The organism is Streptomyces sp. NPDC005803, from assembly GCF_040630435.1.
Taxonomy (GTDB): domain Bacteria; phylum Actinomycetota; class Actinomycetes; order Streptomycetales; family Streptomycetaceae; genus Streptomyces.
Window position 1 is genome coordinate 57672 of the sequence record NZ_JBEXXO010000025.1, and the last position, 56435, is coordinate 114106.

Below are 56435 nucleotides of genomic sequence, written 5' to 3' on the forward strand. Positions count from 1 at the left end.
TAGGTGCGCGGGAGCTGTCCCGGTCCGGCGACGAGCTTCGGCAGCCACTTCGCGTAGAACCCGGCCGCGTTCGCGCCCGCCCTGGCCTTGGCGGAGAGCGGCTTGTCGGGGTCGATGATGTCCCCGGCGACCTTGAGGTGGGCGTCGACGGCCTCCCGGGCGATCAGCAGGTGCATGATCTCCGTCGAGCCCTCGAAGATCCGGTTGATCCGCATGTCCCGGAGCATCTGCTCGGCGGGGACGGCCCGTTCGCCGCGGGCGGCGAGGGAATCAGCGGTCTCGAAGCCCCGGCCGCCGCGGATCTGGACCAGCTCGTCGGCCATCAGACAGCCCATCTCGGAGCCGTACAGCTTGGCGAGCGCGGCCTCGATCCGGATGTCGTTGCGGTCCTCGTCCGCCATCTGCGAGGAGAGGTCGACCACGGCTTCGAGGGCGAAGGTGGTCGCCGCGATGAAGGAGATCTTGGCGCCCACGGCCTCGTGCCGGGCCACGGGCCTGCCCCACTGCTCGCGGACCGCCGACCACTCGCGGGCGATCTTCAGACACCACTTCCCGGAGCCGACGCACATGGCGGGCAGGGAGAGGCGTCCCGTGTTCAGGGTGGTCAGCGCGATCTTGAGTCCGGCGCCTTCCGGGCCGATGCGGTTCGCCGCGGGGACGCGCACCTGGTGGAAGCGGGTGACCCCGTTCTCCAGACCGCGCAGACCCATGAAGGCGTTGCGGTGCTCCACGGTGATGCCGGGGGCGTCGGCCTCGACCACGAAGGCGGTGATGCCGCCCTTGTGGCCTTCCGACTTCGGCACGCGCGCCATGACGACCAGGAGGTCCGCGACGACCCCGTTGGTGGTCCACAGCTTCACCCCGTCGAGCACGTAGTCGTCCCCGTCGGGGACGGCCGAGGTCGCGAGCCGCGCCGGGTCGGAGCCGACGTCCGGTTCGGTGAGGAGGAACGCGGAGATGTCGGTACGGGCCAGCCGGGGCAGGAAGGCGTCCTTCTGCTCCTGGCTGCCGAAGATCTTCAGCGGCTGCGGCACGCCGATGGACTGGTGCGCCGAGAGGAGGGCGCCGATCGCCGGGCTGGCGGAGCCGGCCAGGGCGAGGGCCCGGTTGTAGTAGACCTGCGTCAGGCCGAGACCGCCGTACTTCACATCGATCTTCATGCCGAGCGCGCCGAGTTCCTTGAGGCCGTTGACCACCTCGTCGGGGATCCTCGCCTCGCGCTCGATCAGGGCGCCGTCGACGCTGGTCTCGCAGAAGGCGCGCAGCCGCGAGAGGAACTCCTCGCCGCGCCGGACGTCCTCGGCGGCGGGCTGCGGATGCGGGTGGATCAGGTCGAGCCGGAAGCGGCCCAGGAAGAGTTCCTTGGCGAAACTGGGTTTGCGCCAGTCCTGCTCGCGTGCGTCCTCGGCCACCTGTCGCGCTTCGCGTTCGGTCACCTTGGGCGTCTGCTGGGGTGCGGACGGTCGTTGTGCGGATGGTGCGGACATGAGGAGCTCACCTCGCCGCTTCGTCGGGTGGGTGGTCCCGACAGGCCCGCGTCGGGCGGGACCGTCCGCCCTCGCGTGCCTGTCGGTTCTACTCGTCCGTATGTACCCGATTCCTGCACCCGCCACCAGCGTGCGGGCGCCGATCGGGTCGGCCGCCACTCCACTGCCCGCCGCGGCGTGCGGGATGCCGGAACGGCTGGAGCCCCCCGCACAGTGGGGCCCCAGCCGTCGTTCGTCCGCCCCGGGTCCTACAGGGCGAGGCCGGTGAGGACCAGGACGCGCTCGTAGGTGTAGTCGTCCATCGCGTAACGGACGCCCTCGCGGCCGACGCCGGACTGCTTGGCGCCGCCGTACGGCATCTGGTCGGCGCGGTACGAGGGCACGTCGCCGATGATCACGCCGCCGACCTCCAGCGCGCGGTGGGCGCGGAAGGCGGTCTGCAGGTCGTGGGTGAACACCCCCGCCTGGAGGCCGTACTGGGAGGAGTTCACGGAGGCGAACGCCTCGGCCTCGCCGTCCACCTTCTGCACCGAGAGGACCGGTCCGAAGACCTCCTCGTGGGAGAGGGTGACGCCGTCGGGGAGGTCGGTGAGGACGGTCGGCGCGTAGGTCGCCCCGTCGCGCTTGCCGCCCGCGAGCAGCTGGGCGCCTGCCCGCACGGCCTCGTCGACCCACGACTCGACGCGCTTGGCGGCCTTCTCGTCGACGAGCGGGCCGACATCGGTGGCGGCGTCGGACGGGTCGCCGGTGACCTGGGCCTCGACGGCCGCGACGATCTTCGGCAGGAGCCGGTCGTAGACCGCCGCGTCCGCGATGACGCGCTGCACCGAGATGCAGGACTGGCCGCCCTGGTAGTTGGAGAAGGTCGCGATCCGGGTCGCGGCCCAGTCCAGGTCCGCCTCGGAGGCGTAGTCGCCGAGGACGACCGCGGCGCCGTTGCCGCCGAGCTCCAGCGTGCAGTGCTTGCGCGGCACCGAGTCCATGATCGAGTAGCCGACCGGGGCGGACCCGGTGAACGAGATCACGGGCAGCCGCTCGTCCTGGACGAGCGCGGGCATCTTGTCGTTGGGCACCGTGAGCACGGACCAGGAGCCGGCAGGCAGGTCGGTCTCGGCCAGCAGCTCACCGAGGATCAGCGACGAGATCGGGGTGGCCGGGGCGGGCTTCAGGATGATCGGGGCCCCGACGGCGATGGCCGGGGCGACCTTGTGGGCGCTCAGGTTCAGCGGGAAGTTGAAGGGGGCGATGCCGAGGACCGTGCCGCGCGGGAAGCGGCGGGTCAGGCCGAGTCGGCCGGTGCCGCCGGCGTCGGTGTCCAGGCGCTGGGCGTCACCACTGTTGAAGCGGCGGGCCTCCTCGGAGGCGAAGCGGAACACGGAGACGGCCCGGCCGACCTCGCCGCGCGCCCACTTGATCGGCTTGCCGTTCTCGGCGGAGATCACCTGGGCGATCTCCTCGGTGCGCTCCGTCAGACGCCGGGCCACGTGGTCCAGGGCGGCGGCGCGGACGTGGGCCGGGGTCGCGGCGAACTCGTCCCGCACGGCGTGCGCGGCGGCGACGGCCTCCTCCACCTGGGCCTCGGTGGGCACGCTGACGGTGCCGACGAGGCGCCCGTCCCAGGAGTTGGTGACGTCGAAGCTTTCCTCGCCGGTGGCCTCTCGGCCGGCCAGCCAGAAGGCGTGGGTGGAGGTCATGGAGGTTCCGGCCCTTCGATGGCGTGGGGTGTTCCGCCCCCACGGTAGGGCCGCACCGTCCGCCTGGCGTTTGTCCGGCGTGGAGCGAAGGCGGGCCGGGGTGCGCCGGTTTGTCGCAGGCGGGAGCCGGTTCTACGACGCCGTCGGGGGGTTCGCGACCTTGAGGGCCAGCCACAGCTCCATCCGGACGTCCGGATCGTCCAGCGAGCGGCCGAGGATCTCCTCCACGCGTCGCATCCGGTAGCGCAGGGTGTGCCGGTGCACCCCCAGGTCCGCCGCGGCCGCGTCCCACTGGCCGTGATGGGCGAGCCAGGCGCGCAGGGAGGCCACGAGGTCGCCGCGGCCCTTGGCGTCGTGCTCGTACAGGGCGCGGAGCATGCCGTCGGCGAAGGCCCTGACCGCGTCGTCCGCGAGCAGCGGCAGTACGGACCCGGCCGCCAGTTCCTCGTGCTCGACCAGGGCCCTGCCCCGGCGGCGGGCCACCGACAGGGCCTGCTCGGCCTGCTTGTACGCGGCCGAGACGGCGATCGGTCCCGCGGGGGCGGAGAGGCCGACGACCACCTCGGCGTCCTCCGCGGACGGTTCGCGCGGGGGCGCTTCCTCCTGCGCTTCGGCGTAGGCGGTGCAGGCGGCGACCGCGGCGCCGCCGTCGGCGGCCAGCACGACCAGGCGTGCGCCCTCGGGCACCGCCAGCAGCGTCTCCCCGGACCGGGCGGCGGCCGTCTCCATGGCCTCGGTCAGCTGGGCCGTGGTCGACGGTTCGGCGGCCTCGGCGATGAGCAGCCGGAAGGGCGCGTCGAGCAGCCCGCCGTACAGGTCCCCGGCGACCGCCCGCGCGTGGTCGGGCTGGCCGGCCAGGAGCATGCGCAGCACCGCGGCGCCGAGCCGCTGTTCGGCGCCCTGGAGCGAGCGGGAGCGGGCCGTGGTGAGGGTGAGCAGGGCGACCGCCGAGTGCACGGCGTAGCGCTCCGCGGTGCCGAGCGCCGCCCCGGTGCCCACGGCCAGGGCGCCGCGGACCCGCCGGCCGGTGCCCAGGGACTGGAGCTCGACGCGGTCGTCGGTGCCGCCGACGACGACGCTGGCCGGCGCCGGGCGCTCGCGCAGGCGTTCCACGTCGGGGGTGAGCCGGGCGGCGCGGCGGGCCGCCCAGTCGGGGGCGGCGGCCACGACGGCCCCGGAGGCGTCGTACAGCGCGGCCCAGCCGTCGACGTGCGCGGCGAGACGGGTGAGCAGTTCGTCGGGGCCGTCCCCGGCCAGGGCCGCTCGGGTGAGTTCGCGCTGCGCCTCGAAGCCGGCGGTGACGGCCCGGTACTGGTCGGCGGCGATCTCGGACGAGACGGCTTTGGCGATGGCGAGGAAGGGGGTGCGGCGCGGCACTTCGAGCAGCGGCAGCCCGGCTTCCTCGGCGGCGTCGACCAGGGGCTGGGGCACGTCGTCGTAGGTGACCCCGACGGCGAAGCCCAGCCCGGCGACCCCGGCGTCGGCCAGCCGCCGCACGTACCGCCGCATCGCCTCCGGGTCCTCCGCGTCGAGGTTGGTCGCGGTGACCAGGAGCAGCTCACCGCCCTCCATGTAGGGGACGGGGTCGGCCAGCTCACTGGCGTGCGCCCAGCGCACGGGCGTGCCGAGCCGGTCCGCCCCCGCACGCACCGTGAGCTTGAGCGCCGAGTGCTGGACGAGCGAGGCGAGAGTGGGGGGCATGGGATCGGGCGACCTTCGGGACGGAGGCGATTTCGCCGTCCCGTACGAACGGCTCCCCGCGATTGTGCCAGGGTGGCAGAGTTCCGTCACCGTCGGCGTCCGCCCGCCCGGCTACTCCCGCGTAACCTCCGTCAGCCGCCGAGCCGGACCAGGAGCGGGGGTGCGTGGGCGCCGTCGACGGTGGTGAGGGAGAGCACCGCGTGGCCGACGGGCAGCTCGTAGGCCAGTCCGGAGGCGGACCAGCGCTCCCGCTCGACCTGGCGCACGGTCACCGCGTCCGTGGTGACGGCCTTGCCGGTGGCCAGCTTGCGCAGCGCGTGCAGGGCGCGGGTGAGCGGCTGGTCGGCGAAGACGCCGTGCTGGGCGACCTCGCGGACCTCCACCCACTCCTTGCCCCAGGCCTCGGCGAAGCGTTTGCCGTCCCAGGTGGTGACGCCGGGGAAGGCCATGGTGCAGCCGACCGCGCCGAGCAGCGCCGTGTGCAGCTCCTCGGGCACGTCGTCCAGGGTGCGCAGGGCGAGGACCGCCCCGGCGTTGACCGAGCGCAGCCGGCGGATGCCCCGGACGGTCTCGGCGGTGACGGTGTGGGTCGCGTCGTCCAGGACCAGGCAGACGAAGAGCGAGCGGTCGGCGCGGGCCGCGGTGATCGCGTTGAACTGGGCGAGGACGAGACGGGCCAGCACCCGGGACGCCTCGGCGTGGGCACGTTCGGGCAGGTCGATGCGCACCCGCAGCGGATGCTGCTCCAGGGAGCGCAGCGAGAACGGCCGGGCGTCCGGGCCGGTGGCGAAGAATCCGGCGAAGGCGGGCCGGTCCAGGACGGCGATCCGGTCGGCGAGGACGGCGGCCGGGTCACCGGCGCCCCCCGCCTGACGCTGCCGGGCGTCCAGCTCGCGCAGCATCGCGTGGTGACCGGCCGACTCCAGCGCCTGGCGCAGGCCGCCCAGTGCGGCCGCGGAGCCTTCGAGGAGTTCGCGGAGCTCGGGTACGGCGGGGAAGGCGCCGTGGACGGCGCGGTACGGGCCGAGCAGCTGGCCGAGCGCGGTCGCCGCCCGTCGGGTGTCCAGGGCGGGGAGGTCTCCGGCGAGGCCTTCCGCGAGGGCCGCCGCCGCCTCGTCGGGGTCGGTCGTACCGCCGTACAGGTCGAAGTCGTGCACCGAGGCGGGGTCACCGATCCTGATGACGACGTCGTAGGCCGCGTCCGGGCCGAGCCGGTCGCCGGCCCCGCCGACGGCGAGCACCGCCGCCTGGCCGGTGAGCGCCCGCAGGGCGAGGGATTCGACGACGGGCCGGACCACCCGCTCCGTCTTCCCCGAGCCGGGCGGTCCGACGGCCAGCAGAGAGGTGCCCAGCGACGCGGGTTCCAGCGCCATCCCCGAGCCGCGGCGCGCGTAGGGGTTGCGCGGGTCGTCGGCGCAGTCCCCGATCCGGACCTGGCCGGTGAGCGCGTCGTGCACGGCGGTGCGCCGGGGCAGGTCCCGGCGGCCGGAGGGGTGGAGGTAGGCGTCGGCGCCCTGGCGCAGCACGGCCTCGGTGAAGGCGGCGCGCAGGTCGGCGCGGTTGCGGGTGGCGCCCCAGGCATGGCGCAGCCGTACGCAGTCGATGTCGTTCAGCCGGTCGGCGTGCACGGCCGCGGTGAGTGCCTCCGCGGCGTCGGACTCTCCGGCGTCCCGCAGCTCCGGCCAGTGGGCCAGGGCCGGTCCGGCCTGCGCCGGTCCGGCCTGTGCCGGGGCGGTCCGGGGCCGCTGCGGCCCGGGGTCGCCGCGCCCGAAAAGGAGGCGCAGTTCGGCCGGCCACTGGCCGATCCTGGCGAAGGGCCACACGATCACGGTGCCGATCAGGGCGTAGAGCACGATCGAGACGAGCAGCGCCGCGTAGCGGTTGCCGCCCCCTTGCATCCAGCTGGTCGGGACCGCGGGCAGGATGACGTCGGCGAGCGGGACCCGCCGCGTCCAGACGAGCCAGACGGCGAGTGCCGCGCCGGACGCCGAGAGGGCCAGCCTGGCCCGGCCCAGCCGGGGGCCGGCGAAGTAGCGGAAGACATGGGCCCAGCCGCCGACGCGGGCGGCCCAGAAGCCCAGCCCGAGGACCAGGACCTGGTAGTAGAGGGTGGTGGAGTTGACCACCAGCGTCGGCGCGTCCTCCTTGAGGCCGCCGAAGGACCACCACTCGGGGCCCGTGATGATCTCGATCGGCTTGGACACGTAGGGGACGGCCCGCTCGGTGAGCAGCAGCCACAGCAGGAGCCACAGGGCCATCGTGGCCGCCGGGCCCATCAGCGAGGGGCGCGGCGGCCGCTCGGCGGGCCTCGGGACGTACGCGTACCGCCACACCCCCGGCTCGGTCCTGGGGCGGGGCGCGTCGAGCCACGCGGCCGTGGCCGAGCGGGGGCCCGCGGGCCGGTGCTGCCCGGGGGAGGCCGCGGGCCGCTCCGGGACGGAGGGCGGCCGGGCGGGTGGCGGGACCGCCGGGGGGAACGGGGGCGGGGCGGCGGGCGGCGGACCGGGCGGCATCGCGGGGGGCGGGCCGGCCGGGCGCGGCACGGCGCTCCCGGGCCGGCCGTCGGGCGGCTGCGCGCCCCGCGCGCCCGTGGCGCCGTGCGTGCCTTCGTAGTCCATGAACCGTTGCCCCCTGACCAGCCAGGTCCGACCGCTGCCCGCTCAATCTAGTGCGCGCGCGCGGTGAGTTCAGCAAGGCGCCCGGATGGCGAAGGGCCGAGGGTCTCCACGCGGCGCGCCGCCTTCTGTCCTCGGCGGACAAGGACACGCGCTCCACCACTCCCGATCGGAGCATGCCGGACCCCCGCCCCCACCCATAGCCTGCAGAAAGAGAAGCGTCCGAAACACCCCCAGGAGCCCCGCATGACCGCAATTCCGCAGGAGCGCCGCGTCGTCACGGCCATTCCCGGCCCGAAGTCCGTGGAGCTGCAGGCCCGCCGGCTCGCGGCGGTCGCCGCGGGTGTGGGGTCCACCCTGCCGGTGTTCACCGCCCGCGCCGGCGGCGGGATCATCGAGGACGTGGACGGGAACCGTCTGATCGACTTCGGTTCCGGCATCGCCGTCACGTCCGTCGGCGCCTCCGCCGAGGCCGTCGTGCGCCGCGCGACCGCCCAGCTCGCCGACTTCACGCACACCTGTTTCATGGTCACGCCGTACGAGGGGTACGTCGAGGTCTGCGAGCAGCTCGCCGAGCTCACGCCGGGCGACCACGCGAAGAAGTCCGCGCTGTTCAACTCGGGCGCCGAGGCGGTCGAGAACGCGGTGAAGATCGCCCGTGCCTACACCAAGCGCACCGCGGTCGTCGTCTTCGACCACGGCTACCACGGCCGGACCAACCTCACGATGGCGCTGACGGCGAAGAACATGCCGTACAAGCAGGGCTTCGGCCCGTTCGCGCCCGAGGTCTACCGGGTGCCGGTGGCGTACGGCTACCGCTGGCCGACCGGCGCGGAGAACGCCGGCGCCGAGGCGTCCGCCCAGGCCATCGACCAGATCACCAAGCAGATCGGCGCGGAGAACGTCGCCGCGATCATCATCGAGCCGGTCCTCGGCGAGGGCGGCTTCATCGAGCCGGCGAAGGGCTTCCTCCCGGCGATCGCGCGGTTCGCCGAGGACAACGGCATCGTCTTCGTCGCCGACGAGATCCAGTCCGGCTTCTGCCGCACCGGCCAGTGGTTCGCCTGTGAGGACGAGGGCATCGTCCCGGACCTGATCACGACCGCCAAGGGCATCGCGGGCGGCCTCCCGCTCTCCGCCGTCACCGGCCGCGCCGAGATCATGGACGCCGCGCACGCCGGCGGCCTCGGCGGTACGTACGGCGGAAACCCCGTCGCGTGCGCGGGCGCTCTCGGCGCCATCGAGACGATGCGCGAGCTGGACCTGAACGGGAAAGCGCGGCGCATCGAGGAGGTCATGAAGGGGCGGCTGGCCGAGATGCGGGCGAAGCTGTCCAACGGCGGCCTCATCGGTGACATCCGCGGCCGCGGCGCGATGATCGCGATCGAGCTGGTGAAGGCGGGCACGAAGGACCCGAACCCCGAGGCCGCCGCGCAGCTCGCGAAGGCCTGCCACGCCGAGGGCGTCCTGGTCCTCACCTGCGGCACGTACGGAAACGTCCTGCGCTTCCTGCCGCCGCTGGTGATCGGCGAGGACCTGCTGAACGAGGGCCTCGACGTCCTCGAGCAGGCGTTCGCGGGAGTCTGATCCGTTCGGTCCCCGGAGGCGGCGCGAGGCGTTTTCTCCGGGGATGCCCGCCGCCCGCGTGAGGGCCTGTGAAGAACGTGTGCGGGGGCGATGGCGGGATACCATTCCCGCTGTCGGTCCCCCCACCGTCTGACGTACGGTTTCCGCAGATGAGAGAAACACCCCGCTCGCAGGTGACTGCGGGCGACACCGGGTCGGAGCTTCCCCAGCGCCGTCCTGGTTGTGCCTTCGCGCACACCCCTGGGGCCTCTGGCCCCGGAACTCCTCACCGATCGGATGGCCGCCCGCCCCACACCCCCCGGGGCGCGCGGCACACCGGTCCCCCCGTCCGGCCCGGAACAACCCCCCCTGTCCCGGGCCGGACGGCCCTTTTCCTCTCCGTGGTCTCGGGCCTGTCGGCCCTGTTCGCGCTCACCACGTGGCAGATCGTGGCCGACGGCCCGCTGCGGCGACTGGACGAGCGGGCCGGCCGCGCCCTGGCCGGACACGGTCCGCGGTGGCTCACCGAATTCCTCGCCGATCTCGGCAACCCGCAGATCGCGCTCCCGGTCCTCGGCTGCGCGGTCCTCTGGTCGTTGACGCGTGGAGAGCGCCGCGTTCCCACCGCCGCCGCCCTGACCATGGCCGCGGTGCCGCTGCTCGTCGTGCCGCTGAAGGACTGGATCGCCCGTCCGGGGCCGCTGACCGATGCCACCGGCTACTACCCGTCGGGTCATGCCGCGACCTCCGCGGTCGCGTACGGCGCCACGGCCCTCCTGCTCGCCCCGTACGTGCGGCGCGCGTGGATGATGCCCGTCGCCGCCGTCCTGCTGACGGTGGCGACGGGCATCGGTCTGGTGCTCCGCGGTTACCACTGGCCGCTCGACGTGGCCGCCGGCTGGTGTCTGTGCGGAGTGCTGCTGGTGGCCCTGGGGGTGCTCAGCCGCCGAAGTAGGCGTCGAAGTTCCTCGAGAACTCCCAGTTGTTGAAGCGGTCCCAGTTGACGGACCAGGTCATCAGCCCGCGCAGTCCCGGCCACGTGCCGTGCGTGGCGTAGGAGCCGCAGTCGGTCTTCTTCGTCAGGCAGTTCAGCGCCTTGGTGACCTCGGCGGGCGAGGTGTGGCCGTTGCCCGCCTGGGTGGAGGCCGGCAGACCGATCGCGATCTGGTCGGGACGCAGGCCGGGGAAGATCTTCGTCTGATCGCCCGCGACGGGGAACCCGGTCAGCATCATGTCGGTCATCGCGATGTGGAAGTCGGCGCCGCCCATGGAGTGGTACTGGTTGTCCAGACCCATGATGGAGCCCGAGTTGTAGTCCTGGACGTGCAGCAGGGTGAGGTCGTCGCGCAGCGCGTGGATCACCGGCAGGTAGGCCCCGGCCCGCGGGTCCTGGCCGCCCCACGGCCCGGAGCCGTAGTACTGGTAGCCGAGCTGCACGAAGAAGGTCTCCGGGGCCATGGTGAGGACGAACTTCGCCCCGTACTTGGCCTTGAGGGTCTTCACCGCGGAGATCAGGTTGACGACGACGGGCGTGGTGGGGTTCCGGAAGTCGGTGTCGCCGGTGTTCAGCGAGAGGGAGTGGCCCTCGAAGTCGATGTCCAGGCCGTCCAGGCCGTACTCGTCGATGATCTTGCTGACCGAGGAGACGAAGGTGTCACGCGCGGCGGTGGTGGCGAGCTGTACCTGGCCGTTGGCGCCGCCGATCGAGATCAGCACCTTCTTGCCGGCGGCCTGCTTGGCCTTGATGGCCGCCTTGAACTCGGCCGCCGATTCGACATTGGGGCATTCGGCGACCGGGCAGAGCGAGAAGCGGATGTCGCCGGAGGTGACGGAGGTCGGCTCGCCGAAGGCCAGGTCGATGACGTCCCAGGAGTCGGGGACGTCCGCCATCCGGGTGTAGCCGGAGCCGTTCGCGAAGCTGGAGTGCAGGTAGCCGACGAGCGCGTGGGCCGGCAGGTCCGTGCTGCCGCCTCCGCCGCCTCCCGCCGTGGTGGTGGCGGAGACCGCCGCTGACTTCGCGGACTCACCCGCTTCGTTGGTGGCCGAGACCTGGAAGCTGTACGCGGTCGAGGCGGTCAGGCCCGTCACGGTCGCCGAGGTGCCGGTGGTGGAGAGGACCTTCGTACCGCCCCGGTAGACGTTGTAGCCGGTGGCGCCCGTGGCGGCCGTCCAGGACAGCGGCACCGAGGACGAGGTGGGCGTGCCGGCCTTGAGGCCCGCGGGGGTCGCCGGGAGCACGACCGGGTCGCCGCCGGGGCCGACGAGGGTGAGGTCGTCGGCGTAGTAGGCGGGGGTGCCGTACCAGCCGTGCGTGTACACGGTGACCGAGGTGGTGGACGGCCCGGTGGTGAACGTGGTGGTGAGCCGCTGCCAGCCCGGGGCGGACTGCGTCCAGGTGGAGACGTCCGTCGTACCGGTGCCCTCCGCGCCCAGGTAGACATAGCTGCCCTGCACCCACGCGCTCAGCGTGTAGGTGGATCCCGGCCTGACCGTCACGGCCTGGGAGCACTTGGCGTTGTCCTGGCCGGCCGGGGTGGCCTTCAGGGCCGAACTGCCCGCGTGTACGGGCGTGCTGACGACCGCTCCGCTGCCGCCCGTACAGTTCCAGCCGCTCAGGCCGGACTCGAAGGTGCCGTTGCGCGCCAGATCGGCGTCGGCGGCTGCGGCGCCGGGAGCCGTGGCGGCCAGCCCGCCGACAGCCAGCAGGGCCGTCGAGAAGGCGGCCAGAATTCCGGTCATGCGGGCGGGGGGTCCCGTGCGTTCCACAACGGCCTCCGTGCAGGGGGGAATGAGGTGTGGCGCACAACATGGTCCAGACCAATCAGGTTGTCAAGACCTCTGGCACCGCCGCCCCTTCCCCTCCGGCGTCCCGCCCCCTATCCCCTGCCTCGCGCCGCGGCCTCGTGCATCGCCAGTTCCAGCAGGGTGGCGTCGGTGAGCGTTCCGGACCCGTCCGGCGGGATCAGCCAGCGCACCCCGCCGCCGGCGGCGGCCCGCCCCGGGTGGGGGACGACGATCCAGGTGCCCCGGCCCGCACCCCGTACCCCCGTGCCCGCCCAGCGGGCGACCGTGCCCGGCGGCACGAAGAAGCCCGTGCGGGCGTCGCCGAAGTCGGAGAGGACCGGTCCCGGCCGGTCGATGAGGCGGGTCAGCACGTCGAGCGTCGGCCGGCCCAGCTCCCCCGGAAGAATCAGCACGTCCCAGCGCCTGCCGGCGGGAAGGAGTGCGGTCCCTCGCGGATCGCACTCCCATTCCCACCGGCAGGCGTCCGGATCCTGCGCCACCGACGCAAGCCACTCGACTGCCGCCTCGACCCCCGTGCCCGCCATGTCCGGCCTCCACTCCGTGTGGCACCGGCGGGAGTCGCCGGTGCGTCCACCCGGTAGAGAGGGGCCGGGCCGTTCCCTTACGCGGGTTCGGCTTCCGATCGGCAGTGAGCTGGGTCACGAGGGAGCGGGCCGCGGCTCAGCTGTCGAAGCCGAGGCCCAAGCGGTCCATCGTCCGCAGCCACAGATTGCGGTGGCCGCCGTTGCTGTCCGCCCTGGCCAGCGACCGCTTCGTCAGCTCGATCCCGGCCCACGCGAGAGGTTCCGGCGGGAACGGCATCGGCTTGGTCCGCACCATCTCCAGCGCGGTCCGTACGGTCCGCTCGCCCGCCAGCAGGTCGAGCATGACATCGGCGCCGAAACGAGTGGCTCCGACCCCGAGTCCGGTGAATCCGGCGGCGTAGGCGACCCGGCCCTGATGGGCCGTTCCGAAGAACGCGGAGAAGCGGGAACAGGTGTCGATCGCACCGCCCCAGGCATGACTGAAACGCACGCCCGACAATTGCGGGAAACACTCGAAGAACTGTCCGGCGAGTTTCAGGAACGTCTCGGGCCGCTGGTCCAGTTCCGCGCTGAGCCGGCCGCCGTACGGATAGATCGCGTCATATCCACCCCACAGGATCCGGTTGTCCGCGGAAAGCCGGAAGTAGTGGAACTGATGGGCGCTGTCCCCCAGTCCCTGCCGGTTCTTCCAGCCGATGGCGGCGAGCTGGTCCTCGGTGAGCGGCTCGGTCATCAGCGCGTAGTCGTAGACCGGGACGGTGTACGGGCGGACCCGCTTCACGAGCGAGGGGAAGATGTTCGTGCCCAGGGCGACGCGGCGGGCGAGGACCTTCCCGTACGGCGTGCGGACCGCCATTCCGGTTCCGGTTCGGGCCAGTTCCAGTCCGCGGGTGTGCTCGTAGATCCGCACCCCGAGATCGAGACAGGCCTGCTTCAGGCCCCAGACCAGCTTGGCCGGATGCAGCATCGCGACACCCCTCCGGTCCCACAGGCCACCCAGGAAAGTCGGCGAGTCGACTTCTGCGCGCAGGGCGTCCCGGTCGAGGAACTCGACCCCGCCGAAGCCGTGCCGCTCGGTTTCCTGGTGCCATTCCCGCAGCTCATCGAGCTGGTGGGGCTGGGTGGCGACATCGATCTCGCCGGTGCGCTCGAAGTCGCAGTCGATGGAGTAGCGGGCCACGGCCTCCTCGATGGCGTCCAGGTTGCGCGCGCCCAGCTCCTCCAGCTTCTTGATCTCGTCCGGCCAGCGCTCCACTCCGTTGGGCAGGCCGTGGGTGAGGGAGGCGGCACAGAACCCGCCGTTGCGGCCCGAGGCGGCCCAGCCCGTCTCGCGCCCCTCGATCAGGACGACATCGCGTTCCGGTTCACGCTCCTTGGCGAGCAGCGCGGTCCACAGTCCGCTGTAGCCGCCGCCGATGACGAGGAGATCGCAGTGCTCGTCACCGGTGAGCGCGGGAAGCGCCTCGGGCCGGCCGGGGTCGTCCAGCCAGAACGACACCGGCTTCGCGTCGGAGAGTGATCGTGCGGCCGTACGCATGGCAGCTGGGGCCATGGTTTCCAACTCCTTCGGAATTTCAGGGTCGTGCGTTCTTCCGCCGGTTGGTGATCAGCTGACCGGCGAGAACCACCAGGACCGCGATGACGAACATCGCCGTCCCGATGACGTTGATCTGTACGGGCGTGCCGCGCTGCGCCGAACCCCAGACGAACATGGGGAAGGTCACCGTGGAGCCCGCGTTGAAATTGGTGATGATGAAATCGTCGAAGGAGAGCGCGAAGGCGAGCAGCGCGCCCGCGGCGATTCCGGGCGCGGCGATCGGCAGGGTCACCCGCAGGAAGGTCTGCACCGGCCCGGCGTACAGATCGCGGGCCGCCTCCTCCAGTCTCGGATCCATCGACATGACGCGCGCCTTGACCGCCGTCACGACGAAGCTGAGGCAGAACATGATGTGCGCGATGAGGATCGTCCAGAAGCCCAGTCGCGCCCCCATGTTGAGGAACAGCGTGAGCAGCGAGGCGGCCATGACGACCTCGGGCATCGCCATCGGCAGGAAGATCAGCGAGTTGATCGCGCCGCGTGCCCGGAAGCGGTAGCGGACCAGGGCGAACGCGATCATCGTGCCGAGCACGGTCGCGCCGACCGTGGCCCAGACGGCGATCTGGAGCGAGAGCGAGAGCGAGCCGCACAGGTCGGCGACCCCGCAGGGGTCCTTCCAGGCGTCCACCGAGAAGCGCTGCCAGGAGTAGTTGAACCGCCCGTTGGGCTTGTTGAAGGAGAACACCATCACGACGATGTTCGGAAGGATCATGTAGGCGAGGGTCAGCAGACCCGCGATGACGATCAGATGGCGTCGCAGCCAGCGCAGTACGGGCATCAGACCAGGTCCTCCGTCCCGGAGCGGCGGATGTAGACGGTGACCACGATCAGGACGACCGCCATGAGGATGAACGAGAGCGCGGCCGCCGTCGGATAGTCGAGGACGCGCAGGAACTGGGTCTGGATGACGCTGCCGACCATCTTCGTGTCGGTGGAGCCCAGCAGTTCCGCGTTGACGTAGTCACCGCTGGCCGGGATGAAGGTCAGCAGGGTTCCGGAGACCACGCCGGGCATGGAGAGCGGGAACGTCACCTTGCGGAAGGTGGTGGCGGGGGTGGCGTACAGGTCCCCCGCGGCCTCGTGCAGCCGGCCGTCGATGCGCTCCAGCGAGGTGTACAGCGGCAGGATCATGAACGGCAGGAAGTTGTACGTGAGACCGCACACCACCGCCATCGGGGTGGCCAGCACCCGGTTGTTCTCGGTCCAGCCGAGCCAGCTGGTGACGTCCAGGACGTGCAGCGTGTTCAGTACGTCGACGACCGCGCCGCCGTCCGCGAGGATCGTCTTCCAGGCGAGCGTACGGATGAGGAAGCTGGTGAAGAACGGGGCGATGACCAGCACCAGCACCAGGTTGCGCCAGCGGCCGGCCTTGAACGCGATGAGGTAGGCGAGCGGGTAGCCGAGCAGCAGGCACAGGATCGTCGCGGTGCCCGCGTACAGCAGGGACCGGATGAACTGCGGGTAGTAGTCGGCCAGCGCGTCCCAGTACGTCCGGAAGTGCCAGGTGACCTCGAACCCCTTCTCCAGGGAGCCCGTCTGTACCGAGGTGGAGGCCTGGTAGACCAGCGGCAGGGCGAAGAAGACGACGAGCCACAGGATGCCGGGGAGCAGCAGCCAGTACGGGACGAGGCGCTTGCGGGTGGAGGGCTTGCGCACTTCCGGCTCGGTGGCGGGGGCCGGTGGTGCCTCCTTGGTCAGGCTCACGCCACGTCCTCCACCGTCTCCACACCGGCGTCGATGTCCTGGGCGGCGTCCAGGCCGAAGGTGTGCGCCGGATTCCAGTGCAGGACGACCTCGGCCCCGGGGGTGAGGCCTGTGCGGGATTCGACGTTCTGCTCGTACACGTGCAGCGCCTTGCCCGCCGGGCTCTCGACGACGTACTGCGTACTGACGCCGATGAAGCTGGAGTCGACGATCCTTCCGGTGACCCGGTTACGGCCCTCCGGTATCGCGTCGGCCTCGTCGGCGCGCGCGAGCGAGATCTTCTCCGGGCGGATGCCGAGCAGCAGCTTGCCGCCGTTCTCGGTCGGCCCCGCGCACCGGTCGGAGGGCAGCCGCAGCTTGCCGCCGCCGGCCGCCACGACGGTGTCCGTGCCCGTGGCGACGACCTCGCCCTCGATCAGGTTGGAGGTGCCCAGGAAGTTGGCGACGAACGTGGTCCGCGGGTTCTCGTACAGATCGGCGGGGGCGCCGAGCTGTTCTACCCGGCCGGCGTTCATCACCGCCACGGTGTCGGCCATGGTCATGGCCTCCTCCTGGTCGTGGGTGACGTGGATGAACGTGATGCCGACCTCGGTCTGGATGCGCTTGAGTTCGAGCTGCATCTGGCGGCGCAGCTTGAGGTCGAGGGCGCCGAGCGGTTCGTCGAGCAGCAGCACCTGCGGGTGGTTGATCAGGGCGCGGGCGACGGCGACGCGCTGCTGCTGGCCGCCGGAGAGCTGGTGGGGCTTGCGCTTGGCGAAGTCGCCGAGCTGGACGAGCTCCAGCATGTCCTCGACCTGCTTCTTCACCGATTTGATGCCGCGCCGGCGCAGGCCGAAGGCGACGTTCTCGGCGATGTCCAGGTGGGGGAAGAGCGCATAGCTCTGGAAGACCGTGTTGACGGGCCGCTTGTACGGGGGCAGGCCGGTGATGTCGCGGCCGCCGAGGGTGACGGTGCCGGTGGTCGCCTCCTCCAGGCCCGCGATCATCCGCAGGGTGGTGGTCTTGCCGCAGCCGGACGCGCCGAGCAGCGCGAAGAAGGAGCCCTGCGGGACGGTCAGATCGAGCGGCCGGACGGCGGCGAAGGAGCCGTACGTCTTGCTGATCCCGGTGAGGCGGACGTCGCCGCCTGTCTGCTGCTGTGTCATGGATCGCAGTCCCAGTGGTGTCAGAGGGAGATCAGGGGAGATCAGGGGTGATCGCGGGAGGAGGGGCGGGACGTCAGGCGCCGATGAGCTTGGCGAACTTCTCCTCGTACGCCGTCTCTTCCTCGGAGGTGAGGGAGCGGAAGGCGTGCGACTTCGCGGCCATCGCCTTGTCCGGGAGGATCAGCGTGTTGGCGGCCATCGCCTCGTCGATGCGGGCGAGTTCCTCGCGGACCCCGTCGACCGGGCAGACGTAGTTGATGTACGCGGCGAGCTGGGCGGCGACCGGGGGCTCGTAGTAGTAGTCCATGAGCTTCTCGGCGTTGGTCTTGTGCCGTGCCCCCGCCGGGATCAGCATGTTGTCGCTGGAGGTGATGTATCCGGCGGCCGGGATGGCGAACTTGATGTCCGGGTTGCCGGCCTGGAGCTGGATGATGTCGCCGGCCCAGGCGACACAGGCGGCGATGTCGCCCTTGTCGAGGTCGGCCGTGTAGTCGTTGCCGGTGAAGCGGCGTATCTGGTTCTTGTCGACGCCCTTCTGGATCCGGCCTATCGCGGCGTCGTAGTCGGCGTCCGTGAACTTCCCCGGGTCCTTGCCCATGTCGAGCAGGGTCATCCCGACGGAGTCGCGCATCTCGGAGAGGAAGCCGACCCGGCCCTTGAGCGTGGGGTCGTCGAGCAGCTGCGTCACGGAGTCGACCTTGCGGCCGCCGGTCGCCTTGGAGTTGTACGCGATGACGGTCGGGATGCCCGTCCAGGGGTAGGAGTGGGCGCGGCCGGGGTCCCAGTCGGGGGTGCGGAACTGGGGCGAGAGGTTGGCGAAGGCGTGCGGCAGGTTCGCCGGGTTCAGCTTCTGGGCCCAGCCGAGCCGGATGATGCGGGCGGCCAGCCAGTCGGTGACGATGATCAGGTCGCGGCCGGTGTCCTGGCCGGCCGCCAGCTGCGGCTGGATCTTCCCGAAGAACTCGACGTTGTCGTTGATGTCCTCGGTGTACTTCACCGTGATCCCGGTGCGTTTCGTGAACGCGTCCAGGGTGGGGCGGTGCTTCTCGTCCTCACTGACGTCCATGTACTCGGTCCAGTTGGAGAAGTTGATCCGCTTCTCCTTGGCCGAATGGTCGTCCGAGGCCGCCGCGCCGCCCTCCCGTTTGGCGGGCGGGATGCCGCACGCGCTCAGCGTCCCCAGACCGCCGAGCGCCAGCGCGCCCAGGCCAGAGGCGCGCAGCATCGACCGGCGGGTGAGGGCCCCCCTGCCGTTGGTCAGACTCCGTCGCATCGCGGCCAGCTGGGCCGCCGAGAGGCGCTCGGGCTCGTAACTCTCCATACGCGTTGCCCTTCCGGGTGGGTGTGCGGCCGGACCGGCCGGGTCATCGGTCCCCGAAGACCGTGCGGTGCCAGTCCTTCCGGGCGACCGCGGTGTTGTCGTACATGACGTGCTTGACCTGCGTGTACTCCTCGAAGGAGTACGACGACATGTCCTTGCCGAAGCCGCTGGCCTTGTATCCGCCGTGCGGCATCTCGCTGATGATCGGGATGTGGTCGTTGATCCACACGCAGCCCGCCTTGATCTCGCGGGTGGCGCGTCCCGCGCGGTACAGGTCGCGGCTCCAGGCGGAGGCGGCGAGTCCGTAGGGGGTGTCGTTGGCCAGCGCGATGCCCTCGTCGTCGGTGTCGAAGGGCAGCACGACCAGGACCGGGCCGAAGATCTCGGACTGGACGATCTCGCTGTCCTGCGCGGCCCCGGTGATCAGGGTCGGCCGGTAGTAGGCCCCGTCCGCCAGTTCGCCGCCGGGCGCCTCGCCGCCGGTGACGACGGTGGCGTAGGCGCGGGCGCGGTCGACGAAGCCGGCGACCCGGTCGCGCTGGGCGTGGCTGATCAGCGGGCCGAGGTCGGTCCGGGGGTCGAACGGGTCGCCGAGCCGGACGGTCTCCATCAGCGCGGCGACGCCCTGGACGAAGGCGTCGTGGAGCGGGCGCTGGACGTAGGCGCGGGTGGCGGCCGTGCAGTCCTGGCCGGTGTTGATGAGGGATCCCGCGACGGCTCCGTTGACCGCGGCCTCCAGGTCGGCGTCGTCGAAGACCACGAAGGGGGCCTTGCCGCCGAGTTCGAGGTGGAGGCGCTTGACGGTGGAGGTGGCGATCTCCGCCACGCGCTTGCCGACGGCCGTGGAGCCGGTGAACGAGGTCATCACGACGTCCGGGTGGCCGACGAGGTGTTCGCCCGCGTCCTTGCCCGCGCCGGTGACGACGTTGATCACGCCGTCCGGGATGCCTGCCTCGGTGGCCGCCTGCGCGAACATCAGCGAGGTCAGGGGGGTGATCTCGGCGGGCTTGAGCACGATGGTGTTGCCGGCGGCGATGGCCGGGAGGACCTTCCAGGCGGCCATCTGGAGCGGGTAGTTCCAGGGGGCGATGGAACCGATGACACCGATCGCCTCACGTCGTACGTACGAGGTGTGGTCGCCGTCGTACTCACCGGCGGACTTCCCCTCCAGATGGCGGGCGGCGCCGGCGAAGAAGGAGGTGTTGTCGACCGTGCCGGGGACGTCGAACTCGGTGGAGAGCTTGAGCGGCTTGCCGCACTGGAGGGACTCCGCGTACGCGAAGTCGTCCGCCTGCTCGGCGAGGACGGCGGCGAAGCGGTGCATGGCCTCGGACCGCTCGGCCGGAGTGGCTCCGGACCAGCCGGGGAACGCCTCGCGCGCCGCGGCGACCGCCGCGTCCACGTCGGCGGTCCCGGCCAGCTCGTAGGTGTGGACGGTGTCGCCGGTGGCCGGATTCACGACCGCGTGCCTGCGCCCTGATGTGCCGGACCGCAGTCTTCCGCCGATGTACTGCGCGCCGTCCGCGAAACGGTCCTGTACCTGGAAGCTGTTGCCCATCACGCTCTCCTCCGCCGCTGCCCCGCAGACCGGGGGCGGCGTAGCTTCTGCTCGATTTGAGTGCCGATCCTGACAGAGGGGACTGAGCCCAACAAGTGATTCCGTTGTTGCCTTTTGGTTACGCGACGGAATCTGTCGACCATGTGTCGCGTCGTCCGGGAATTACCCGTACGGAGTGTCAGTGGCGGATGCCACACTCACCTGTCATGGAACACATCGGGGATGTCCGGGATGTCGGTGCGCTCGTGTCGCGGGCCGGCGGGGGCGACAGGGTGAAGTACCTGCTGTTCTGGGGACACCGCCCGCGCCCGGACGGCCGGATCGGTGCGAGCTGCCTCAGTCAGTGGTGGCCGTCGCCGTTCACGGTCGACGGGGTGACGTACGCGTCGGCCGAGCACTGGATGATGAGCGGCAAGGCGAGGCTGTTCGGTGACGCGGAGGCCGCGGAGCGGGCGGTGACGGCCAAGAGCCCCGCCGAGGCGAAGAAGGTGGGCCGGCTGGTCCGCGGTTTCGACGCCGCCCTCTGGGAGCGCGAGCGGTACGACCTGGTGGTGGCCGGCAGCGTCCACAAGTTCGGCCAGAACCCGGAGCTGGGCGGCTTCCTGCTGGGCACGGGGGACCGGGTGCTGGTGGAGGCGAGCCCGATGGACCGGATCTGGGGCATCGGGCTCGCGGCGGACGATCCGCGTGCGGAGGATCCGGCGACGTGGCGGGGCCTGAATCTGCTGGGGTTCGCGCTGATGGAGGCCCGGGCCGCGCTGCGGGACGAGGGGACGGCATAGGAAACGGCCCGTGGGGCCGCGGGGTGTGCCCCACGGCCCCACGGGCCGCTGACCGTCCGGCCGCTATCGGGCGGCGCCCGGTACCGGAGTCGTCATCGCGCGTCGTCGACGACCAGGGACGTTCCGTAGGTGTCGTCATACGTGCCGTCGTCGAACTCGTCCGCGTGCGAGACGAAGAGCCAGATGAGGCCTCCGATGATGATGACGCCGATGGCTATCCCTATCGACCCCAGGATGACCCCGGCCAGCGCCTGCCCGCCGTTGTCCGCCTCACCGCGTCCGGCCCGCTTGCGGCCGATGATGCCGAAGATCAGCGCGAGCGTCCCCAGGACGACACTGGGGATGCCGTAGACGCAGAAGAGGCAGATGGCCAGGATCCCCAGCACCATCGCCGCCGTGCCCATGCCGTTCGACGGCCCGGTCGCTCCCCATACGGGCTGACCGCCGTAGCCCGGGTAGCCGCCGTACTGCGGGGCCTGCGGGGCCGGGTAGCCGTACTGCGACTGCGGCGGGGCCGGGTAGCCGTACTGACCCACGGGCTGCGGGGCCGCCGGCCCGGGGCCGTTCGGTCCGAGCGGCGGTGGCGGCACCGGCCCGGGGCCCTGCCAGGGATCGGCGACGGCCGGCTGCCCCTGGTCGGGGGGACCGTAACCGACGGTGGGCGCCGGGCCCGTCCCCGCACTCGGCGCCGATATGACCGTCTGCTGGTCGTGCACCGCCGACGGGCGGGGATCCACGGGCGCGCCGTCCGGCTGCGGGCGGGGATCCACGGGGTTCTTGTCCAACGGCACCTTGTTGTCCGGTGGAGCCCACGGATCGCGCGGCGCGGACCCGTCCGCGGGGCGTTCTGAGCTGTCTGGCATGGGCCTCCCCCATCGTGATGCCCGTCATGCTACGGGCCGCCCCCGTCTTACGATGACTCCCGTCCCCTGCCCGGTCCCCGACGTACCGGGCCCCGCGCCACTCCCGTCCCCGGAGGAACCGATGACCGACCTGCACCCCTTCATCGCGGGGCTGCCCAAGGCCGAGCTCCATGTCCACCATGTCGGTTCGGCCTCGCCCCGCATCGTCGCCGAACTGGCCGCTCACCACCCCGACTCCAAGGTCCCCACCGACCCCGAGGCGCTGGCCGACTACTTCTCCTTCACCGACTTCGGCCACTTCATCGACGTGTACCTCTCGGTCGTCGACCTGATCCGTAACCCGGAGGACGTCCGTCTGCTGACGTTCGAGGTCGCCCGCGACATGGCGCGCCAGAACATCCGTTACGCGGAACTGACCGTCACCCCGTTCTCCTCCACCCGCCGCGGCATCCCCGAGCAGGCCTTCATGGAAGCCATAGAGGACGCCCGCAAGGCCGCCGAGTCCGAACTCGGGGTCGTCCTGCGCTGGTGCTTCGACATTCCCGGCGAGGCCGGTCTCATGGCCGCCGAGGAGACCACCCGGCTCGCCGTGGACCTGCGGCCGGAGGGGCTCGTCTCCTTCGGCCTCGGCGGCCCCGAGATCGGCGTGGGCCGGCCGCAGTTCAAGCCCTACTTCGACCGGGCGATCGCCGAGGGCCTGCACTCCGTGCCGCACGCCGGGGAGACCACGGGACCGCAGACCGTCTGGGACGCGCTGACCTCGCTGCGCGCCGAGCGCATCGGCCACGGCACCAGTTCGGTGCGCGACCCGAAGCTGCTGGCCCATCTCGCCGAGCACCGCATCGCGCTGGAGGTGTGCCCCACCTCCAACATCGCGACCCGGGCGGTCGCCGACATCGAGCAGCACCCGGTCAGGGAGATGGTGGAGGCCGGTGTCCTGGTCACCATCAACAGCGACGACCCGCCCATGTTCGGCACCGACCTCAACAACGAGTACGGGGTGGCCGCCCGCCTCCTGGACCTCGACGAGCGAGGTCTCGCCGCGCTCGCGAAGAACGCCGTCGAGGCGTCCTTCCTCGACGCGGCCGGCAAGCGCACGCTGTCCGCGGAGATCGACACGTACACGGCGAACTGGCTGGAGCGCATCGGCCGGTGACCCCTCGGTGGTGACAATGGCCCCATGACCACCGCCGCCACCCCTGTCACCGCCGTCGCCCACCGCGGCGATCCGTACCGTGTCCGTGAGAACACCCTGCCCTCGATCCGCTCCGCCCTCGAACGGGGGGCGGACGCGGTCGAGGTCGATGTCCGGGTCACCCGAGACGGAGTTCCGGTCCTGCTGCACGACGCCACTTTGGAGCGGCTGTGGGGTCATGACCTGCGGCTGGACCGGCTCACCCATCAGGAGCTGACCGGGCTGACCGGGGGCGCGGTGCCGACCCTGCGCGAGGCGCTGCTCGCCGCCGGGGCGCACCGCGTCATGCTCGATCTGCCGGGCTCCACCGACGCGTCCGTACGGACGACCGTGGGTGTGGTCCGCGAGTGCGGGGCCGGTGAGCGTGTCTACTACTGCGCGGGGCCCGAGGCGATGCTGAGGGTGCGGGCGGCCGACCCGTCCGCCGAGATCGCGATGACCTGGACGACGCTCGCGCCGCCCCGGGCGCCGCTGCTGGAGGCGGTGCGGCCGCGCTGGCTGAACTACCGGTTCGGCCTGGTGAGCCGGGAGCTGACGGACCGCAACCACCGGGACGGGCTGCTGGTGTCGGCGTGGACGGCGGACACCGGCCGCACGATGCGCCGGCTGATCCGGCAGGGCGTGGACTCCATCACCACCAACCGGATCGACGTCCTGCACAAGGTCATCCGCAACTCCGGGGACACTGAAGGGGCTTGACCGGTCCGGCATCATGGACGGGAGCGCCTCGCCCCGATCCCGGGCCGCCACCAAGGAGCCAGACGTGACCGCCCCCCGCAGCAACGCCCCTTTGGTCCGGGTCACTTCCGGCGTGTCCCGCGACGCCCGCGTCCACCACCACCGGCCCGGCGGCAAGGGCCACGTCCCGGTGGGCCGGGCGGCGGGCGAGCGGGTGGGGGCGGCCCCACATGCCGCACCCGACGCCCCCGGCGCGTCCACCGGCCACGACCCGGCCGTCTTGGCGCGAAAGCCCTGACGGCGCCGCCCCGATGCGCCTACGAGACATCACGGCCCGCGCGCGGCGGGCCGGCCCCCGCACCGTCGACCTGCTCATCGCGCTGCTGGTCCAGGCGGCGGTGACCATGCCGTTCGTCGTCCCGCGCGCCCCGGAACTGCCGGACGCGACATGGACGGCGTACGGACTGACCACCCTGATGGTGCTGCCCCTGGTCGCCCGACGCCGGGCGCCGGTCACGGTCCTCATCATCGTGCTCGCGGTCGGCGCTGTGTACCGGTTCGCCGTCGAGGGGCCGGGGCAGCCACTCCCGTACACCGGCCTCGTGGCGTTCTACACGGTGGCCGAACTCTCCTCGCCGCCGAAGCGGACCGTGATCGCGATGCTCACCGCGCTGGCGGTGCTGGTCTCGGTCGGGCTCGACAGCGACGCCCTGCGGGAGCTCCTCTTCTCCCTCTTCGTGTTCGGCGCGGCCTACGCCTTCGGCCGGTTCGCCGTGACGCGCAAGGCCTATCTGCGGGCGGTGGAGGACCGGGCGCGTCATCTGGAGCTGACGCACCGCATCGAGGCGGAGCAGGCCGCGGCCCGCGAACGGGCCCGGATCGCCCGGGAGATGCACGACATCCTGTCCCATGCGGTGAGCCTGATGATCGTGCAGGCGGAGGCCGGACCGGTGGCGGTGCGCACGGCGCCGGAGCGTGCGGAGGCGGCCTTCGACGCGATCTCGGAGACGGGCCGCGACGCGATGGTGCAGCTGCGCCACATGCTCGGTGTACTGCGCGAGGACGCGGGCTCACCGGACGCGCCGCGCGAGCCGCAGCCCGCGCTGGACGGGCTGCCCGGCCTGGTGGAACGGGTCCGCGCGGGCGGTCCCGCGGTCTCGTACGAGGTCACGGGCACCCCCCGGCCGCCCGGCCTGGCGGTCGAGGCCACGGTCTACCGGATCGTGCAGGAGGCCCTGACGAACGTGGTCAGGCATGCGGACGCGACCTCGGTACGGGTGCGGCTGGAGCACGGGCCCGACGCGCTGACCCTCACGGTCACCGATGACGGACGCGGCCCCGGGGGCGGTTCCGGGCTCGGGCTCACCGGCATCCGGGAGCGCGCCGCCGCGCACGGCGGCACGGCCCGCACCGGTCCCGGCCCGGACGGCCGGGGCTTCCGGGTCGGAGTGACGATTCCGCACCCGCTGCCGGCCCCGGAACGAGGACGACGAGGAGGAGTGGGACAGTGACGATCCGCGTGGTGGTGGCCGATGACCAGGAGCTGGTGCGCAGCGGCTTCGCGATGATCCTGGACGCGCAGCCGGACATCGAGGTGGTGGCCGAGGCCGGCGACGGCGCCGCGGCGGTCGAGGCGGTGCGGCGGCTGGCTCCCGAGGTGGCGCTGCTCGACATCCGGATGCCCGGCACGGACGGCATCGAGGCCTGCCGCGCCATCACGTCCGGCAGTGACTGCCGGACGGTCATGCTGACCACGTTCGACTCGGACGAGTACGTCTACGAGGCGCTGCACGCGGGTGCGAGCGGTTTCCTCCTCAAGGACGTGCGCCGGGACGACCTGGTGCACGCGGTACGGGTGGTGGCGGCCGGGGACTCGCTGCTGGCGCCTTCGGTGGCCCGCCGGCTGGTCGCCGCGTACACCTCCCGGCCGCCGGCCGCGGCGGTGGACCCGTCGGCGCGCCTGGACGTGCTGACCACGCGGGAACACGAGACGTTGCTCCATCTGGCGCGCGGGCTGTCGAACGCGGAGATCGCGGCCGCGCTGGTCGTGAGCGAGCACACGGTGAAGACGCACGTCGGCAACGTGCTGTCCAAGCTGGGCCTGCGCGACCGGATCCAGGCGGTGATCTGCGCGTACGAATGCGGTGTCGTCTCTCCCTCCGCCGAGGGAGGGCCCGGGGCCTCCTCCCCCGCACAGGGGAGGAGGTCTCCCTCCGGGAAACCCCCGCACGGGTGATCCGCCGGGGCGCTCGGATCAACAGGATGGATTCCGAAAGCAGTTGAGGACTCCACCGGAATCCACGCCCAGGAGGCACCGGACATGAACGCCCGTACGTCCCGCACAGCCATCGCAGCCGCCCTGCTCCTCGGCCTCGCCGCGGGCCCCGTCGCACCGGCCATGGCGGCGGCCGCCTCCCCGGCGGCGGGCCGGGCCGCCCAGCGGTCGCCGAGCGTCGGAGCACCGGAGGCCGAGGCGCTGCGGGCCGCGATCAGCGGGCTCCCGTCGGACGACGCCACGGCCGCACTGGTGCGCGTCTCGGGCACCGGGGGTGTCTGGCGGGGCAGCGCCGGCGTCCACGACCTGGCGTCAGGGCGGCCGGCGGACCCGGCCGGGCGCTTCCGGGTCGGTTCGGTGACCAAGGTGTTCACGGCGGCCGTGGTGCTCCAGCTGGCCGGCGAGGGCAGGATCGCTCTGGACCGTCCGGCCCGGCACTACCTGCCGGACCTGATCCCGGCGGCGTACGGGAAGGTCACGGTGCGCCAGCTGCTGAACCACACGAGCGGCATCCCGTCCGTGGACCCGGGCAACGGCGACACGCTGGAGGACTGGTACGCGCACCGCTTCGACCTGATCGACCCGGCGGACGTCGTGCGCACGGCCACGGCACACCGGCCTGACTTCGCGCCCGGCACCCAGCAGCACTACGCCAACATCGGCTACACCGTGGCGGGCCTGCTCATCGAGCGGGTCACCGGTGACTCGTACGCCTCGCAGGTCTCGCGCCGCGTCCTGGAGCCGCTGCGGCTGAAGGACACCTACTTCCCGGGCGACGATCCGTCGATACGCGGCCGGCACAACCACGGCTACCAGGTCTTCGGCACGGATGACGAGCTCCGCGACGTGACGGTCTGGGGGGCGAGCGACGCCTGGGCGGCGGGGGACCTGATCTCGACCACCGCCGATCTGGAGCGGTTCACCCGGGCGCTGTTCGGCGGGCGGCTGGTGCGTGGCCCGCTGCTGGAGGAAATGTTCACGCTCCCCGACGCCTCGGTGCGGGAGTACGGCACGGGCAAGCCCGCCGCCTTCAGCGCGGGTCTCTCCGTGATGACGCTGGGCGGACGCGAGGTCTGGGGCAAGACGGGTGGCCGCTGGGGCTACAACACGGCCGTCGCCGGCACCCGTGACCTCTCCCGGACCCTCGTCTACAGCGTCAACTCCACGGACGCGAAAGGCAGTGACATGAATGCCACGGCGCTGAACATAGTGGTGGCCGCCTTCGGCGCCCCGTCCGCCAAGTGAGTCAGACCGCCGGAGCGGTCTCCTGGGCGGGCACCCGCTCCGGTGTCCGCTCCATGGCCTCCAGCCGCTTGATCTCGCGGTGCACGATCAGCAGCGGGATCACGCCGAAGACGCCGAACGACATGTCGATGACCGACCACCAGAAGGGGATGTCGCGGATCGGTCCGCAGATCAGTGCGAGGGGAATGATCCCGGCGCACGCGATCATGCCGAACTCGACGACCCAGATGTTGCGGACCGGATCGCGGTAGGGACCGTAGAAGGCGACCGCGATGACGAGGTGGGCGAAGGCCAGCCAGTCGGTCCCGTAGAGGACGAAGGGATGGGAGGCGTCGGCCTCGTCCAGACCGGTCCGGACGCGGGTGATCCACTCCATCAGGGCCGGGAAGTGCTCGGGGACGGGCGAGGCCGGGGAGCTCAGCAGGTCCTCGGCCCAGCGCAGTTCGTGGACGAGCGGGAAGGCGGTCAGCCCGCTCAGCACCAGACAGACGATGAAGACGGCCAACCACACGCGTATACGCCTCCGCAGGGCGCGTCGCTCGCTCATGTCCGCAGCGTACGCCCGCGTTCACCGGCCCTTCACGGTGCCCGGGAGGCGACTTCACAAGCCGACGACGGCATTCCACTTCTTGGCGAACTCGGTGCGCTCCTCGGAGGTGATGTCACGGGCGATGGCCAGCCGTTCGCGCATCTCGTCGTCGGGGAAGATCAGCGGGTCCTCGGCGAGGGCGGCGCTCTCCTCGTCCTTGGCGGAGGCCAGTACGTCGCGGGCGGCGGGGACCGGGCAGACGTAGTTGACCCAGGTGGCGAGCTCGGCGGCGACCTCGGGTTCGTAGTAGTAGTCGACGAGCTTCTCCGCATTGCGCTTGTGGCGGGCGAGGTTGGGAATCATCAGCGATTCCGCCCACAGCTCGGCGCCTTCCTCGGGCACCACGAACTCGATGTCGGGGTTGTCCGCCTGGAGCTGGATGACGTCGCCGGAGTACGCCTGGCAGGCGAGCACGTCCCCGGTGGAGAGGTCCTTGATGTAGTCGTTGCCGGTGAAGCGACGGATGTGCCTGCTGTTCACCAGCTTCTCCACCTGGTCGCAGACGTCGTAGAAGTCGTCGCGCCGCCAGCGGGTGATGTCGACGCCGTTGCCCTGCATCAGCAGGGCGAAGGACTCGTCGAGCCCGGACAGCAGCGTGACCCTGCCGCGCAGGTCGTGCGCCCACAGGTCGCTCGTGTGCCTGATCTCCCGGCCGAGCTTCTCGCGGTTGTACGCGATGCCGGTGATGCCCGACTGCCAGGGCACGCTGTGCATCCGGCCGTCGTCGAAGGCGGGCGAGCGCAGTTGCGGGTCGAGATACTTCGTCACGTTGGGCTGCTGGGCCCGGTCCATCTCCTGGACCCAGCCGAGCCGGACGAACCGCGCGGCCATCCAGTCGCTGATGACGACCAGGTCGCGGCCGGTCTGCTGGTGGTTCATCAGGGCCGGGCTGATCTTGCCGAAGAACTCGTCGTTGTCGTTGATCTCCTCGGTGTACGTGACGGAGATCCCGGTCCGTTCGCCGAACGCGTCGAGGGTGGGCCGCTTCGACTCGTCCTCGTCGTCGGTGTCGATGTAGAGCGGCCAGTTGGCGAAGTGCAGGGTGTGATCGCGCGCGGAGTCGTCGCGTCCGGCGCGGTCGCCCGGCTCCACGTAGGCGGCGGGCACTCCGCAGCCGGCCAGCGCGGCGCCGGCCGCACCCGCCCCGAAGGCGCGGAGCAGGGACCGGCGGGACATGGGGTGGTTCGGGGTCGCTCGCACCTGCGCAGGATGCCGGTCGGCCGGCGCGGCGGGCAATGGACCAACCGTCCAGCGGTGCCCGCCCTCCCCGCACACCCTGTCGAGGAGGGCGGGGAGGGCGGGCGAGGGCGGCCGGGCGAGGACGGGCGGCCGGGGGCGGGGACGGGATGCGGAAACGGCCCCGGGGCTGAGGAGCGCCCGGGGCCGTGTCCGTACCGCGTACCGCGTACCGCGACGGTCAGCCGTCGAGCGAGGTCATGACGTGCTTGATGCGGGTGTAGTCCTCGAAGCCGTAGGCGGAGAGGTCCTTGCCGTAGCCGGACTTCTTGAAGCCGCCGTGCGGCATCTCGGCGACGAGCGGGATGTGGGTGTTGATCCACACGCAGCCGAAGTCGAGGTTCTTGGACATCCGCATGGCGCGGGCGTGGTCCTTGGTCCAGACGGAGGAGGCCAGCGCGTACTCGACGCCGTTCGCCCACTCCAGGGCCTGGGCCTCGTGCGCGAAGGACTGGACGGTGATGACCGGGCCGAAGACCTCGTTCTGGATGATCTCGTCGTCCTGCTTGAGCCCGGAGACGACGGTCGGGGCGTAGAAGTAGCCCTTCTCGCCCACCCGGTGGCCGCCGGCCTCGACCTTGGCGTGGGCGGGGAGGCGCTCGATGAAGCCGCTGACCTGGGCGAGCTGGTTGGCGTTGTTGAGCGGGCCGTAGAGCACGTCCTCGTCGTCCGGGTGCCCGGTCTTCGTGTCGGCGGCGGCCTTGGCCAGCGCGGTGACGAACTCGTCGTGGATCGACTCGTGGACGAGCACCCGGGTCGCGGCCGTGCAGTCCTGGCCGGCGTTGAAGTAGCCGGCGACCGAGATGTCCTCCACGGCCTTGGCGATGTCGGTGTCCTCGAAGACGACGACGGGCGCCTTGCCGCCGAGCTCCAGGTGGACCCGCTTGACGTCCTTGGCTGCGGACTCGGCGACCTGCATGCCGGCCCGGACCGAACCGGTGATGGAGGCCATGGCCGGGGTCCGGTGCTCGACCATCGCGCGGCCGGTGTCACGGTCGCCGCAGATGACGTTGAAGACGCCCTTCGGCAGGATCTGCCCGATGATCTCGGCGATCAGCACGGTGGACGCCGGGGTGGTGTCGGACGGCTTGATGACGACGGTGTTGCCCGCGGCGAGCGCCGGGGCGAACTTCCACACGGCCATCATCATCGGGTAGTTCCACGGCGCGACCTGCGCGCAGACGCCGACCGGCTCCCGGCGGACGATGGAGGTCAGACCCTCCATGTACTCGCCGGCCGAGCGGCCCTCCAGCAGCCGGGCGGCACCCGCGAAGAAGCGGATCTGGTCCACCATCGGCGGGATCTCTTCGGTACGGGTCAGCCCGACCGGCTTGCCGGTGTTCTCGGACTCGGCCGCGATAAGGTCCTCGGCACGCGCCTCGAAGGCGTCCGCGATCTTCAGCAGGGCGCGCTGGCGCTCGGCGGGCGTGACGTCGCGCCAGGCGGGGAAAGCGGCGGCAGCGGCCTCCATGGCGGCATCGACGTCGGCCTCGCCGGACAGCGGGGAGGTCGCGTAGACCTCCTCCGTCACCGGGTTGACCACATCGATGGTCCGCCCGTCGGCGGCGTCCCGGAACTCTCCGTTGATGTAGTTGCGCAGACGGCGCACCTCGGTGGTCACAACCACCCCTCCTGTCGACACGTCCAATGGGTGAGACGTCCAGCCTAGCCGCATGGGTAACGTTCTCGACATACCCAACCGCCGCGAACTTCGGATTCAGTGAGATTGGAGCCGCTCAACAACGAATTTCATCGATTGAGGGTTGCGAGACAGACGAGTCCCGGTGCAGAGTGGCTCCGTGGCCAGTCGCAGCGCAGACTCCAGGACCGGGAACGGATCGTCCCCAGCGGTCGATGCCGTGTCCCTCGCAATCATCGAGCAGCTCCAGGAGGACGGACGTCGTCCGTACGCCGCGATCGGCAAGGCCGTGGGCCTCTCCGAGGCGGCTGTGCGCCAGCGCGTGCAGAAGCTGCTCGACCAGGGCGTGATGCAGATCGTCGCCGTCACGGACCCCCTCACCGTGGGGTTCCGGCGGCAGGCGATGGTCGGGATCAACGTCGACGGCGACCTCGACCCCGTCGCGGAGGCCCTGTCGGCCATGACCGAATGCGAGTACGTGGTGATGACCGCGGGCTCCTTCGACCTGATGGTGGAGATCGTCTGCGAGGACGACGACCACCTGCTGGAGACGATCAACAAACGCATCCGGGCCCTGCCCGGTGTGCGCTCCACCGAGAGCTTCGTCTACCTCAAGCTCAAGAAGCAGACCTATATGTGGGGAACCCGATAGCCGTGAGCAAGGACCTCAGCCGGACCGCGTACGACCACCTGTGGATGCACTTCACCCGCATGTCGGACTACGAGAACGCGCCCGTTCCCACCATCGTGCGTGGCGAGGGCACCTACATCTACGACGACCAGGGCAAGCGGTACCTCGACGGGCTGTCCGGCCTGTTCGTGGTCAACGCCGGCCACGGCCGTCACGAGCTCGCCGAGGCCGCGTACAAGCAGGCTCAGGAACTGGCCTTCTTCCCGGTGTGGTCCTACGCCCACCCGAAGGCCGTCGAGCTGGCCGAGCGCCTCGCCGACTACGCCCCGGGCGACCTGAACAAGGTCTTCTTCACCACCGGTGGCGGCGAGGCCGTCGAGACCGCCTGGAAGCTGGCCAAGCAATACTTCAAGCTCAAGGGCAAGCCGACCAAGTACAAGGTCATCTCGCGTGCGGTCGCCTACCACGGCACCCCGCAGGGCGCCCTGTCCATCACCGGCCTGCCGGCTCTCAAGGCCCCCTTCGAGCCGCTGGTCCCCGGCGCGCACAAGGTGCCGAACACCAACATCTACCGCGCCCCGATCCACGGTGACGACCCGGAGGCCTTCGGCCGCTGGGCCGCCGACCAGATCGAGCAGGAGATCCTCTTCGAGGGCCCCGAGACCGTCGCCGCCGTCTTCCTGGAGCCGGTGCAGAACGCCGGCGGCTGTTTCCCGCCGCCGCCCGGCTACTTCCAGCGCGTGCGCGAGATCTGCGACCAGTACGACGTGCTGCTCGTCTCGGACGAGGTCATCTGCGCCTTCGGCCGCCTCGGCACGATGTTCGCCTGCGACAAGTTCGGCTACGTGCCGGACATGATCACCTGCGCCAAGGGCATGACCTCGGGCTACTCGCCGATCGGTGCCTGCATCGTCTCGGACAAGCTCGCCGAGCCGTTCTACGAGGGCGACAACACCTTCCTGCACGGCTACACCTTCGGCGGCCACCCGGTGTCCGCGGCGGTCGGGCTCGCCAACCTCGACATCTTCGAGCGCGAGGGCCTCAACCAGCACGTCCTCGACAACGAGAACGCCTTCCTCACCACCCTCCAGAAGCTGCACGACCTGCCGATCGTCGGCGACGTCCGCGGCAACGGCTTCTTCTACGGCATCGAGCTGGTGAAGGACAAGGCCACGAAGGAGACCTTCACCGACGAGGAGACCGAGCGCGTCCTGTACGGCTTCCTCTCCAAGGCGCTGTACGACAACGGCCTGTACTGCCGGGCCGACGACCGTGGCGACCCGGTCGTCCAGCTCGCGCCGCCGCTGGTCTCCGACCAGTCCACGTTCGACGAGATCGAGGGCATCCTGCGGTCCGTCCTGACGGAGGCCTGGACGAAGCTCTGACCGAGAGCCGGACGGCCCAACGGCCGACACCGGCTTGACCACCGCTTGACCGTCCCACGACGGCCTCCCGGTGGCCCTCCCCCACGGTCCACACGGCCCGGATGCGCCCATTCGAGTGGGAAGAAGCGCACCCGGGCCGCGTGCTGTGCGCACACCGCGATCCGAATCCTTACGGTGCCGAGTGACCGATCGGCCCCGCCTTCGTTCCCCCGTACGGGGGAACGGGATATCTGATCTGAACCGAGGTGTACGCCATGGTGGCCCCGCCGGACAACGACGTGATCTGGGCGCGTTCCCTGCAGCACTCCCACAACGGCTCACCCGCGCTCGGCGGAGTCTCCCTGGGCATCCGCGACGGCGAGATCCTCGCGGTGACCGGCCCGCGCGGCAGCGGCAAGACCACCCTGCTGCACTGCCTCTCCGGCCAGCTCGTGCCCCAGCAGGGCGAGGTGTGGTTCAACAGCGTCCCCGTCCACACCATGGGCCCGCGGCTGCGGGAGCGGCTGCGCCGCGACAAGTTCGGCTGGATCGCCCCCGAACCCCAGCTCGTCCCGGAACTGAACACCTGGGAGAACACCGCCCTGCCCCTGCTGCTGCGCGGCACCTCGCCCCGGGAGGCCAAGAAGGCCGCCATGGAGTGGCTGGAGCGCCTCGACATCGGCATGTGCGCGCGGAAGCGGCCGCACACCCTCCAGCAGAGCCAGCGGCAGCGGATCGCGGTCGCCCGCGCACTGGCCGCCGCGCCCGCGGTGATCTTCGCCGACGAGCCGACCGCGACGCTGCACCGCACCGACCGCGCTCATGTGCTGCGCACCCTCACGAGCGCGGCCCGCTCGCACGGCATCACGGTGGTGCTCGCCACACACGACGCGGAGATCGCCGCGCTCGCCGACCGCGTGGTGCCGCTGCTGGACGGACGCCGGGTCGCCACGGTCGCCCTGCCCGCAGTCACCGATGCGGAGGGCCGCGCGGCGTGCTCGCTCTCCGTCTAGCCCGCGGTTCCCATCCGCTGGTCCTGCTGCGGCGGCTGCTGGTCGCGGCCGCCTCCGCCGGGGTCGGCTTCCTCCTGCTGTGCACACTCGGCTACGCCTCGGGGCACCCCGCGCATTCCGCCGGTTCCCTGCTGCGGCTGCTGTGGTGCTTCGTGCCGCTGGCCGCCACGGTGCAGTTCGCGGTCGCGGTGGCGCGTACGGACCCGAGCACCCGGCCACGCGCCGGACTGTCCGCCGTGGGCCTGGGACCGGTGCGCCTCAGTGTGCTCGCCGCGGTCTCCACCGCCGTCTCGTGCACCCTCGGCTCGATGGTGGCGCTGCTCCTCTTCCTCCACCTGCGCGGCGACCTGTCCGGACTGCCGTTCGACGGCGCGGCGGCCGGGCTGCTCGGCGCCGAGGCACCGCTGCCGCCGGCCGCCGTCCTCGTCCTGCTGGCCCTGGTGCCCGCGGTCGCCGCGACCGCGAGCGCGCTGGCGCTGCGCGCCAGGCCGGTGCGGGCCGCGGACACCCCGGAGGACGCCGAGGAGCTGGTACCCGAGGAGCGCATCCCGGCCCCGGCCGCGCCCCCCGCCGGGCTGCCGTGGGGCGTGGCCCTGACAGCGGCCGGACTCGCCGTCGAGGCGTACGCGAACCGCGGCGCCCCCGGCAGCCCCTTCCCGCTCCCCGGCAAGCTCGACTCCACACCCGCGTGGGTACTCGTCGGATGGACCCTGACGGCCATCGGCCTGGCGACGGCCGGCCCGGGTCTCACGCACCTGAGCGGGCGCCTGCTCCAGGCGGCGCGTCCCGGAGCCGTACGCCTGCTGGCGGGCCGGGTCCTGATGGACGAGGCGCAGCGGATCGGCCGGCCGCTGGGGGTCGTCTGCGCGGTCCTCTCCGCGATCGTCGCCGCGGTCGCGCTGTACGGCACGGGAGCGAGGCCCTTCGGTCCGCTCACCGCGCTGGGCGCCGTACTCGTCATCGGCTGCACCACCGCGACGCTCCTGACGTCGGCGCTGGAAGCGAAGCAGGCCCGCGCCGAGACGGCTCGGGCGCTGCTGCGGCTCGGCGCACCGGCGTCGGCGCTGCGCGCGGCCACAGCGTTGCGCGCGGCCGTACTGCTGCTCGTCTTCGCCCCGCTGACCTGGGCGATCGCCGAGCTGGCCGCACTGCCGCTGACCGCCTGAGCGGCCCGGCCGGGGAGCGTCCCCGGCCGGTCCGTAGCATGAGGGCGTGGAGAGCCCGGAAGACAGCATGCCCGCACCCGGCGCCGAGATCGAGTCGCTCGCCGCGTTCGACGCGGCGGTCGCCGCCGGCTCACTGGCCAACCTGCGCGTCCAGTCCGTCGATCTGACGGGCCGCAGCGCGGCGCTGCTGGCCTCGGACACCTCCGGCGCCGTCTTCCTCGGCTGCCCGATGGAGCCGGCAGCGGCCGACAAGGTGCGGGCCGACGGCGCGTTCGTCTTCCCCCCGGTGCCCGGTCTCCCCTTCGATCCGTACCGCGGCATGCTCTACTCCCCCGACTCCCTCTACGACGGGCTGGCGCGAGGCGGTTACGAGGCGACGCCTGACGCCCGCGCCTACCGGTGGTTCAGCCGCACCCGCTCGGACGGCGACCCCTTCGCCTCGATGCTGCGCGCGCTCCACGACGACGCCATCTCCGACGCGCTGGACGAACTCCTCACCGGGGCGCGGGTGGTCGGCGTGATGGGCGGCCACGCGACGCCCCGCGGCAGCGCCCCGTACGCGGCGGCGGCCCGCCTCGGCAGGACCCTGGCCCGCGGCGGCCTGACCGTGGCCACCGGCGGCGGCCCGGGCGCGATGGAGGCGGCGAACCTCGGCGCCTACGCGGCCCCGCACCCGGACGCGATGCTGGACAAGGCCTGCGAACTCCTGGGCGCCGTCCCCTCGTTCACCCCGTCGGTCACCGACTGGGCGCTGGCCGCGTTCGCCGTGCGGGAGCGCTGGCCGGACGGCGGCGACTCCGTGGCGGTCCCCACGTGGTTCTACGGCCACGAGCCGCCGAACCCGTTCGCCGGCAGCATCGCCAAGTACTTCACCAACGCCCTGCGCGAGGACGGGCTGCTGGCCCGCTCGACCGCGGGCGTGATCTTCCTGCCGGGCGCGGCCGGCACCGTCCAGGAGATATTCGACAGCACCACCCCGAACTACTACGGCTCACGCGGTGAACCGTCCCCGATGGTGCTGGTCGGCCGCGATCACTGGACCCGGGAACTGCCCGCGTGGCCACTGCTCCGGGCCCTCGCGGCGGACCGGCCGATGGAGTCCCGCATCGCCCTCGTCGACACGGTGGAGGAAGCGCCCGGGGCGCTCGCACGGCTGTCGGCGCAGTAGCCCCCGTGCGAGGCGGCCCTCCGCCGCCGGCGCGGGCCCCCGCCCGGCGACGGCCTTCCCGTCCGCTCAGAAGAGTGCGGGCAGCACGACGCTCTCCGCCGCGGCGAAGGTGACGCCGACCCGCGCTCCCTCGTCCGGAGTGCTGTGCAGCGGGCACTCCGCGTCCAGGACCGGACCGTGCTCCGGGTGCAGTTTCACGGCGACGTGGTTGCCGCGGAAGGTGCGCGCTCCCACGATGCAGCGCAGGCCGTCCTGCGGACCACCGACGAGCACTCCGGCCGGACGCACCAGCAGGTCGCACGCCCCCTGCGGTGACCCGGCCGGCACCGGCACCTCGCCCCAGTCCGTCTCGGCGGCCTCACCGGTGACCAACGCCTCCACCACGTTGTCGAAGCCCAGGAAGCGGGCGACGAAGGCGGAGGCGGGGCGCTGCCAGACCTCCAGGGGCGTGCCCACCTGGGCGATGCGTCCGTCGCGCATCACGACGACCCGGTCGGCGAGCGCGAAGGCCTCCCCCTGGTCGTGGGTGACGGCGAGCACCGTCGTACCGAGTCGGCCGAAGAGCGCGCGGAGTTCGACGACGAGTCGTTCGCGCAGACCGCGGTCCAGCTGGCCCAGGGGTTCGTCCAGCATCAGCAGCCTGGGCCGGGGGGCGAGGGCACGGGCGAGGGCGACGCGCTGCTGTTCACCGCCCGAGAGCGCGGCGACGGCCCGGCGTTCGGCACCTGGCAGGCCCACCAGTTCGAGGAGTTCGGCGACCCTGCGGTCCTGCTCGCTCCGGCTCACCCCGCGCATCCGCAGCCCGAAGGCGACGTTGGCGCCGACGTCACGGTGCGGGAACAGCTGGTGGTCCTGGAACATCAGGCCGAGCCCGCGCCGGTGCACCGGCACACCGTCCTGGTCCGCGCCGTCGAGCAGCACCCGTCCGCCGTCGGCCTGGTGGAGTCCGGCCACGACCCTCAGCAGCGTCGACTTCCCGCTGCCGCTCGGCCCCAGCACACAGACGATCTCGTGGTCGGCGACCTCCAGGTCCACGGCGTCGAGCGCCGCACGGTCACCGAAGCGCACGGTGGCCGATTCCAGTGTCAGCATCTCTAGAACTCCCCGGATCGGTCGGCGCGGATACGTTCGAGCAGCAGCAGCGACACCGCGCACACGAGCATCAGAATGGTGCTGAGCGCCATCGCCTGGCCGTAGTTGAGCTCACCGGACCGGCCCAGCAACCGGGCGACGGCCACCGGAAGGGTGGGGTTGTCGGGCCGCGCGATGAAGACGGTGGCCCCGAACTCGCCGAGCGACACGGCGAACGCGAAGCCGGCGGCGACCAGCAGCGCCCGGCGCACCAGCGGCAGGTCCACCTCGCGCCAGGCCCGCAGCGGCGAGGCGCCGAGCACCGCGGCCGCCTCGCGCAGCCTCCCGTCCACCGCTCTGAGGACCGGCAGCATGGTGCGTACGACGAAGGGCACCCCGACCAGCGCCTGGGCGAGCGGCACCAGGATCCAGGAGGTCCGCAGGTCCAGCGGGGGTTCGTCGAGGGTGATCAGGAAGCCGAAGCCGACGGTGACGGCGGAGACGCCGAGCGGCAGCATCAGCAGCGCGTCGAAGCCCCGGACGAGCCGGCCCGCCTTCCGGGTGAGGGCGACCGCGGCCAGTCCGCCGACGACCAGCGCGATGAGGGTGGCGACCAGCGCGTAGCGCAGTGAGTTGCCGATCGCCTCGATGGGCGCGACCAGGAACGTTCCGCTGTTCGTCTCCGCCGAGGCCAGTGCGCGGTAGTAGGCGAGGCCATGGCCGCCGGACACGTCGAGCGACCGCTCCACCAGCACGGCGAGCGGCAGCACGATCAGCAGCAGCACGGTCAGCAGCACCCCGCCGAGCAGCGCCCACTGCCCCGCACCGCGCGGCCTGCGGGCCGTCTGCGCCGGATCGACGAGTTTCAGCGCGGTTTCCCTGCGCCGCACGGTCCAGGCGTGCACGGCGAGGACGGCGCCGACCGCGACGAACTGCACCAGCGTCAGCACGGCGGCCGTGGGCAGGTCGAGCAGTTGCGCGGTCTGCCGGTAGATCTCCACCTCCAAGGTGGAGAAGCCGGGACCGCCGAGGATCTGGACGACGCCGAACGAGGTGAAGGTAAAGAGGAAGACCATCAGGGCGGCGGCGGCGACGGCGGGGCCGAGCGCGGGCAGGGTGACGCGCCGGAAGGCGGCGAACCGACCCGCGCCGAGCACCCGCGCGGCCTCTTCCTGCCGTGGGTCGAGCTGCGACCAGAGCCCGCCGACGGTGCGTACGACGACCGCGTAGTTGAAGAAGACGTGGGCCAGCAGGATCGCCCACACCGTGGTGTCCAGCCGTACGCCCCACAGCTCGTCGAGGAAGCCGCCACGGCCCAGCAGCGCGAGGAACGCGGTCCCGACGACGACGGTCGGCAGCACGAACGGCACGGTCACGACCGCCCGCAGCAACTGCTTGCCGGGGAAGTCGAACCGGGCGAAGACATACGCGCCGGGCAGCGCGATCAGCAGGGTCAGCGCGGTCGAGGCGAGGGCCTGCCAGAGCGTGAACCAGAGAACGTCCCCGATGTCCGGCCGGCTCAGCACCTCGCCGAACCGCCCGAACTGCCACACCCCGCCGGCCTTCAGCCCGCGTCCGACGATGGCGGCGACGGGATAGGCGAAGAACAGCGCGAAGAACGCGACGGGGACGGCCATCAGGCCGAGCCGCACCGCGCCCCCGCGCAGCGACCGGGCGCGCGATCCCTTCCCGCGCGCGCCCGGTCCGCGTACGGGGGTCTTCGTTACTTCACTACGAGCGAGGACCATGACTGGACCCACTGCTCACGGTTCTTGGCGATCTCGTCCGGGGCGACGGTCGTCGGCTTGTCGACCGTGGCTCCGAACTTCGTGAAGAGGTCCGGCACCTTCGCTCCCTTGGCGACCGGGCTGACGAACATGTTGAGCGGCATGTCCTCCTGGAACTTCTTGCTGATCAGGAAGTCGAGCAGAGCCTTGCCGCCCGCCTCGTTCTTCGCTCCGTCGAGCAGTCCGGCGAACTCGATCTGGCGGAAGCACGTCCCGGTGGCGACGCCGGTCGGGGCGGTCTTCGGCTGCGGGTCCGCGTACAGCACCTCGACGGGCGGGCTGGAGGCGTAACTGACGACGAGCGGCCGGTCGGCCTTGGCCTTCTTGCCGCCCGCGGAGCCGGAGAACTCCTCGTTGTACGCCTGCTCCCAGCCGTCGACGACCTTGACGCCGTTGTCCTTCAGCTTCTTCCAGTAGTCCTGGTAGCCGTCCTGGCCGTAGGTGGCGACGGTACCGAGGAGGAAGCCGAGGCCGGGCGAGGAGGTCGCCGCGTTCTCGGTGACGAGGAGGTTCTTGTACGCGGGCTTCGCGAGGTCCTCGAAGGACCGCGGCGGAGCGAGCTTCTTGTCGGCGAAGTACTTCTTGTCGTAGTTGACGCAGATGTCGCCGGTGTCGATCGGGGTGACCCGGTGCTTGCCGGCGTCCAGCTGGACGTCGGCGGCGACCTGGTCGAGGCCCTTCGCCTCGTACGGCGTGAACAGGCCGTTGTCGAGGGCGCGGGAGAGCAGGGTGTTGTCGACGCCGAAGAACACGTCGCCGCGGGGCGAGCCCTTGGTCAGGATCTCCTGGTTGAGCGCGGCGCCCGCGTCCCCGCTCTTCAGCACCTTGACGGTGTAGCCGGTCTCCCGGGTGAACTCCTTCAGTACGTCCTTGGACGCGTTGAAGGAGTCGTGGCTGACGAGGGTGACGGTCTTGGAACCGGTGCCCGAGGCGTCACCGCTGCCGGCAGCCGAGTCGTCGGAACTCCCGCAGCCGGCCAGCGCGGTCGCGCCGAGTGCGGCGGCGACGGCCGTCACCGCGAGCTTCTTGGTGGTGCTCATGTGATTCCTCCTGGGGGGACCAGGAAGAGACGCGGCCCTGCCCGCACCGGTGGAAACCGGAAGCGGGCAGGGCGCAACAGCTTGAGTATGGTCCGAACTTCCTACCCGGAATGACCCGGGCGAGGTTCAGAGGGTCTGCGGCCAGCCGGTACCGGTGCCGCACTCTCAGCGCTGTGGCGCTCCCCTGTCGGAATATGAAGTTGCTTTCGGGCCCAGGCTACACGGCCGGTTCCGGCCTCAGCGCTCGGATGCCGCCAGCTGCCCGCAGGCCCCGTCGATCTCCTGGCCACGGGTGTCCCGGACGGTCACCGGCACTCCGTGGGCGGCGATCGCCTCGACGAACGCCTTCTCGTCCTCGGGCCGCGAGGCGGTCCACTTGGAGCCGGGCGTCGGGTTCAGCGGGATCAGGTTGACGTGCACCCGCTTGCCCTTGAGCAGCCGGCCGAGCCGGTCGCCCCGCCACGCCTGGTCGTTGATGTCGCGGATCAGCGCGTACTCGATGGAGATGCGGCGGCCGGACTTCTCCGCGTACTCCCACGCGGCGTCCAGCACCTCGCGCACCTTCCACCGGGTGTTCACCGGCACGAGCGTGTCACGCAGTTCGTCGTCCGGGGCGTGCAGGGAGACGGCGAGACGGCACTTGAAGCCCTCGTCGGCGAAGCGGAGCATCGCGGGGACGAGGCCGACGGTGGAGACGGTGATCCCGCGCTGCGAGAGTCCGAGGCCGTCCGGCTCGGGGTCGGTCAGCCGGCGGATCGCGCCGACCACGCGGTTGTAGTTGGCGAGCGGCTCCCCCATGCCCATGAAGACGATGTTGGACAGCCGCGCCGGACCGCCCGGGACCTCGCCGTCGCGCAGCGCCCGCATGCCGTCGACGATCTGGTGGACGATCTCGGCGGTGGACAGGTTGCGGTCGAGACCGGCCTGGCCGGTGGCGCAGAACGGGCAGTTCATGCCGCAGCCCGCCTGTGACGAGATGCACATCGTGACGCGCTCGGGGTAGCGCATCAGGACGGACTCGACCAGCGTCCCGTCGTGCAGTTTCCACAGCGTCTTGCGGGTGGTGTCGTCGTCGCAGCTGATGTGCCGGACCACGGACATCAGGTCGGGGAACATCGCCTCGGCGAGCTTGTCCCGCGATCCGGCCGGGATGTTGGTCCACTCCGCCGGGTCGTGCGCGTACCGCGCGAAGTAGTGCTGCGAAAGCTGCTGGGCGCGGAACGGCTTCTCGCCGATCGCGGCGACGGCTTCCTTGCGCTCGGCGGGCGTGAGGTCGGCGAGGTGCCGCGGCGGCTTCTTGGCTCCGCGGGGCGCGACGAAAGTGAGTTCTCCGGGCTTAGGCATGGTTCTTCCAGTGTCGCAGACGTGCGGCGGTACCCGTTTCGTCGCCCGGCAGGCGCCTGGCGGGCAGGCGGGGCCCGGTGAACCGGGCCGAACGGGGTATCCGGGACATGACAGGAATACCCCGCCGCCGTCGCAGGAGGTAGGTGCCATGCACACCGTCAAGCACTGGTTCAGTGACAGCCTGATCGCACAGGGACTGGTGGTCCTGGTGCTGGGCGTGGGCCTCAGTGCCCTGTTGCGCCGGGACGAGCATCCGGGCTTATGGGTGATCCACGGCCTCTTCTACACCGTCGTGGTCATCGGGGCCCTGGCTTACCAGCGGCACAGGACCAGCCGCGCGACCGGCGCCGGTCCCCGCGCGATCGCCGGCCTCAACCGCCGGATCCGTCACCGTGAGGTGCCGCGGGATCCCGAGGAGCGGGCCGTGATGCGCCGGCTGGTGGACGAACAGCTGGGGAAGATGGAACGCGGAGGCCGGTGGCTGCCGTACTGGCTGGGCTTCATGGGGCTGCTCGCGGTCGGCCTGCTCGTCCTCGGGGCCACCCATGGCTCGGTGGTCTTCCCGCTGGTCTTCGCGGTCGGTGTGGTCGCGTTCTGCTTCTGGATCCTGTGGATGCGCCGCCGGGCGCTGGAGCTCCACCACCACATGCGTGCGGCATTGCGGGACGGTGCCTGACGTCACATGGTTGAGGGCCCACCGACCGCGGTCGGTGGGCCCTCAACCATGTGACGTGTGCGCGGCGCTCAGCCGGAGCCGACGAAGATCACCATCAGCAGCCAGACCACCGGCGCGGTCGGCAGCAGCGAGTCCAGCCGGTCCATGATCCCGCCGTGTCCGGGGAGGAGCGTGCCCATGTCCTTGATCCCGAGATCGCGCTTGATCATGGACTCGCCCAGGTCGCCGAGGGTGGCGCTGGCGGCGACCGCGAGGCCGAGCAGCAGTCCCTGCCACCACGAGCCGCCGTCGATCAGGAACTGCATGCACAGCGCGCCGCCCACCATCGCGAAGGCCACGGCTCCGAACAGCCCCTCGCGGGTCTTGCCGGGGCTGATGCGCGGTGCGAGCTTGTGCTTGCCGAACCGCCAGCCGACGGCGTACGCGCCCGTGTCGCTGACCACGGTCAGCAACAGGAAGGTCAGGACCCGCTGCGGCCCGTCGTCGGCGGTCAGCAGCATGGCGACGAACGTCGCCAGGAACGGCACGTAGAACGCGGCGAAGACTCCGGCCGTGACGTCCTTGAGATACCCCTCCGGCGGCTCGGTCATCCGCCAGACGAGCACCGCCAGGGCGGTCAGCGCCATGGCGATCCACGCGCCCTCGGCGCCCCGCGCGTACCCGGCCACGACCATGGCCGCGCCGCCGATCGCGAGCGGCACGAGGGGCGCCCTGATGCCCTTGCGCTCCTCCAGCCGCGAGGTGAGCTCCCACAGGCCCACGACGACGGCGACCACGATCACGCCGACGAAGACGGCCTTGACGACGAAGAGCGAGGCGACGACGACGGCACCGAGCCCGACGCCGACCCCTATGGCGGATCCCAGATCACGGCCCGCACGCTTCTTCTGCGGGGGTGGCGGCGCGGTGGACATGGGCTCCTGCGGCTTCTCGTCGCGGAACAGGGGGCCGCCGCTCAGGCGCCCGGCCCCCTGGTCCCGGTCATCACGGTCGTCAGCGTCTCTACCTGCGTCGGGAACGTCCGGCACGATGGGCATGGGCCGAGTCTGCTGGGCGTCATGCACATCGTAGGCCGGACCCGCCGTAGCGGCCCGCATCTCGGGCGCAGCCCGGTGGCCTGCGCCCTGCGGGGCGCCCCAGGAAGAGTCGTTCATCAGACTTCGAGCAGCTCGGCTTCCTTGTGCTTCAGCAGCTCGTCCACCTGCGCGACGTACTTCGCGGTGGTGTCGTCGAGCTCCTTCTCGGCGCGGCGCACCTCGTCCTCGCCGGACTCCTTGTCCTTGACCAGCTTGTCGAGCGTCTCCTTGGCCTTGCGGCGGACGGCCCGGATCGAGATCTTGGAGTCCTCGGCCTTGGTCTTCGCGACCTTGATGTAGTCGCGACGGCGCTCTTCGGTGAGGTCCGGGAAGGTCACCCGGATGATATTGCCGTCGTTGCTCGGGTTGACGCCGAGGTCCGAGTCGCGGATGGCCTGCTCGATGTTGCGCAGCGCGCTCTTGTCGAACGGCGTCACGACGGCCATGCGGGGCTCGGGCACCGAGAACGAGGCCAGCTGGTTGATCGGGGTCAGTGCGCCGTAGTAGTCGGCGACGATCTTGTTGAACATCGCCGGGTGCGCACGGCCGGTCCGGATCGCGGCGAAGTCCTCTTTCGCGACGACGACGGCCTTCTCCATCTTCTCCTCGGCCTCGAGGAGGGTTTCTTCGATCACCACGTGCTCCTGCGTGTCTTGAGTGGGCCCGGCGTGCTCGGGCCCGGCGGGTCCTGCGTCGCGTCCTCACCTGCACGGTGTCCGACCGGCAGGCCGTTGTCCATCTTTCGGGGCCGTCCTGTGGGACCCCGGGAGTTCACCGGTCCTCCGGCGAAGGCTCCCCGGTCGTCAGGCCCGGGTGCTCCGGTCACTCACGAGCGTGCCGATCTTCTCACTCTTGACGGCGCGGGCGATATTGCCCGCGGTGGTCAGCTCGAAGACGAGGATCGGCAGCTGGTTGTCACGGCAGAGCGTGATGGCGGTGGCGTCGGCGACCTTGAGATCGCGGGCGAGCACCTCGCTGTACTCCAGCGCGTCGAACTTCACCGCGCCGGGGTTGGTCCTCGGGTCGGAGTCGTAGACCCCGTCCACGCCGTTCTTCCCCATCAGCAGCGCCTCGGCGTCGATCTCCAGGGCGCGCTGTGCCGCGGTGGTGTCGGTGGAGAAGTACGGCATGCCCATGCCGGCGCCGAAGATGACGACGCGCCCCTTCTCCAGGTGCCGTACGGCGCGCAGCGGAATGTACGGCTCCGCGACCTGGCCCATGGTGATGGCCGTCTGGACCCGGGAGTCGATGCCCTCCTTCTCCAGGAAGTCCTGGAGCGCGAGGCAGTTCATGACGGTGCCGAGCATGCCCATGTAGTCGGACCGGGCCCGGTCCATGCCGCGCTGCTGGAGCTCGGCACCGCGGAAGAAGTTGCCGCCGCCGATGACGATCGCGATCTCCGCGCCGTCGCGGACGACTGCCGCGATCTCGCGGGCGATGGCGTGCACGACGTCGGGGTCGACACCGAGACCCCCGCCGCCGGCGAACGCCTCGCCGGACAGCTTCAGCATGAAGCGTCCGCGCACCTTGCCGTCGTCGCGCTTGTGGTCACCTGTTGCGGCGTCCGCGCCCTTGTTCATGGAGATTCTCCTCGTGCACATACGAAGAAGGCCATTGCCGGTGGGTCTGATGTCCCTCAGCGGCAATGGCCTCCTCGTCAGATCTGCGGTCGTACGGCGGTGTGCGGCCGTCGACTGCACCAGACCCTATCGGGGTCCACCGTTTTTCGCGGACGGACTCAGATGCCGACCTTGATGCGCGTGAAGCGCTTCAGGGTGACACCGGCCTCGTCCAGGACCTTCTGGACGGACTTCTTGTTGTCCAGCGCGTACGGCTGGCCGAGGAGGGTGGCCTCCTTGAAGAAGCCGTTGACGCGTCCCTCGACGATCTTCGGGAGCGCGGCCTCGGGCTTGCCCTCGGCGCGCGTGGTCTCCTCGGCGACGCGGCGCTCGGCCTCGACGACCTCGGCCGGGACGTCCTCGCGGGACAGGTACTTCGGCGCGAAGGCGGCGATGTGCTGGGCGATGCCCTTCGCCAGGTCGGCGTCGGCCTTGTCCAGCTCGACCATGACACCGATCTGCGGCGGCAGGTCGGGCATGGTGCGGTGCATGTACACGGAGACGTAGGCGCCGTCGAACTGCGCGAAGCGGTCCAGGACGATCTTCTCGCCGAGGTTGGCGTTGGCCTCGTCCACGTACGCCTGGACGGTCTTGCCGGGCTCGATCTCGGACGCGAGAAGCGCCTCGATGTCGGCCGGGGAGGTCGCGGCGACGTGAGCGGCGAGCGTGTTGGCGACGGCCTGGAACTTGTCACCCTTGGCGACGAAGTCGGTCTCGCACTTCAGCTCGAGCAGGACGCCGGAGGTCTTGTCCTCGGAGACGACGGAGACGACCGCGCCGTTCTCGGCAGAACGGCCCTCGCGCTTGGCGACGCCCTTCTGGCCCTTGATGCGGAGCGCCTCGACGGCTCCGTCGACGTTGCCGTCGGCCTCGTCGAGCGCCTTCTTGCAGTCCATCATGCCGGCGCCGGTGAGCTCACGGAGCTTCTTGACGTCAGCGGCGGTGTAGTTCGCCATGAGTCTGTTCTCTCTCGAAGTCTGAAAGATCTACGGGTGGACGGCGGGGGCGGTGCCTGTGGCACCGGCCCCCGCCGTCTTCAGCCGTGACGGGTGTCAGGCCTGCTCGGCGTCCGCGGCCGGAGCCTCGGCAGCGGGGGCCTCGGCGGCGGGAGCCTCGGCAGCGGCGGGGGCCTCGGCAGCCTCGGCGTCCGCGACCTTCTCGGTCTCGGCGGAGGTCTGGACCTCGGCGTCGGCCTTCTTGTCGCCCTCGAGCAGGTCGCGCTCCCACTCGGCGAGGGGCTCGCCGGCGGCCTTCTCGCCCGGCTTCGAGTCACCGGTCGCGGCACCGGAGCGGGCGATGAGGCCCTCGGCGACGGCGTCGGCGATCACGCGGGTGAGCAGGGTGACGGAGCGGATCGCGTCGTCGTTGCCCGGAATCTTGTAGTCGACCTCGTCGGGGTCGCAGTTGGTGTCCAGGATCGCGACGACCGGGATGTGGAGCTTGCGCGCCTCACCGACGGCGATGTGCTCCTTCTTGGTGTCGACGATCCAGACGGCGCTCGGCACCTTCTGCATCTCGCGGATACCACCGAGGGTCTTCTCCAGCTTGGCCTTCTCGCGGGAGAGGACCAGGAGCTCCTTCTTGGTGAGGCCGGAGGCGGCCACGTCCTCGAAGTCGATGAGCTCGAGCTCCTTCAGACGCTGAAGGCGCTTGTAGACGGTGGAGAAGTTGGTGAGCATGCCACCGAGCCAACGCTGGTTGACGTACGGCATGCCGACGCGCGTCGCCTGCTCGGCGATGGCCTCCTGGGCCTGCTTCTTCGTACCCACGAACATGATGGAGCCGCCGTGGGCGACGGTCTCCTTGACGAACTCGTAGGCGCGGTCGATGTACGACAGCGACTGGAGCAGGTCGATGATGTAGATGCCGTTGCGCTCCGTGAAGATGAAGCGCTTCATCTTCGGGTTCCAACGACGGGTCTGGTGACCGAAGTGGACGCCGCTTTCCAGCAGCTCCCGCATCGTGACGACGGCCATGGCCGTACTCCTTGAGGTGCTCGGTTATCGCGACCGCAGGTTTGCTGTCGCGCCTGACGCCCCGACGCGCCGTGCCACGAAGGACCGAGGAGCGCGGCCACCTCCGGAGAGAGGGAGATGGCGGGGCGTGCGAAGTCGACCCGGTGACCCGGATCGCCAGAAGAAGTGTACGGGACCAGGCGGGTGCCGGGTGACGGCGCTGTCCACAACCGGCCGGTAGTCCACAGATCCGGTCCATAATCCCCGCGGATCCGCGGGGCGGGGGACGGTGGCGGCATGCGAATCACATCTGGACGGAGCTGTTCCCGCACCCGGCCCGGCTGCCCCGCCGCGCGCCGCAGGACACCGGCCGGCGGGACCGGACGACGGGCCGCCGGCCGGGCGGTGGCGCCCGCGTCGGGGCCGGTGCCCGAAGTGCCTGCGCCCGGGAGGCCGACGGCGCGGAGGCGGGGGCTCGGAGGGCTGGTGCTCGGGAGGCCGACGGCGCGGAGGCGCGGGCTCGGAGTGCTGGTGCTCGGAAGGCTGGCGGTCGGGAGACGGGCGCTCGGGAGACGCGGGCTCGGAGCGCTGGTGCTCGGAGCGCTGCTCGCGATGGGGGGCGGCGGGCTGTACGCCCTGGCGGCGGCGGTACGGCCGCCGCCGAGCGTGACGGGTGTGGGAGAGGCGGGGGCCGGGGGCAGGACAGGAGCCGCGGTCGTCGCGTTGCCCGGGGCCGTGAAGGGCCGTGCGGCCGTCCCCGCGGATCCGGCCGGTGGACGGGTCTGGCCGCTGGAGGGGCGGCCTCCGGTCCTGCGGGGGTGGAAGCCGCCCGCCGGCCCGTACGGGCCGGGGCACCGCGGGGTGGACCTGGGCGCCGGACCGGGCACGCCGGTGCGCGCGGCCGCCCCGGGCCGGGTCTCCTTCGCCGGCGGCGTGGCGGGGCACGGAGTGGTCGTGATCGAGCTGGCGGGCACGGGCGATCCGCCGCTGCGCACCACCTACGAGCCGGTGCGCCCGCTGGTCGCGAAGGGTGATGAGGTCACGGCGGGCCAGGTGGTGGCGGTCCTGGCGGCCGGGCCCTTCCACTGCGCGTCCGGCTGCCTGCACTGGGGGCTGCGGCGCGCGGAGGCGTACGTGGACCCGCTGTCGCTGCTGCCGCCGTCACTGCTGCGGCGTGGCCCGTCCCGTCTGCTGCCCGTGTCGGGTGTGCCCCTGCCCGGTCCCTCGTAGGGCCTCGGCGGTGAGCGCCGGGGCCCGTCCGCGTAACGAGGGCGTCAGCCCTGGACGTCCAGATCGTCCGGATCTCCCGGAACGCCCTGCACGCCCTGCACGCCCTGCACGCCCTGCACGCCCTGCACGCCCTGCACGCCGTTCAGGATCATGGCGACGGCGGTGTCCGCGATCACTCCGGGCTCCTCCGCCACGCTCAGCTCGATGCGCCGGACCGCCGCGTCCACGGAGCCCTGGAGCAGCATGGCCGCCAGCCGGGGCTGATCGTGCCCGAGGTCGCCGAGCGCCTCCACGATCATCGCGATCAGTCCGCCGTGCGCCGCCCGGATCTTCTCGCGCGCGCCCGCGTCCAGCTCACTCGCCGAGATCGCGACGACGGCACGGTGACGGCGGTCCCCCACGAGATCGAGCTGCCGCCGGACGTACGCCTCGATCTTCTCCTCGGGCGTCGCGGCCCGCTCCATCGCGTTCTCCACCTCGGCCGCCCACACGGGGAAGTCGACGGCGCACAGCTCTTCGACGACGGCGGCGCGGGACCGGAAGTACTCGTAGACGGAGGACCGTGCGAGGCCCGTGCGTTCGGCGAGGGCGGGGAAGGTCAACGCCTCCGTGCCGCCCTCGGACAGCAGGGAGCGCGCTGCGTCCAGGAGGGCGCCGCGCTGCATGGTCCGGTGCTCGGCCACGGAGGCCGCTCGAATCCTGGGCACCCGACCACTCTACGGCGGCCGGTGTCCGCGACGGGGGCGGGCGGCCCGGATGATTGGCCGAAGCGCCTCTGGCGGGGCGCCCTGGGCCCGCACGCCTCCCGTCCGTTGCCTGCCCGCGCCCGTGCCGGCAGGGCGCATACGCAAGCCCCGGCCGGCTGTTTCACCGTCCGGCGTCGGCCAGCTTCGCTCGCAGTTGCAGCACCGACTTGGTGTGGATCTGGCTGACCCGGCTCTCGGTGACCCCGAGGACGTTGCCGATCTCGGCGAGGGTGAGGCCCTCGTAGTAGTAGAGCGTGACGACCGTCTTCTCACGGTCCGGAAGGGTGTTGATCGCGCGGGCGAGAAGCCTTCTGAGCTCGCGGTCCTCGGCCACTTCCACCGGGTTGTCGGCGGCGGTGTCCTCCAGGGTGTCCATCAGGCTCAGCCGGTCGCCGCCCTCACCGCCCACATGGAGCAGTTCCTCCAGCGCGACGACGTTGGCCAGCGACAACTGGCTGAAAACCGCGTGCAGTTCCTCCAGCGCGATGCCCATCTCGGCCGCGACCTCCGACTCCGAGGGGGTGCGCCGCAGTTTCGCCTCCAGGGTGGCGTAGGCGCGCTCCACCGCCCGTGCCTTCTGGCGCACGGAGCGCGGGATCCAGTCCAGCGCCCGCAGTTCGTCGATCATCGCGCCCCGGATGCGGGTGATCGCGTACGTCTCGAACTTGATCGCGCGCTCGATGTCGAACTTCTCGATCGCGTCGATCAGCCCGAAGACCCCCGAGGAGACGAAGTCCGCCTGCTCGACGTTGGACGGCAGGCCCACGCTCACCCGGCCGGCGACGTACTTCACCAGGGGCGAGTAGTGCAGGATCAGCTGTTCCCGCAGCCGCCCGTCGCCCGTCGTCTTGTACGAACGCCACAACTCGTCGAGCGAGGAGGGGGCGGGCGGGCGCACAGTGCCACGCGCAGCCGGTGGTACTGCCGCGCGGTCAGACCCGGAGGTGTGCTGGGGCATGTGGTGCCTTGAGCCGTTCTGCCGTGGCGTGCTGGGGGACTTGTGTCTGGGCCGGAATCCTTGTGAGCGTAGCGTGACTGAAGTGTCGCGGTCCGCGCAGGATAAGGGATCGGTGGTGTGCGCTTCCCGGCGAACGGCCATGGGGCGGAACACGGCCGCGGACACGACCGCGCACCTGGGCGAGGACATGACGGGTGTCCGGGGCCGTCGCCTCATGGGCCGGCCCCGGAGGTGTCGCCGAAGGATCCGCCGAGGTCATCGGCATCACCTTTTCACCCGAATGCCCCAGGTCAAGAACCGCCTCGCCGCGCGTCGCCCTGACAAGTCGGCCGCTTCGTCAACCTCCATCCATCGCCTTCGCGTTCGACGAACCCCAGTGAGTGCAGTTCGTACAGCTTGCCGAGCGCCTCATCCGCACTCGTGGCCGCTGCACGCGCCACCTCCCGTCCGTTGACGAGACCGTTGGCCGGCAGCGCGTCGAGCACCCTGCCGCAGACGGGATCCAGGTGGTCGCGGGGCAGCATCGGCCCACGTTTCGGAGGGGCCAGATCCCCGATGTCTCCCACCATTTCGGCGATTTCGGCAGCGTCCGTCACGAGCACGCCCTCGCCCCGCAGGAGCTCGTGGACGCCTGCCGACAGACCGCTGGTGGCGGGACCCGGTACGCCCATGGTGTGGCGGCCGAGACGTTGCGCGCAGCGGGCCGTGACCAGTGACCCACTGCGGTACTCGGCCTCGACGACGACGGTTCCCCGCGTCAACGCGGCGATCACTCTGTTCCGGAGGATGAATCTGCTGCGGGTGGGGTGATCGGCCGGTGGCAGCTCACCGAGGACGAGCCCTTGCTCGACGATGCGTCCGATCAGTTCGGCGTGGCCGCGGGGGTAGGCGACGTCCACCCCGCAGGCCAGTACGGCCACCGTCGCGCCCCCCGCGGCCAGGGCGCCCCGGTGGGCCGCCCCGTCGACACCGAAGGCGGCCCCCGAGACGATCACCCACCCCCGCTCCGCGAGGCCGGCGCCGAGCGTCGTCGCCATGTGGGCCCCGTACGGTGTGCACGCCCGCGCCCCGACCACGGCGACCGAGCGCAGTGCCCAGAGCCGCAGGTCGGGCCTCCCCCGCACCCAGAGCCCCGTCGGCCGGGCGTCGCCCAGGTCGTCGAGCTGGCTCGGCCACTCCCGGTCCCCGGGGCAGACGAAGCGCCCGCCGACCGAGGCCACCGCCGCCAGATCCCGCTCGGGCTCGACGGTCCGGGCCCGCAACCGGTAGCCGGCCAGCCGGCTCGCGGTCATCCCGCCCAGTCGCTCGGCGGAGCCGTCCGGCGTGGTGATCCGCCGCATCAGCTCCGCCCCACCGCACTCCCGCAGCCAGCGCCCGCCGCGCACGTCACCCGGCTCCAGGACGCGGGTCAGCGCCGCCCGTGCCAGCCGCTCCCGGTCGCTCACCCCGCCACCGGCGCCCGCTCCGCCGGGTGGACACCGGTCACCGGCCGCCTGCCCGTGCGGCGCGCCCGTCCGGCCTGGTCCCGCGGCGACGTCCGCCCGGCCCTCGCCCCCTTGCCACGTCATGACGCCCCCGCACCCATCGGGGCTCCGCGCGGAATCCCGGTGCGCAGCTCCAGGGCAGCCCCGATGTCCGAGGCGTCCGGCCGGTCGGCGCCGCGCAGATCCGCGACGGTCCACGCCACCCGCAGCACCCGGTCCAGGCCGCGCGCGGTGAGCAGGCCCCGCTCCATGTCCCGTTCCGCCGCCATCAGCGCACCCGGGGCCGCGACCAGCCGCGTCCGCAGCGCATGCCCCGGCACCTCGCTGTTCGTGGTCCACGGGGTCCCCGCCAGCCGCTCCGCGGCCCTCGCCCGGGCCCGGAGCACCCGGGCGGCCACCGTCTCGGTCGACTCGCCCCGCCCGCCCCGGCCCATCAGGTCCTCGCGCCTGACGGGGTCGACGGTCACCCGCAGGTCCACCCGGTCGAGCAGCGGCCCGGAGAGCCGCGCCTGGTACCGCCGGACCGCCGAGGGCGGGCATTCGCACCCGGCCCCGCTCAGGGTGTGCCGTCCGCACGGGCAGGGGTTGGCGGCGAGCACCATCAGGAACCGGGCCGGGAGCCGCACCACGCCGGCGCTGCGTGCCACCACCACATGCCCCGACTCCAGCGGCTGGCGCAGCGCGTCCAGCGCCCGTACCGAGAATTCCGGCGCTTCGTCGAGGAAGAGGATCCCCCGGTGCGCCAGCGAGACCGCGCCCGGCCGCGGCAGCCCGTTGCCCCCGCCGACCAGCGACTGCATGGTCGCGGAGTGGTGCGGTGCGCAGTAAGGCGGGCGGGCGACCAGCGGCTCGCCCGGCGGCAGGATGCCCGCCACCGAGTGCACCGCGGTCACTTCCAGGGATTCCTGCCGGGTCAGCGGCGGCAGGATGGCGGGCAGCCGTTCGGCCAGCATGGTCTTGCCGGCGCCCGGAGGTCCTGACAGCAGGAGGTGGTGGCCGCCCGCCGCGGCGACCTCCAGGGCCTTGCGCGGCCGCTCCTGGCCCGCGACGTCCGCCAGATCCGGGCGGTTGCCGTCGCCCTGCGATCCCCTGGCGATCCCGGTGCCCATGCCGGCTCCGGGCATCATCAGCCCGGCCAGCATGGTGTCGGGGCGTCCCTGGTCGTGGGCCTGTGCCTCATCGGGAACCGGCTCGTCGCAGAGCACGGCGATCAGCTGCCGCAGGCTCCGGACCCCGAGCACGGAGATCCCGGGCACCAGAGCGGCCTCACCCGCGGTCTGTTCGGGGACGACCACCTGCCGGTATCCGGCCTCCGCCGCGGCGAGGACGGCGGGCAGTACCCCGCGCACCGGCCGCACCCTGCCGTCCAGCCCCAGCTCGCCGATCATCACCACGTCGGCGATCGAGGCGGGGTCGATCCGTTCCGCGGCGCCGAGCACGGCGCAGGCGACGGCCAGATCGAAACCGGAACCGCCCTTGGGGACCGAGGCCGGTGACAGCCCCACCGTGAGCTTCTTCTGTGGCCACTCCGCCCCGGAATTGACCACGGCGGCCCTGACCCGGTCCCGGCTCTCCACCAGGCTCTTGTCGGGAAGACCCACCAGGGTGAACGCCGCGACCCCGGCCTCCAGATCCGCCTGGACCTCCACCACCACGCCCTCGACACCGACCAGTGCCACCGAGCAGGCACGCGCGAACGCCATCAGGCCACCCCCCGCGCATGCTCCGCCGTGGGCGCGCCGCGGTGGGGCAGCACCACCCCGACGAGGTCGATCCGTACCCCACCGGGCGGCGGGCCGCCGTGGCCGGCCAGCCAGAGTTCGGCCAGTCGCCGCAGGCGGTCCGCCTTGGCCGGTGTGACCGCCGCCATCGGGTGCTCGAACGCCCCCGCCCTGCGGGTCTTGACCTCGCAGATGACGAGCGCGTCACCGTCCTTCGCGACGATGTCGATCTCGCCGGCGCGACAGCGCCAGTTCCGTTCCAGTACGGACATGCCGGCGTCGGTCAGCAGCCGCGCCGCCAGATCCTCGCCGTACCGCCCGAGTGCCCCCCGTGCGTTCATATCGGCACCACCTCCGGCACCGACTGTGACGCTTCCGCTCCCACCTAGTGGATCTCGGTGGACAACTCCGCCGTTGTGGACAACTCAGCCACCCGGAAGTTCGAGATCGCTCTTGTTGAGCTCCTCGATGTTGACGTCCTTGAACGTCAGGACCCGCACCTGCTTGACGAACCGTGCAGGCCGGTACATGTCCCAGACCCAGGCGTCCGCCATGGACACCTCGAAAAACACCTCGCCCTGGACCGAGTGCACCTGCATCTCGTAGTCGTTGGTGAGGTAGAAGCGCCGTTCGGTCTCGATCACGTATTTGAACAGACCGACGACATCGCGGTACTCCCGGTAGAGCTTCAGCTCCATCTCGGTCTCGTACTTCTCGAGGTCCTCGGCGCTCATTGGCATGTTCCCCTTCAGCCGTGCGTTCCCCCATTGTGCGCCAGCGTCCCTGATCCCCGGTCGCTCAGGCGATTTCGGGGGCCAGAACCAGTGGCGTACGCGGAGGACCCTCGTCGAGCAGCGTGCGCAGCAGCTCGGCGAGTCTGGTCGGGTACACCGTCTCACGCGCCGCCGACAGTTCGGCGGAGGTCCACCACCTCAGACCCGCGACACTGCGGCGTTCCAGCCCGGTCTGCCCGCTGGTGTCCGTCGCGGTCTGGGTGGTGCGGGCCAGGAAGTACCACTCGTCCTGGTCCCAGCGCCGCCCGTCGAACGGGAAGGAGCACATCCGCTGCCAGAGCAGCGGGCCCAGCTCGACGTCCGTGATCCCGGTTTCCTCGGCCAGCTCGCGCAGGGCGGCCTGCTCGCGGGTCTCGTCGCCCTCGAGGCCGCCGCCGGGGGTGAACCACCAGGTGCTCGCCGGGTCCTCCGGTTCGAACCCGTGCATCAGCAGCACCCGGTCCTGCGGATCGAGGAGCACCAGGCGGGCGACCTTGCGCGTCTCAGCGGGCACCGGCGGTCGCCTTCCCCTGCTTGTTCCGCTTGGACCGGGCGGAGCGCGCCGCGACGGGTCCGTACACGGCGCCCCCCAGGATGAGCACCACGCCCACTGCCACGGCCCCGAGCTGAAGCTTCAAAGGCCCCGGGGACGACACCCCGCCGGGCAGGGCGGCAAAGGCCTCCGGCCGGTCGATCATGCCGCCGAGCGGCCAGGCGACCGCGTCCACCCGGGCCTGCACGGCGCTGCGCGGCACCGCGCCCTGCCCGGCGTCCTCCAGGTGGACCCGGGAGTCCAGCGAGGACCTGCGGTCGTCACCGAGGAGGAAGAGCTTGCCCTGCGGCACCTCGGCCGTGAAGTCGTTCGCCGAGGCGGGTTCGCCGGCCTGAAGATACGGTTCCTCAAGGGGTATGCCGTTGACCGTGAGGCGGCCGCCCTTGCCGCAGCAGGCGATCTTGTCGCCGCCGGTCCCGACGACCCGCTTCACCATCGGCATGTCACCCCACGCGGGGTCGGTGAACACCACGACATCGCCCCGGCGCACCTCGCCGCCGTCCACCCGCTGGGCGAGTACCCGGTCGCCGGCGTTCACCGTGGGGGTCATCGACTCGGTCGGCACCGTGTACGGCCGGTACACCACGGCTGCCCAGGCGAAGCCGCCGAGGAAGAGCACACAGCCGACGGCCACGGCCAGCCCCGACAGCTTGCTGCCGAGCCGGCCGTGGCCGTCACCCGTACGTCCTGTTCCACTCATCGCAGCGTCCCCCATCGGAGATCGACAATCGCTGATCCGAGTCGGCACCCTACCCGGCGGTACGCCCGCTGGTCAGCCTCCGCCGTCGCCAGAACACGAGGGGCAGCGCCCCGGCTACACCGAGTGCTCCCGGCGCCAGCCCCATCGCGGCGTTCAGCCCCGGCTGGTCGAAGGTCTTCGGGACGGGCAGGGTCGCCCAGCGGTTCACGGGCCACGCGATGACCACGGCCCGGCCGACCACCTCGTCGGTCGAGACGGTGCCGCCGCCCGGCAGCTCCTGGTGGTAGCGCGAGTCGAGGGAGTTCTGACGGTGGTCGCCCATCACCCAGATCCGGCCCTTGGGCACCTTGATCGGGCCGAACGGCTCGTCGTTGCAGGGAGTGTTGCCCTCGAAGATGAACGACTTGTCGTCCAGCGCCTTGCCGTTGACCGTGACCGGTCCGTTCTTCTTGCACTCCACCGTGTCACCGCCGACCGCGATGACGCGCTTGATCAGGTCCTTCTCCTCGGCCGACGGCATCAGGCCGATGAAGCTCAGGAACTTCTGCACCACGTTCGGGTCAGGGGCGGCGGTGTCCTCCAGCCAGCCGCCCGGGTCGTGGAACACGACCACTTCGCCCCGCTCGGGCTCCGAGCCGAACCACGGTGTCAGCTTGTCGACCAGCACCCGGTCGCCCCGCTGGAGCGTGTTCTGCATCGAGTCCGAGGGGATCGAGAACGCCTGCACCAGGAAGGTCTTGATCAGCAGCGCGAGGATGAGCGCGATGCCGATGAGGAGAGGCAGTTCCTTCCAGAAGGAGCGGGGCTTCTTCTGCGCCGTGCTGCCACTGTCCGGGGACTCGCTGTCACTCTCCGTCGGGCCCGCCGTGGCCCCGGCGGCCTCGCCATTCCCCGGAATGTCCGGCCGGTCCTCGGGTTCGTCGTGTCCGGATCGTGCGCCGACCGCCAAATCCCCCACATCCACTCCTTATTCCGTGCCACCGCCTGCGCCCTAGCCGGTGCAGGCCCGCCACTCCCATAACGAGCGGGAGTTCCGCAGGGGTCGGGAGCCGGATCATTCCGTTGGGATCCTGGGACACACTATTCGACGGTGCGGGGGCAGCCGCCGTCCCGGCGCGCGCGTCCGGCACCGAGGAGAAGGCCGAGCGTTCCTCCAGTTCCCGCCAGTGCCCGAAGGGCCAGGCGATCACCACGGCCCGTCCCACTACCGCGTCCTCGGAAACCGTGCCGTTACCCGTCTTGTCCAGATGGAAGCGCGAATCGGCCGAATTGGAGCGATGGTCCCCCATCACGAAGATTCTTCCGGCTGGAACCTTTACCTCGAATTTGATCGTGGAGGGCGAATCGCCGGGAAAAACGTACGGCTCGTCGACCGCCACCCCGTTCACGATGAGCCGGCCGTCCTTCTCGCAGCACCTCACCGTGTCGCCGCCGACGGCGACCACCCGCTTGATCAGATCCTGCTCGTCGTCGGAGGGCAGCAGTCCGATGAAGGTCAGCGCCTCCTTCACCTGCTTGATGACGACGGGCGAGTCCTCACCGCCGGCCGACACCGGGTTCGGCGGCGGCCAGTCGGAGGGGTTCTTGAACACGACGACGTCGCCGCGCTCCGGCTCGGAGCCGAACCACGGCGTCAGCTTGTCCACGAGCACCCGGTCACCGATCCGGATGGTCTGCTCCATCGACCCCGACGGGATCACGAAGGCCTGTACCAGGAAGGTCTTGAGGACCAGAGCGATCAGCAGCGCCACGGTGATGAGAAGGGGGATCTCCTTCACCGCGGACCTGCGCCGCTTCCGCTTCACCCGGCGGGCCAGCTTGCGCCGTTCCGCACGGGTGGGCAGGGACCGCGCGGCCGTCGGCCGGGTGCCGGTGGGCAGCGGAGTCTCCGGGTCCGCGGCGGCGGGCCGCCGCCCGCGGTTACCCATGGGCCGAGCCGGGCGCCGGTACGCCGTCGAAGGCCCCGGTCTCCGGCACGGAGCCCAGTCGGCGAAGCGGCCAGCCCAGCCAGTCCGCCCGGCCGATCACCTTGTCGACGGGCACCATGCCGCCGCCCGGCTCGCCGAGGTGGTCCCGGGAGTCCCGGGAATTGCCGCGGTGGTCGCCCATCATCCACAGCGTGCCGTCGGGCACGACGATGT

The 56435-nt window shown here is 71.5% G+C and carries 52 protein-coding genes and 1 riboswitch (2 of these 53 cut by a window edge); of the genes, 16 read left to right on the top strand and 36 right to left on the bottom strand.

Annotated features, from left to right (window positions below; genetic code table 11):
- The 4 genes from ABZ454_RS29845 to ABZ454_RS29860 all read right to left on the bottom strand — a co-directional run.
- Positions 1-1487 carry the 5' portion of an acyl-CoA dehydrogenase family protein gene (locus ABZ454_RS29845; protein ID WP_359542558.1) on the bottom strand. Its footprint begins 475 nt before the window's first position, so 1487 of the gene's 1962 nt are visible here — the first part of the coding sequence; the start codon lies at positions 1485-1487; the stop codon falls past the left edge of the window.
- A 248-nt stretch (positions 1488-1735) separates the two neighbouring features.
- Positions 1736-3181 (bottom strand): aldehyde dehydrogenase family protein, encoded by a 1446-nt coding sequence (locus ABZ454_RS29850; RefSeq protein ID WP_356319592.1) that lies wholly within the window; start codon positions 3179-3181, stop codon positions 1736-1738.
- A gap of 132 nt (positions 3182-3313) precedes the next feature.
- Positions 3314-4882, bottom strand: a complete 1569-nt coding sequence (locus tag ABZ454_RS29855) for a PucR family transcriptional regulator (protein ID WP_359542561.1) — start codon at positions 4880-4882, stop codon at positions 3314-3316.
- Positions 4883-5013: 131 nt separating this feature from the next.
- The gene (locus ABZ454_RS29860; RefSeq protein ID WP_359542564.1) at positions 5014-7500 is read right to left on the bottom strand and encodes an ATP/GTP-binding protein; all 2487 of its coding nucleotides are present in this window, start codon (positions 7498-7500) and stop codon (positions 5014-5016) included.
- A 243-nt stretch (positions 7501-7743) separates the two neighbouring features.
- Between ABZ454_RS29860 and gabT the strand changes: the two genes are divergently transcribed.
- Both gabT and ABZ454_RS29870 read left to right on the top strand, forming a co-directional pair.
- Positions 7744-9084, top strand: a complete 1341-nt coding sequence (gabT, locus tag ABZ454_RS29865; protein WP_359542567.1) for a 4-aminobutyrate--2-oxoglutarate transaminase — start codon at positions 7744-7746, stop codon at positions 9082-9084.
- Positions 9085-9233: 149 nt separating this feature from the next.
- Positions 9234-10052: a phosphatase PAP2 family protein gene (locus tag ABZ454_RS29870; RefSeq protein ID WP_356319596.1), complete on the top strand. Its 819-nt coding sequence runs from the start codon at positions 9234-9236 to the stop codon at positions 10050-10052.
- Here ABZ454_RS29870 and ABZ454_RS29875 read toward each other — a convergent pair.
- The 8 genes from ABZ454_RS29875 to ABZ454_RS29910 form a co-directional block, all read right to left on the bottom strand.
- On the bottom strand, positions 10003-11829 hold the full coding sequence (locus tag ABZ454_RS29875) for a glycoside hydrolase family 18 protein (RefSeq protein ID WP_359542569.1): 1827 nt from the start codon (positions 11827-11829) through the stop codon (positions 10003-10005). The two genes, ABZ454_RS29870 and ABZ454_RS29875, sit on opposite strands and share 50 nt — an antisense overlap.
- Before the next feature lie 110 nt (positions 11830-11939).
- On the bottom strand, positions 11940-12392 hold the full coding sequence (locus tag ABZ454_RS29880) for a hypothetical protein (RefSeq protein ID WP_359542571.1): 453 nt from the start codon (positions 12390-12392) through the stop codon (positions 11940-11942).
- A gap of 136 nt (positions 12393-12528) precedes the next feature.
- On the bottom strand, positions 12529-13944 hold the full coding sequence (locus ABZ454_RS29885) for an FAD-dependent oxidoreductase (RefSeq protein ID WP_359542572.1): 1416 nt from the start codon (positions 13942-13944) through the stop codon (positions 12529-12531).
- A gap of 22 nt (positions 13945-13966) precedes the next feature.
- Complete coding sequence (locus tag ABZ454_RS29890; RefSeq protein WP_356319600.1) at positions 13967-14767, bottom strand: ABC transporter permease; 801 nt, start codon at positions 14765-14767, stop codon at positions 13967-13969.
- Positions 14767-15693 carry an ABC transporter permease gene (locus tag ABZ454_RS29895; protein ID WP_356319601.1) on the bottom strand — a complete coding sequence of 309 codons (927 nt, stop codon included), beginning with the start codon at positions 15691-15693 and terminating at the stop codon, positions 14767-14769. Before ABZ454_RS29895 ends, ABZ454_RS29890 begins: the two co-directional genes overlap by 1 nt.
- Positions 15690-16838 (bottom strand): ABC transporter ATP-binding protein, encoded by a 1149-nt coding sequence (locus tag ABZ454_RS29900; RefSeq protein WP_359542577.1) that lies wholly within the window; start codon positions 16836-16838, stop codon positions 15690-15692. The genes ABZ454_RS29895 and ABZ454_RS29900 overlap by 4 nt, the downstream gene beginning before the upstream one ends.
- Before the next feature lie 73 nt (positions 16839-16911).
- Complete coding sequence (locus tag ABZ454_RS29905; protein WP_356319603.1) at positions 16912-18159, bottom strand: spermidine/putrescine ABC transporter substrate-binding protein; 1248 nt, start codon at positions 18157-18159, stop codon at positions 16912-16914.
- Between the two features lie 43 nt (positions 18160-18202).
- Positions 18203-19717 (bottom strand): gamma-aminobutyraldehyde dehydrogenase, encoded by a 1515-nt coding sequence (locus ABZ454_RS29910; RefSeq protein ID WP_359542579.1) that lies wholly within the window; start codon positions 19715-19717, stop codon positions 18203-18205.
- Between the two features lie 206 nt (positions 19718-19923).
- Between ABZ454_RS29910 and ABZ454_RS29915 the strand changes: the two genes are divergently transcribed.
- On the top strand, positions 19924-20499 hold the full coding sequence (locus ABZ454_RS29915; protein ID WP_359542581.1) for an NADAR family protein: 576 nt from the start codon (positions 19924-19926) through the stop codon (positions 20497-20499).
- A 92-nt stretch (positions 20500-20591) separates the two neighbouring features.
- Here the strand turns inward: ABZ454_RS29915 and ABZ454_RS29920 are convergent, their stop codons facing one another.
- Positions 20592-21362, bottom strand: coding sequence for a hypothetical protein (locus ABZ454_RS29920; protein ID WP_359542583.1), 771 nt, complete (start codon positions 21360-21362; stop codon positions 20592-20594).
- A gap of 121 nt (positions 21363-21483) precedes the next feature.
- On the opposite strand from ABZ454_RS29920, the gene ABZ454_RS29925 reads away from it, so the two are divergent.
- The 6 genes from ABZ454_RS29925 to ABZ454_RS29950 all read left to right on the top strand — a co-directional run bounded on the left by ABZ454_RS29925 (position 21484) and on the right by ABZ454_RS29950 (position 26755).
- Complete coding sequence (locus ABZ454_RS29925; RefSeq protein ID WP_359542584.1) at positions 21484-22518, top strand: adenosine deaminase; 1035 nt, start codon at positions 21484-21486, stop codon at positions 22516-22518.
- Positions 22519-22542: 24 nt separating this feature from the next.
- On the top strand, positions 22543-23256 hold the full coding sequence (locus ABZ454_RS29930) for a glycerophosphodiester phosphodiesterase (RefSeq protein WP_359542586.1): 714 nt from the start codon (positions 22543-22545) through the stop codon (positions 23254-23256).
- Between the two features lie 64 nt (positions 23257-23320).
- Entirely contained in the window at positions 23321-23533 is a 213-nt protein-coding gene (locus ABZ454_RS29935) for a hypothetical protein (RefSeq protein WP_359542588.1), read from the top strand.
- Positions 23534-23546: 13 nt separating this feature from the next.
- On the top strand, positions 23547-24746 hold the full coding sequence (locus tag ABZ454_RS29940) for a histidine kinase (protein WP_359542591.1): 1200 nt from the start codon (positions 23547-23549) through the stop codon (positions 24744-24746).
- Complete coding sequence (locus ABZ454_RS29945; RefSeq protein WP_356319611.1) at positions 24743-25471, top strand: response regulator transcription factor; 729 nt, start codon at positions 24743-24745, stop codon at positions 25469-25471. Before ABZ454_RS29940 ends, ABZ454_RS29945 begins: the two co-directional genes overlap by 4 nt.
- 84 nt (positions 25472-25555) lie before the next feature.
- Positions 25556-26755 carry a serine hydrolase domain-containing protein gene (locus tag ABZ454_RS29950; protein ID WP_359542595.1) on the top strand — a complete coding sequence of 400 codons (1200 nt, stop codon included), beginning with the start codon at positions 25556-25558 and terminating at the stop codon, positions 26753-26755.
- A 1-nt stretch (position 26756) separates the two neighbouring features.
- Here the strand turns inward: ABZ454_RS29950 and ABZ454_RS29955 are convergent, their stop codons facing one another.
- The 3 genes from ABZ454_RS29955 to ABZ454_RS29965 form a co-directional block, all read right to left on the bottom strand.
- Complete coding sequence (locus tag ABZ454_RS29955) at positions 26757-27302, bottom strand: hypothetical protein (protein ID WP_359542597.1); 546 nt, start codon at positions 27300-27302, stop codon at positions 26757-26759.
- 54 nt (positions 27303-27356) lie between these two features.
- Positions 27357-28520 (bottom strand): spermidine/putrescine ABC transporter substrate-binding protein, encoded by a 1164-nt coding sequence (locus tag ABZ454_RS29960; RefSeq protein ID WP_359542642.1) that lies wholly within the window; start codon positions 28518-28520, stop codon positions 27357-27359.
- Between the two features lie 241 nt (positions 28521-28761).
- Positions 28762-30201 (bottom strand): gamma-aminobutyraldehyde dehydrogenase, encoded by a 1440-nt coding sequence (locus ABZ454_RS29965; protein ID WP_356319614.1) that lies wholly within the window; start codon positions 30199-30201, stop codon positions 28762-28764.
- Between the two features lie 178 nt (positions 30202-30379).
- Here ABZ454_RS29965 and ABZ454_RS29970 point away from each other — a divergent pair, with 178 nt between their 5' ends.
- From ABZ454_RS29970 to ABZ454_RS29990, 5 genes are all read left to right on the top strand, one after another.
- On the top strand, positions 30380-30871 hold the full coding sequence (locus ABZ454_RS29970; protein ID WP_356319615.1) for an Lrp/AsnC family transcriptional regulator: 492 nt from the start codon (positions 30380-30382) through the stop codon (positions 30869-30871).
- Positions 30856-32235, top strand: a complete 1380-nt coding sequence (locus ABZ454_RS29975) for an aspartate aminotransferase family protein (protein WP_356319616.1) — start codon at positions 30856-30858, stop codon at positions 32233-32235. Before ABZ454_RS29970 ends, ABZ454_RS29975 begins: the two co-directional genes overlap by 16 nt.
- Positions 32236-32489: 254 nt before the next feature.
- Positions 32490-33227, top strand: a complete 738-nt coding sequence (locus ABZ454_RS29980) for an ATP-binding cassette domain-containing protein (RefSeq protein WP_356319617.1) — start codon at positions 32490-32492, stop codon at positions 33225-33227.
- A complete protein-coding gene (locus ABZ454_RS29985; RefSeq protein ID WP_359542602.1) occupies positions 33209-34393 on the top strand; it encodes a hypothetical protein in 1185 nt (394 codons plus the stop codon). Before ABZ454_RS29980 ends, ABZ454_RS29985 begins: the two co-directional genes overlap by 19 nt.
- Positions 34394-34460: 67 nt before the next feature.
- Positions 34461-35561, top strand: coding sequence for a Rossmann fold nucleotide-binding protein (locus tag ABZ454_RS29990; RefSeq protein WP_356319647.1), 1101 nt, complete (start codon positions 34461-34463; stop codon positions 35559-35561).
- Positions 35562-35627: 66 nt separating this feature from the next.
- On the opposite strand, the gene ABZ454_RS29995 is transcribed toward ABZ454_RS29990, so the two are convergent.
- The 4 genes from ABZ454_RS29995 to rlmN form a co-directional block, all read right to left on the bottom strand.
- Positions 35628-36653: an ABC transporter ATP-binding protein gene (locus tag ABZ454_RS29995; RefSeq protein ID WP_359542604.1), complete on the bottom strand. Its 1026-nt coding sequence runs from the start codon at positions 36651-36653 to the stop codon at positions 35628-35630.
- Positions 36654-36655: 2 nt separating this feature from the next.
- The gene (locus ABZ454_RS30000; RefSeq protein ID WP_359542643.1) at positions 36656-38269 is read right to left on the bottom strand and encodes an iron ABC transporter permease; all 1614 of its coding nucleotides are present in this window, start codon (positions 38267-38269) and stop codon (positions 36656-36658) included.
- Between the two features lie 86 nt (positions 38270-38355).
- Complete coding sequence (locus tag ABZ454_RS30005; protein ID WP_359542606.1) at positions 38356-39459, bottom strand: thiamine ABC transporter substrate-binding protein; 1104 nt, start codon at positions 39457-39459, stop codon at positions 38356-38358.
- An 80-nt stretch (positions 39460-39539) separates the two neighbouring features.
- Positions 39540-39655, bottom strand: a riboswitch (TPP riboswitch).
- A 41-nt stretch (positions 39656-39696) separates the two neighbouring features.
- Positions 39697-40803, bottom strand: a complete 1107-nt coding sequence (gene rlmN, locus ABZ454_RS30010; protein ID WP_359542608.1) for a 23S rRNA (adenine(2503)-C(2))-methyltransferase RlmN — start codon at positions 40801-40803, stop codon at positions 39697-39699.
- Between the two features lie 148 nt (positions 40804-40951).
- Here rlmN and ABZ454_RS30015 point away from each other — a divergent pair, with 148 nt between their 5' ends.
- Positions 40952-41479: a hypothetical protein gene (locus ABZ454_RS30015; RefSeq protein ID WP_356319622.1), complete on the top strand. Its 528-nt coding sequence runs from the start codon at positions 40952-40954 to the stop codon at positions 41477-41479.
- Positions 41480-41547: 68 nt separating this feature from the next.
- Here the strand turns inward: ABZ454_RS30015 and ABZ454_RS30020 are convergent, their stop codons facing one another.
- The 5 genes from ABZ454_RS30020 to rpsB form a co-directional block, all read right to left on the bottom strand.
- Entirely contained in the window at positions 41548-42633 is a 1086-nt protein-coding gene (locus tag ABZ454_RS30020; RefSeq protein ID WP_359542611.1) for a phosphatidate cytidylyltransferase, read from the bottom strand.
- Positions 42633-43190: a ribosome recycling factor gene (gene frr, locus ABZ454_RS30025; RefSeq protein ID WP_093899080.1), complete on the bottom strand. Its 558-nt coding sequence runs from the start codon at positions 43188-43190 to the stop codon at positions 42633-42635. The genes ABZ454_RS30020 and frr overlap by 1 nt, the downstream gene beginning before the upstream one ends.
- A gap of 168 nt (positions 43191-43358) precedes the next feature.
- Positions 43359-44135, bottom strand: coding sequence for a UMP kinase (gene pyrH / locus ABZ454_RS30030; RefSeq protein WP_356319624.1), 777 nt, complete (start codon positions 44133-44135; stop codon positions 43359-43361).
- Between the two features lie 158 nt (positions 44136-44293).
- Positions 44294-45130, bottom strand: coding sequence for a translation elongation factor Ts (gene tsf, locus ABZ454_RS30035; RefSeq protein ID WP_356319625.1), 837 nt, complete (start codon positions 45128-45130; stop codon positions 44294-44296).
- Positions 45131-45226: 96 nt separating this feature from the next.
- Positions 45227-46150 (bottom strand): 30S ribosomal protein S2, encoded by a 924-nt coding sequence (gene rpsB / locus ABZ454_RS30040; RefSeq protein ID WP_356319626.1) that lies wholly within the window; start codon positions 46148-46150, stop codon positions 45227-45229.
- 510 nt (positions 46151-46660) lie between these two features.
- Here rpsB and ABZ454_RS30045 point away from each other — a divergent pair.
- Complete coding sequence (locus ABZ454_RS30045) at positions 46661-47359, top strand: M23 family metallopeptidase (RefSeq protein ID WP_359542615.1); 699 nt, start codon at positions 46661-46663, stop codon at positions 47357-47359.
- A gap of 44 nt (positions 47360-47403) precedes the next feature.
- On the opposite strand, the gene ABZ454_RS30050 is transcribed toward ABZ454_RS30045, so the two are convergent.
- The 11 genes from ABZ454_RS30050 to lepB (ABZ454_RS30100) all read right to left on the bottom strand — a co-directional run.
- Positions 47404-48042 carry a helix-turn-helix domain-containing protein gene (locus ABZ454_RS30050; RefSeq protein ID WP_359542644.1) on the bottom strand — a complete coding sequence of 213 codons (639 nt, stop codon included), beginning with the start codon at positions 48040-48042 and terminating at the stop codon, positions 47404-47406.
- A gap of 184 nt (positions 48043-48226) precedes the next feature.
- Positions 48227-49063, bottom strand: coding sequence for an RNA polymerase sigma factor WhiG (gene whiG, locus ABZ454_RS30055; RefSeq protein ID WP_356319628.1), 837 nt, complete (start codon positions 49061-49063; stop codon positions 48227-48229).
- Between the two features lie 290 nt (positions 49064-49353).
- Positions 49354-50631: a DNA-processing protein DprA gene (gene dprA, locus ABZ454_RS30060; protein ID WP_359542617.1), complete on the bottom strand. Its 1278-nt coding sequence runs from the start codon at positions 50629-50631 to the stop codon at positions 49354-49356.
- Positions 50628-52250, bottom strand: a complete 1623-nt coding sequence (locus ABZ454_RS30065) for a YifB family Mg chelatase-like AAA ATPase (protein ID WP_359542619.1) — start codon at positions 52248-52250, stop codon at positions 50628-50630. The genes dprA and ABZ454_RS30065 overlap by 4 nt, the downstream gene beginning before the upstream one ends.
- Positions 52250-52609, bottom strand: a complete 360-nt coding sequence (locus ABZ454_RS30070; protein WP_359542622.1) for a YraN family protein — start codon at positions 52607-52609, stop codon at positions 52250-52252. The genes ABZ454_RS30065 and ABZ454_RS30070 overlap by 1 nt, the downstream gene beginning before the upstream one ends.
- Before the next feature lie 84 nt (positions 52610-52693).
- Positions 52694-53002 (bottom strand): DUF2469 domain-containing protein, encoded by a 309-nt coding sequence (locus ABZ454_RS30075; protein ID WP_003965949.1) that lies wholly within the window; start codon positions 53000-53002, stop codon positions 52694-52696.
- A 64-nt stretch (positions 53003-53066) separates the two neighbouring features.
- On the bottom strand, positions 53067-53555 hold the full coding sequence (locus ABZ454_RS30080) for an NUDIX hydrolase (protein ID WP_356319632.1): 489 nt from the start codon (positions 53553-53555) through the stop codon (positions 53067-53069).
- Entirely contained in the window at positions 53545-54294 is a 750-nt protein-coding gene (lepB, locus tag ABZ454_RS30085) for a signal peptidase I (protein WP_356319633.1), read from the bottom strand. Before lepB (ABZ454_RS30085) ends, ABZ454_RS30080 begins: the two co-directional genes overlap by 11 nt.
- A gap of 49 nt (positions 54295-54343) precedes the next feature.
- The gene (lepB, locus tag ABZ454_RS30090) at positions 54344-55243 is read right to left on the bottom strand and encodes a signal peptidase I (protein ID WP_356319650.1); all 900 of its coding nucleotides are present in this window, start codon (positions 55241-55243) and stop codon (positions 54344-54346) included.
- Positions 55140-56222: a signal peptidase I gene (gene lepB / locus ABZ454_RS30095; RefSeq protein WP_359542625.1), complete on the bottom strand. Its 1083-nt coding sequence runs from the start codon at positions 56220-56222 to the stop codon at positions 55140-55142. The genes lepB (ABZ454_RS30090) and lepB (ABZ454_RS30095) overlap by 104 nt, the downstream gene beginning before the upstream one ends.
- Positions 56215-56435, bottom strand: the 3' end of a protein-coding gene (gene lepB / locus ABZ454_RS30100) for a signal peptidase I (protein ID WP_359542626.1). 550 nt of this gene lie beyond the right edge of the window; the window shows 221 of its 771 coding nt (coding positions 551-771); its start codon lies off the right edge, out of view; the stop codon is at positions 56215-56217. Before lepB (ABZ454_RS30100) ends, lepB (ABZ454_RS30095) begins: the two co-directional genes overlap by 8 nt.

Coding starts and splice junctions, on each gene's coding strand:
- ABZ454_RS29850 (WP_356319592.1), bottom strand. CDS start 3,181: ATGACCTCCACCCACGCCTTCTGGCTGGCCGGCCGAGAGGCCACCGGC.
- ABZ454_RS29855 (WP_359542561.1), bottom strand. CDS start 4,882: ATGCCCCCCACTCTCGCCTCGCTCGTCCAGCACTCGGCGCTCAAGCTC.
- ABZ454_RS29860 (WP_359542564.1), bottom strand. CDS start 7,500: ATGGACTACGAAGGCACGCACGGCGCCACGGGCGCGCGGGGCGCGCAG.
- gabT (WP_359542567.1), top strand. CDS start 7,744: ATGACCGCAATTCCGCAGGAGCGCCGCGTCGTCACGGCCATTCCCGGC.
- ABZ454_RS29870 (WP_356319596.1), top strand. CDS start 9,234: ATGAGAGAAACACCCCGCTCGCAGGTGACTGCGGGCGACACCGGGTCG.
- ABZ454_RS29880 (WP_359542571.1), bottom strand. CDS start 12,392: ATGGCGGGCACGGGGGTCGAGGCGGCAGTCGAGTGGCTTGCGTCGGTG.
- ABZ454_RS29885 (WP_359542572.1), bottom strand. CDS start 13,944: ATGGCCCCAGCTGCCATGCGTACGGCCGCACGATCACTCTCCGACGCG.
- ABZ454_RS29890 (WP_356319600.1), bottom strand. CDS start 14,767: ATGCCCGTACTGCGCTGGCTGCGACGCCATCTGATCGTCATCGCGGGT.
- ABZ454_RS29900 (WP_359542577.1), bottom strand. CDS start 16,838: ATGACACAGCAGCAGACAGGCGGCGACGTCCGCCTCACCGGGATCAGC.
- ABZ454_RS29905 (WP_356319603.1), bottom strand. CDS start 18,159: ATGGAGAGTTACGAGCCCGAGCGCCTCTCGGCGGCCCAGCTGGCCGCG.
- ABZ454_RS29910 (WP_359542579.1), bottom strand. CDS start 19,717: ATGGGCAACAGCTTCCAGGTACAGGACCGTTTCGCGGACGGCGCGCAG.
- ABZ454_RS29915 (WP_359542581.1), top strand. CDS start 19,924: ATGGAACACATCGGGGATGTCCGGGATGTCGGTGCGCTCGTGTCGCGG.
- ABZ454_RS29920 (WP_359542583.1), bottom strand. CDS start 21,362: ATGCCAGACAGCTCAGAACGCCCCGCGGACGGGTCCGCGCCGCGCGAT.
- ABZ454_RS29925 (WP_359542584.1), top strand. CDS start 21,484: ATGACCGACCTGCACCCCTTCATCGCGGGGCTGCCCAAGGCCGAGCTC.
- ABZ454_RS29930 (WP_359542586.1), top strand. CDS start 22,543: ATGACCACCGCCGCCACCCCTGTCACCGCCGTCGCCCACCGCGGCGAT.
- ABZ454_RS29940 (WP_359542591.1), top strand. CDS start 23,547: ATGCGCCTACGAGACATCACGGCCCGCGCGCGGCGGGCCGGCCCCCGC.
- ABZ454_RS29950 (WP_359542595.1), top strand. CDS start 25,556: ATGAACGCCCGTACGTCCCGCACAGCCATCGCAGCCGCCCTGCTCCTC.
- ABZ454_RS29955 (WP_359542597.1), bottom strand. CDS start 27,302: ATGAGCGAGCGACGCGCCCTGCGGAGGCGTATACGCGTGTGGTTGGCC.
- ABZ454_RS29960 (WP_359542642.1), bottom strand. CDS start 28,520: ATGTCCCGCCGGTCCCTGCTCCGCGCCTTCGGGGCGGGTGCGGCCGGC.
- ABZ454_RS29980 (WP_356319617.1), top strand. CDS start 32,490: ATGGTGGCCCCGCCGGACAACGACGTGATCTGGGCGCGTTCCCTGCAG.
- ABZ454_RS29990 (WP_356319647.1), top strand. CDS start 34,461: ATGCCCGCACCCGGCGCCGAGATCGAGTCGCTCGCCGCGTTCGACGCG.
- ABZ454_RS29995 (WP_359542604.1), bottom strand. CDS start 36,653: ATGCTGACACTGGAATCGGCCACCGTGCGCTTCGGTGACCGTGCGGCG.
- ABZ454_RS30000 (WP_359542643.1), bottom strand. CDS start 38,269: ATGGCCGTCCCCGTCGCGTTCTTCGCGCTGTTCTTCGCCTATCCCGTC.
- ABZ454_RS30005 (WP_359542606.1), bottom strand. CDS start 39,459: ATGAGCACCACCAAGAAGCTCGCGGTGACGGCCGTCGCCGCCGCACTC.
- rlmN (WP_359542608.1), bottom strand. CDS start 40,803: ATGCCTAAGCCCGGAGAACTCACTTTCGTCGCGCCCCGCGGAGCCAAG.
- ABZ454_RS30015 (WP_356319622.1), top strand. CDS start 40,952: ATGCACACCGTCAAGCACTGGTTCAGTGACAGCCTGATCGCACAGGGA.
- ABZ454_RS30020 (WP_359542611.1), bottom strand. CDS start 42,633: ATGAACGACTCTTCCTGGGGCGCCCCGCAGGGCGCAGGCCACCGGGCT.
- pyrH (WP_356319624.1), bottom strand. CDS start 44,135: ATGAACAAGGGCGCGGACGCCGCAACAGGTGACCACAAGCGCGACGAC.
- tsf (WP_356319625.1), bottom strand. CDS start 45,130: ATGGCGAACTACACCGCCGCTGACGTCAAGAAGCTCCGTGAGCTCACC.
- rpsB (WP_356319626.1), bottom strand. CDS start 46,150: ATGGCCGTCGTCACGATGCGGGAGCTGCTGGAAAGCGGCGTCCACTTC.
- whiG (WP_356319628.1), bottom strand. CDS start 49,063: ATGCCCCAGCACACCTCCGGGTCTGACCGCGCGGCAGTACCACCGGCT.
- dprA (WP_359542617.1), bottom strand. CDS start 50,631: ATGACGTGGCAAGGGGGCGAGGGCCGGGCGGACGTCGCCGCGGGACCA.
- ABZ454_RS30065 (WP_359542619.1), bottom strand. CDS start 52,250: ATGGCGTTCGCGCGTGCCTGCTCGGTGGCACTGGTCGGTGTCGAGGGC.
- ABZ454_RS30070 (WP_359542622.1), bottom strand. CDS start 52,609: ATGAACGCACGGGGGGCACTCGGGCGGTACGGCGAGGATCTGGCGGCG.
- ABZ454_RS30075 (WP_003965949.1), bottom strand. CDS start 53,002: ATGAGCGCCGAGGACCTCGAGAAGTACGAGACCGAGATGGAGCTGAAG.
- lepB (WP_356319633.1), bottom strand. CDS start 54,294: ATGAGTGGAACAGGACGTACGGGTGACGGCCACGGCCGGCTCGGCAGC.
- lepB (WP_359542625.1), bottom strand. CDS start 56,222: ATGGGTAACCGCGGGCGGCGGCCCGCCGCCGCGGACCCGGAGACTCCG.